General features: G+C 66.1%; 59 protein-coding genes, 1 tRNA gene, 1 other RNA gene and 1 pseudogene (1 of these 62 running past the window's edge). 23 read left to right on the top strand and 39 right to left on the bottom strand.

What is annotated here, in order from left to right:
- Positions 1-217, bottom strand: the beginning of a protein-coding gene (chvE, locus tag BLQ63_RS22390; RefSeq protein WP_091039758.1) for a multiple monosaccharide ABC transporter substrate-binding protein. It extends 869 nt beyond the left edge of the window; only the first 217 of its 1086 coding nucleotides appear in the window; the start codon lies at positions 215-217; its stop codon lies beyond the left edge, outside the window.
- Between the two features lie 335 nt (positions 218-552).
- On the opposite strand from chvE, the gene BLQ63_RS22385 reads away from it, so the two are divergent.
- Positions 553-1866 (top strand): protein kinase domain-containing protein, encoded by a 1314-nt coding sequence (locus BLQ63_RS22385; RefSeq protein ID WP_091039757.1) that lies wholly within the window; start codon positions 553-555, stop codon positions 1864-1866.
- 258 nt (positions 1867-2124) lie between these two features.
- On the opposite strand, the gene BLQ63_RS22380 is transcribed toward BLQ63_RS22385, so the two are convergent.
- From BLQ63_RS22380 to ilvA, 5 genes are all read right to left on the bottom strand, one after another.
- Positions 2125-2913, bottom strand: a complete 789-nt coding sequence (locus tag BLQ63_RS22380; protein WP_091039844.1) for an alpha/beta hydrolase — start codon at positions 2911-2913, stop codon at positions 2125-2127.
- 141 nt (positions 2914-3054) lie between these two features.
- Positions 3055-3336, bottom strand: coding sequence for a hypothetical protein (locus BLQ63_RS22375; RefSeq protein WP_218125434.1), 282 nt, complete (start codon positions 3334-3336; stop codon positions 3055-3057).
- A 9-nt stretch (positions 3337-3345) separates the two neighbouring features.
- Positions 3346-3567: a hypothetical protein gene (locus BLQ63_RS22370; protein ID WP_091039756.1), complete on the bottom strand. Its 222-nt coding sequence runs from the start codon at positions 3565-3567 to the stop codon at positions 3346-3348.
- Between the two features lie 23 nt (positions 3568-3590).
- Positions 3591-4280, bottom strand: coding sequence for a uracil-DNA glycosylase (locus BLQ63_RS22365; RefSeq protein WP_091039755.1), 690 nt, complete (start codon positions 4278-4280; stop codon positions 3591-3593).
- Positions 4281-4283: 3 nt separating this feature from the next.
- Positions 4284-5498, bottom strand: a complete 1215-nt coding sequence (gene ilvA, locus BLQ63_RS22360; RefSeq protein WP_091039754.1) for a threonine ammonia-lyase — start codon at positions 5496-5498, stop codon at positions 4284-4286.
- A 354-nt stretch (positions 5499-5852) separates the two neighbouring features.
- Between ilvA and BLQ63_RS22355 the strand changes: the two genes are divergently transcribed.
- Positions 5853-7127, top strand: a complete 1275-nt coding sequence (locus BLQ63_RS22355; RefSeq protein WP_091039753.1) for an ABC transporter ATP-binding protein — start codon at positions 5853-5855, stop codon at positions 7125-7127.
- Between the two features lie 60 nt (positions 7128-7187).
- Here the strand turns inward: BLQ63_RS22355 and greA are convergent, their stop codons facing one another.
- Positions 7188-7682: a transcription elongation factor GreA gene (gene greA, locus BLQ63_RS22350; protein WP_091039752.1), complete on the bottom strand. Its 495-nt coding sequence runs from the start codon at positions 7680-7682 to the stop codon at positions 7188-7190.
- A 139-nt stretch (positions 7683-7821) separates the two neighbouring features.
- Positions 7822-8265 (bottom strand): DUF4307 domain-containing protein, encoded by a 444-nt coding sequence (locus BLQ63_RS22345; protein WP_091039751.1) that lies wholly within the window; start codon positions 8263-8265, stop codon positions 7822-7824.
- A 215-nt stretch (positions 8266-8480) separates the two neighbouring features.
- Here BLQ63_RS22345 and mca point away from each other — a divergent pair, with 215 nt between their 5' ends.
- Together mca and BLQ63_RS22335 are read left to right on the top strand one after the other, a co-directional pair.
- Complete coding sequence (mca, locus tag BLQ63_RS22340; protein WP_091039842.1) at positions 8481-9332, top strand: mycothiol conjugate amidase Mca; 852 nt, start codon at positions 8481-8483, stop codon at positions 9330-9332.
- A gap of 260 nt (positions 9333-9592) precedes the next feature.
- Positions 9593-10177 carry a YqgE/AlgH family protein gene (locus BLQ63_RS22335; RefSeq protein WP_091039750.1) on the top strand — a complete coding sequence of 195 codons (585 nt, stop codon included), beginning with the start codon at positions 9593-9595 and terminating at the stop codon, positions 10175-10177.
- Between the two features lie 16 nt (positions 10178-10193).
- Here BLQ63_RS22335 and BLQ63_RS22330 read toward each other — a convergent pair whose 3' ends face one another.
- The gene (locus BLQ63_RS22330) at positions 10194-10643 is read right to left on the bottom strand and encodes a DUF2269 family protein (RefSeq protein WP_091039749.1); all 450 of its coding nucleotides are present in this window, start codon (positions 10641-10643) and stop codon (positions 10194-10196) included.
- 155 nt (positions 10644-10798) lie between these two features.
- Here BLQ63_RS22330 and BLQ63_RS30010 point away from each other — a divergent pair, with 155 nt between their 5' ends.
- A complete protein-coding gene (locus BLQ63_RS30010) occupies positions 10799-11143 on the top strand; it encodes a sigma factor-like helix-turn-helix DNA-binding protein (RefSeq protein ID WP_091039748.1) in 345 nt (114 codons plus the stop codon).
- Between the two features lie 105 nt (positions 11144-11248).
- Here BLQ63_RS30010 and BLQ63_RS22320 read toward each other — a convergent pair whose 3' ends face one another.
- Positions 11249-13777, bottom strand: a complete 2529-nt coding sequence (locus BLQ63_RS22320; RefSeq protein WP_143015047.1) for a tetratricopeptide repeat protein — start codon at positions 13775-13777, stop codon at positions 11249-11251.
- A 418-nt stretch (positions 13778-14195) separates the two neighbouring features.
- Between BLQ63_RS22320 and BLQ63_RS22315 the strand changes: the two genes are divergently transcribed.
- The 3 genes from BLQ63_RS22315 (at position 14196) to BLQ63_RS22310 (ending at position 15977) form a co-directional block, all read left to right on the top strand.
- Positions 14196-14537, top strand: a complete 342-nt coding sequence (locus BLQ63_RS22315; RefSeq protein WP_091039746.1) for a helix-turn-helix domain-containing protein — start codon at positions 14196-14198, stop codon at positions 14535-14537.
- 205 nt (positions 14538-14742) lie between these two features.
- Positions 14743-15093 (top strand): MFS transporter, encoded by a 351-nt coding sequence (locus tag BLQ63_RS29885; protein ID WP_218125433.1) that lies wholly within the window; start codon positions 14743-14745, stop codon positions 15091-15093.
- Positions 15009-15977 (top strand): MFS transporter, encoded by a 969-nt coding sequence (locus BLQ63_RS22310; RefSeq protein ID WP_218125432.1) that lies wholly within the window; start codon positions 15009-15011, stop codon positions 15975-15977. The genes BLQ63_RS29885 and BLQ63_RS22310 overlap by 85 nt, the downstream gene beginning before the upstream one ends.
- A 90-nt stretch (positions 15978-16067) precedes the next feature.
- Here the strand turns inward: BLQ63_RS22310 and BLQ63_RS29880 are convergent.
- Both BLQ63_RS29880 and BLQ63_RS22305 read right to left on the bottom strand, forming a co-directional pair.
- A pseudogene (locus BLQ63_RS29880) lies at positions 16068-16151 on the bottom strand (NADH-quinone oxidoreductase subunit B family protein); the annotation flags it as partial.
- Between the two features lie 91 nt (positions 16152-16242).
- Entirely contained in the window at positions 16243-16722 is a 480-nt protein-coding gene (locus BLQ63_RS22305; protein ID WP_091039745.1) for a hypothetical protein, read from the bottom strand.
- Between the two features lie 295 nt (positions 16723-17017).
- On the opposite strand from BLQ63_RS22305, the gene BLQ63_RS22300 reads away from it, so the two are divergent.
- The 3 genes from BLQ63_RS22300 (at position 17018) to BLQ63_RS22290 (ending at position 21317) form a co-directional block, all read left to right on the top strand.
- The gene (locus BLQ63_RS22300; protein WP_091039744.1) at positions 17018-20038 is read left to right on the top strand and encodes an AfsR/SARP family transcriptional regulator; all 3021 of its coding nucleotides are present in this window, start codon (positions 17018-17020) and stop codon (positions 20036-20038) included.
- Positions 20039-20080: 42 nt separating this feature from the next.
- The gene (locus tag BLQ63_RS22295; RefSeq protein WP_177155061.1) at positions 20081-20890 is read left to right on the top strand and encodes a class I SAM-dependent methyltransferase; all 810 of its coding nucleotides are present in this window, start codon (positions 20081-20083) and stop codon (positions 20888-20890) included.
- A 253-nt stretch (positions 20891-21143) separates the two neighbouring features.
- A complete protein-coding gene (locus BLQ63_RS22290; RefSeq protein WP_091039742.1) occupies positions 21144-21317 on the top strand; it encodes a response regulator transcription factor in 174 nt (57 codons plus the stop codon).
- Between the two features lie 273 nt (positions 21318-21590).
- Here the strand turns inward: BLQ63_RS22290 and ssrA are convergent.
- From ssrA to BLQ63_RS22250, 8 genes are all read right to left on the bottom strand, one after another.
- Positions 21591-21964: a transfer-messenger RNA gene (gene ssrA / locus BLQ63_RS22285) on the bottom strand.
- A 115-nt stretch (positions 21965-22079) separates the two neighbouring features.
- On the bottom strand, positions 22080-22586 hold the full coding sequence (smpB, locus tag BLQ63_RS22280) for an SsrA-binding protein SmpB (protein ID WP_091039741.1): 507 nt from the start codon (positions 22584-22586) through the stop codon (positions 22080-22082).
- Between the two features lie 91 nt (positions 22587-22677).
- Positions 22678-23922, bottom strand: coding sequence for a M23 family metallopeptidase (locus BLQ63_RS22275; RefSeq protein WP_091039740.1), 1245 nt, complete (start codon positions 23920-23922; stop codon positions 22678-22680).
- A 70-nt stretch (positions 23923-23992) separates the two neighbouring features.
- Positions 23993-24868: a permease-like cell division protein FtsX gene (gene ftsX / locus BLQ63_RS22270; RefSeq protein WP_091039739.1), complete on the bottom strand. Its 876-nt coding sequence runs from the start codon at positions 24866-24868 to the stop codon at positions 23993-23995.
- A gap of 22 nt (positions 24869-24890) precedes the next feature.
- On the bottom strand, positions 24891-25571 hold the full coding sequence (gene ftsE / locus BLQ63_RS22265; RefSeq protein ID WP_091039738.1) for a cell division ATP-binding protein FtsE: 681 nt from the start codon (positions 25569-25571) through the stop codon (positions 24891-24893).
- Between the two features lie 287 nt (positions 25572-25858).
- Positions 25859-26974, bottom strand: a complete 1116-nt coding sequence (prfB, locus tag BLQ63_RS22260; protein ID WP_091039737.1) for a peptide chain release factor 2 — start codon at positions 26972-26974, stop codon at positions 25859-25861.
- Between the two features lie 118 nt (positions 26975-27092).
- Positions 27093-27596, bottom strand: a complete 504-nt coding sequence (locus tag BLQ63_RS22255; protein ID WP_091039736.1) for a PadR family transcriptional regulator — start codon at positions 27594-27596, stop codon at positions 27093-27095.
- A 252-nt stretch (positions 27597-27848) separates the two neighbouring features.
- Positions 27849-29180 carry a serine/threonine-protein kinase gene (locus BLQ63_RS22250; protein WP_091039735.1) on the bottom strand — a complete coding sequence of 444 codons (1332 nt, stop codon included), beginning with the start codon at positions 29178-29180 and terminating at the stop codon, positions 27849-27851.
- 245 nt (positions 29181-29425) lie between these two features.
- Between BLQ63_RS22250 and BLQ63_RS22245 the strand changes: the two genes are divergently transcribed.
- Entirely contained in the window at positions 29426-30232 is an 807-nt protein-coding gene (locus tag BLQ63_RS22245; RefSeq protein ID WP_091039734.1) for a PP2C family protein-serine/threonine phosphatase, read from the top strand.
- Between the two features lie 49 nt (positions 30233-30281).
- On the opposite strand, the gene BLQ63_RS22240 is transcribed toward BLQ63_RS22245, so the two are convergent.
- Positions 30282-30974, bottom strand: a complete 693-nt coding sequence (locus BLQ63_RS22240; protein WP_091039733.1) for a TetR/AcrR family transcriptional regulator — start codon at positions 30972-30974, stop codon at positions 30282-30284.
- Positions 30975-31091: 117 nt separating this feature from the next.
- On the opposite strand from BLQ63_RS22240, the gene BLQ63_RS29715 reads away from it, so the two are divergent.
- Complete coding sequence (locus BLQ63_RS29715) at positions 31092-31775, top strand: hypothetical protein (RefSeq protein WP_091039732.1); 684 nt, start codon at positions 31092-31094, stop codon at positions 31773-31775.
- A 71-nt stretch (positions 31776-31846) separates the two neighbouring features.
- On the opposite strand, the gene BLQ63_RS22230 is transcribed toward BLQ63_RS29715, so the two are convergent.
- The 4 genes from BLQ63_RS22230 to eno form a co-directional block, all read right to left on the bottom strand.
- Entirely contained in the window at positions 31847-32767 is a 921-nt protein-coding gene (locus tag BLQ63_RS22230) for a Ppx/GppA phosphatase family protein (protein ID WP_091039731.1), read from the bottom strand.
- Positions 32764-33297 (bottom strand): DUF501 domain-containing protein, encoded by a 534-nt coding sequence (locus BLQ63_RS22225; protein WP_091039730.1) that lies wholly within the window; start codon positions 33295-33297, stop codon positions 32764-32766. The genes BLQ63_RS22230 and BLQ63_RS22225 overlap by 4 nt, the downstream gene beginning before the upstream one ends.
- A gap of 40 nt (positions 33298-33337) precedes the next feature.
- Complete coding sequence (locus BLQ63_RS22220) at positions 33338-33865, bottom strand: FtsB family cell division protein (RefSeq protein WP_091039729.1); 528 nt, start codon at positions 33863-33865, stop codon at positions 33338-33340.
- Positions 33866-34009: 144 nt separating this feature from the next.
- Positions 34010-35290: a phosphopyruvate hydratase gene (gene eno / locus BLQ63_RS22215; RefSeq protein WP_091039728.1), complete on the bottom strand. Its 1281-nt coding sequence runs from the start codon at positions 35288-35290 to the stop codon at positions 34010-34012.
- Between the two features lie 335 nt (positions 35291-35625).
- Here eno and BLQ63_RS22210 point away from each other — a divergent pair, with 335 nt between their 5' ends.
- Both BLQ63_RS22210 and BLQ63_RS22205 read left to right on the top strand, forming a co-directional pair.
- Positions 35626-36258 carry a hypothetical protein gene (locus tag BLQ63_RS22210; RefSeq protein ID WP_091039727.1) on the top strand — a complete coding sequence of 211 codons (633 nt, stop codon included), beginning with the start codon at positions 35626-35628 and terminating at the stop codon, positions 36256-36258.
- 219 nt (positions 36259-36477) lie between these two features.
- Positions 36478-36553 (top strand) — tRNA-Glu (locus tag BLQ63_RS22205).
- Here the strand turns inward: BLQ63_RS22205 and BLQ63_RS30005 are convergent.
- The 7 genes from BLQ63_RS30005 to BLQ63_RS28600 form a co-directional block, all read right to left on the bottom strand.
- Positions 36513-38186 (bottom strand): recombinase family protein, encoded by a 1674-nt coding sequence (locus tag BLQ63_RS30005; RefSeq protein WP_425402841.1) that lies wholly within the window; start codon positions 38184-38186, stop codon positions 36513-36515. The genes BLQ63_RS22205 and BLQ63_RS30005 overlap by 41 nt on opposite strands.
- Before the next feature lie 475 nt (positions 38187-38661).
- Positions 38662-38973: a ribbon-helix-helix domain-containing protein gene (locus BLQ63_RS22190; RefSeq protein WP_218125430.1), complete on the bottom strand. Its 312-nt coding sequence runs from the start codon at positions 38971-38973 to the stop codon at positions 38662-38664.
- A gap of 89 nt (positions 38974-39062) precedes the next feature.
- Positions 39063-40112: a DNA-methyltransferase gene (locus BLQ63_RS22185; RefSeq protein WP_091039725.1), complete on the bottom strand. Its 1050-nt coding sequence runs from the start codon at positions 40110-40112 to the stop codon at positions 39063-39065.
- On the bottom strand, positions 40109-41059 hold the full coding sequence (locus BLQ63_RS22180; protein ID WP_091039724.1) for a replication-relaxation family protein: 951 nt from the start codon (positions 41057-41059) through the stop codon (positions 40109-40111). Before BLQ63_RS22180 ends, BLQ63_RS22185 begins: the two co-directional genes overlap by 4 nt.
- A complete protein-coding gene (locus BLQ63_RS22175; protein WP_143015046.1) occupies positions 41056-43245 on the bottom strand; it encodes a type IV secretory system conjugative DNA transfer family protein in 2190 nt (729 codons plus the stop codon). Before BLQ63_RS22175 ends, BLQ63_RS22180 begins: the two co-directional genes overlap by 4 nt.
- A 496-nt stretch (positions 43246-43741) precedes the next feature.
- Positions 43742-43924: a hypothetical protein gene (locus BLQ63_RS22165; RefSeq protein WP_091039721.1), complete on the bottom strand. Its 183-nt coding sequence runs from the start codon at positions 43922-43924 to the stop codon at positions 43742-43744.
- A 98-nt stretch (positions 43925-44022) separates the two neighbouring features.
- Positions 44023-44199, bottom strand: coding sequence for a hypothetical protein (locus BLQ63_RS28600; protein ID WP_177155060.1), 177 nt, complete (start codon positions 44197-44199; stop codon positions 44023-44025).
- 434 nt (positions 44200-44633) lie between these two features.
- Between BLQ63_RS28600 and BLQ63_RS22160 the strand changes: the two genes are divergently transcribed.
- Both BLQ63_RS22160 and BLQ63_RS22155 read left to right on the top strand, forming a co-directional pair.
- The gene (locus BLQ63_RS22160; protein WP_091039720.1) at positions 44634-45125 is read left to right on the top strand and encodes a DUF2975 domain-containing protein; all 492 of its coding nucleotides are present in this window, start codon (positions 44634-44636) and stop codon (positions 45123-45125) included.
- Complete coding sequence (locus BLQ63_RS22155; protein WP_091039719.1) at positions 45125-45331, top strand: helix-turn-helix domain-containing protein; 207 nt, start codon at positions 45125-45127, stop codon at positions 45329-45331. Before BLQ63_RS22160 ends, BLQ63_RS22155 begins: the two co-directional genes overlap by 1 nt.
- A gap of 14 nt (positions 45332-45345) precedes the next feature.
- Here BLQ63_RS22155 and BLQ63_RS22150 read toward each other — a convergent pair whose 3' ends face one another.
- The 5 genes from BLQ63_RS22150 to BLQ63_RS28045 all read right to left on the bottom strand — a co-directional run bounded on the left by BLQ63_RS22150 (position 45346) and on the right by BLQ63_RS28045 (position 47591).
- The gene (locus BLQ63_RS22150) at positions 45346-46179 is read right to left on the bottom strand and encodes a transposase family protein (protein ID WP_091039718.1); all 834 of its coding nucleotides are present in this window, start codon (positions 46177-46179) and stop codon (positions 45346-45348) included.
- 66 nt (positions 46180-46245) lie between these two features.
- Positions 46246-46374 carry a hypothetical protein gene (locus tag BLQ63_RS29710; protein ID WP_281188098.1) on the bottom strand — a complete coding sequence of 43 codons (129 nt, stop codon included), beginning with the start codon at positions 46372-46374 and terminating at the stop codon, positions 46246-46248.
- A complete protein-coding gene (locus BLQ63_RS22145) occupies positions 46371-46670 on the bottom strand; it encodes a hypothetical protein (protein WP_091039717.1) in 300 nt (99 codons plus the stop codon). Before BLQ63_RS22145 ends, BLQ63_RS29710 begins: the two co-directional genes overlap by 4 nt.
- A 70-nt stretch (positions 46671-46740) precedes the next feature.
- Complete coding sequence (locus BLQ63_RS28050; RefSeq protein ID WP_143015045.1) at positions 46741-46941, bottom strand: hypothetical protein; 201 nt, start codon at positions 46939-46941, stop codon at positions 46741-46743.
- A 209-nt stretch (positions 46942-47150) separates the two neighbouring features.
- On the bottom strand, positions 47151-47591 hold the full coding sequence (locus tag BLQ63_RS28045) for a hypothetical protein (protein WP_143015044.1): 441 nt from the start codon (positions 47589-47591) through the stop codon (positions 47151-47153).
- Between the two features lie 117 nt (positions 47592-47708).
- Here BLQ63_RS28045 and BLQ63_RS28040 point away from each other — a divergent pair, with 117 nt between their 5' ends.
- On the top strand, positions 47709-48818 hold the full coding sequence (locus BLQ63_RS28040; RefSeq protein WP_143015043.1) for a hypothetical protein: 1110 nt from the start codon (positions 47709-47711) through the stop codon (positions 48816-48818).
- On the opposite strand, the gene BLQ63_RS22140 is transcribed toward BLQ63_RS28040, so the two are convergent.
- Together BLQ63_RS22140 and BLQ63_RS22135 are read right to left on the bottom strand one after the other, a co-directional pair.
- On the bottom strand, positions 48815-49345 hold the full coding sequence (locus BLQ63_RS22140) for a flavoprotein (RefSeq protein WP_091039716.1): 531 nt from the start codon (positions 49343-49345) through the stop codon (positions 48815-48817). The two genes, BLQ63_RS28040 and BLQ63_RS22140, sit on opposite strands and share 4 nt — an antisense overlap.
- Positions 49342-50730, bottom strand: a complete 1389-nt coding sequence (locus BLQ63_RS22135) for a helix-turn-helix domain-containing protein (RefSeq protein ID WP_177155059.1) — start codon at positions 50728-50730, stop codon at positions 49342-49344. Before BLQ63_RS22135 ends, BLQ63_RS22140 begins: the two co-directional genes overlap by 4 nt.
- A gap of 379 nt (positions 50731-51109) precedes the next feature.
- On the opposite strand from BLQ63_RS22135, the gene BLQ63_RS22130 reads away from it, so the two are divergent.
- From BLQ63_RS22130 to BLQ63_RS22110, 5 genes are all read left to right on the top strand, one after another.
- Positions 51110-51409, top strand: coding sequence for a hypothetical protein (locus tag BLQ63_RS22130; RefSeq protein ID WP_091039714.1), 300 nt, complete (start codon positions 51110-51112; stop codon positions 51407-51409).
- Positions 51406-51699, top strand: coding sequence for a hypothetical protein (locus BLQ63_RS22125; protein WP_091039713.1), 294 nt, complete (start codon positions 51406-51408; stop codon positions 51697-51699). Before BLQ63_RS22130 ends, BLQ63_RS22125 begins: the two co-directional genes overlap by 4 nt.
- Positions 51700-52194: 495 nt before the next feature.
- Entirely contained in the window at positions 52195-53784 is a 1590-nt protein-coding gene (locus tag BLQ63_RS22120; protein ID WP_091039712.1) for an ATP-dependent nuclease, read from the top strand.
- A complete protein-coding gene (locus BLQ63_RS22115) occupies positions 53768-54853 on the top strand; it encodes a UvrD-helicase domain-containing protein (RefSeq protein ID WP_177155058.1) in 1086 nt (361 codons plus the stop codon). Before BLQ63_RS22120 ends, BLQ63_RS22115 begins: the two co-directional genes overlap by 17 nt.
- Before the next feature lie 495 nt (positions 54854-55348).
- The coding region (locus BLQ63_RS22110) for a HEAT repeat domain-containing protein (RefSeq protein ID WP_218125341.1) at positions 55349-55631 on the top strand (283 nt) is incomplete at its 3' end.

Here is a 55631-nt window from a genome sequence, read left to right as displayed (position 1 = left end):
GGAGGGTGACTTCGTAGCCTTCGTCCTCGAACGAGGCCTTCAGGTTGTCACCGTCGAGGATCCAGCGCTCGGAGGTCTTCGTGGGCATCGCGATGCCGACCTTCTTGCCCGAGCCCGAGCCGCCGCCCTCGTCCTCGGAGGCGCAGGCGGACGCGATCATGGCCACCGCTGCGGCGCCGATGGTCCCGGTCATCAAGTGACGTCGGTTGACGTTCATTAGTACTCCTTCGTACCGGGCGTCATCAGTGCATGACCGACGTCGCCCTGGGGTCAAGACGGATTCGATAGTTCAACGTTTTTCCACAACCGTCAACAGCGGCGGTGTCTCGTGTCCGAATCGTTGCTTTTCAAGTTCGTAGAATTCCGACACAATGATCTCTCAGGGCACATCGGACACCCGGTGCCTCAACGGAAATAACTAAGGGTACATAAACGATCACCCGTTCGTGCCACATCCCTGCGGCCGACTACCACTCGACCGTTCGGATGGGATAGCCTCACATTTAGTGCCAAATCACGACACCGAACAGCTGACCCCCTGAGGAGGTGAGGATGTCGAACACGAACACGACCACGGTCGGACCAGCAACCGTCCACCGTTTACTGCACCGGGACACGGTGTGCAGCGTCTTCAGCGGCACCGTCGCCACCGGGCCCACCGACCTCCTGTGCGTCACCGTCGCCCATGAGCGCGTCGACGGCTCCCGGCGCGAAGTCTTCCTCGAATGGGCCGCGAAGCTCACCGGCCTCGCCGCCCACCCCCATCTGTCACCCTGTTCAGCCGTCGGGCTCACCGAGAACGGACGCCCCTACCTCGCCGTCGGCACCGCGCGCCGCACCCTGGCCGACCTCCTCGCCGAGCAGGGCCCCATGCCCCCCGGGCAGGTGCGCGCCCTCGGCGTGGCCCTGAGCGACGCCGTCGCCGTCTACCACCGGGCCGGCCTCATCCACGGCGCGATCCAGCCCTCCCACATCCTCGTCGGCTCCGGCCACCACCTCCAGCTCACCGCCTACGACGTCACCGCCCCCGTCCTGGCCGCCCCCCTCCCCCCCTCCCCCTACACCGCCCCTGAGCACCTCGACGCCGCCGTAGCGGGCGAGGTGGCCGCCAGCCCCGCGGGGGACGTCTACGCCCTCGCCACGGCCCTCTACGCGGCCCTGGGCGGCCGGCTCCCCTGGGTGCGCCACGCCCGAGAGGACGCCGCCGACCCCCTCCTGCGCGCCGCCCCGGTGCCCCACGTGCCCGGCGTCGACTCCGAGCTCACCGACTTCATCGGCGCCGCCCTCAGCCCCGACCCACGGCGCCGCCCCACCGCCGACACCCTCCGCGAACAGCTCACCCGCCTACCGCTCGCGGGACCGATGGCCCCCGGCCTGCGCCCCGACACCGTCGCCGCCGGGCTCCTCCCCCGACGCGGCCTGCGGCCCGTGACCGTCGCCGTCTCGACCGAACTGGCGCCCTACCGGCCCAGCCGCGAGCGCATCGGCCTGCGACCGCGCCTGCGGTCGATCGCCACCGCCACCGCCGGCGTCGCACTGACGGGAGCGCTCCTCGGCGGCGCCGCGCTGGCGACGTATGCGGCGACCAATCCCGAGAGCACCGGAACCGTGTGCACCGACCCGGCCGTACTCGGCGGGCGGATCGACGAGCAATTGGACGAGGGCACGATCGTCGAGAGCTGGTGCGCCGACGACGGCGACTATGTCGCGGCCACTGTGGACTATCCGGGAGGCTCGGGCGGCGACGGCGACGGCGCCACCGAGCGACGGGTGTGGCGCATCGAGGGCGAGAACCTCATCGCCGTCACCGACTGCGCCGAGGCGACGCTTCCCGCCGCCATAGCCGAATTCCTCGACTGCGCCTGAATCGTCGCGCGCGAACGCGGCCGGAACCGCTGCGCCCCACGCGACCAGTCCCGATGCGGCCGCGGCGGTGCCGGCCGATCCCGCATCCGCTGCGCCCGATACGAACCCTGACTCGTTTCCTTCATCGCCGCCATGGCCTGCTCCTCACCCCGCCCGATGTCTTCGTGCGCGGTCTCCATGGTGCGGGGCCGAACCTGAATGCAGCCTTAAGGCGCCTGAAGGCGACTTCAGGAAAAGGCGGGCCCGAAGGCCCGCCCGCTAATCGCGCTCGGGAGCGCCGTCCTCTCGGCCTGGCTTCGGCAGGAAGCCGCCGAAGGCCGCAACGGTCTTGTTGGCGTAGGCCGACGTGTCGCCCCGCTCCATCGGTCCGTCCCATGTGGTCGGCAGCGGGGCGTGCTCCGGGAGGATGCGGCCCACGATGCGGTCCAAGGCCTCCTCGGCCTTGCCGACCCACAGGTGGCCGCCGCCCTCGATCTCCACGACCTCCGCCTGGGGAACGGCGGAGAACCGCCGCTTCGCCTCGGGGTACTGCAGGTAGTCGTCCTGCTCGGGAATGAGCGCCAGCAGCGGCCGGCCGTCCTCGGCCCACCGCTCCAGATCCTCCTCTTTGGAGTACCGCAGCGGCGGGGAGAGGAGCACCGCGCCCTCCACCCCCGGCTCGAGGCCGTACTTCAGCGTCAGGTCCGTGCCGAAGGACCACCCGACCAGCCACACCCGGGGCAGCTCGGCGAACTCCGCGTACTCGACCGCGGCGGCGATGTCGAAGCGCTCGCCCACGCCGTTGTCGAAGGCGCCCTGGCTCTTCCCCTGCTGCGACTCGGTGCCGCGGGTGTTGAAGCGCAGCACGGCCGCGTTCGCCAGCGCGGGCAGCCGCCAGGCGGCCTTGCGGAAGATGTGCGAGTCCATCATGCCGCCGTGGGTGGGCAGCGGGTGGACGCAGATGAGGGTCGCCTCGGGCGCGCGGTCGGCGGGCAGGGCGAGTTCGCCGACGAGCTGTAGCCCGTCGGCGGTTTCGAGCGTGAGCGCCTCGCGCCTGGCGGGGAGCATGCTCGCGGATCTGATGACGGTCACGCCGGAATTATCCCCGGAATCGGCGCCGGGCGACACCGTCTGTGGCGCACCTTGCACCCGGAGTGCGGCGAGGGGCGGGGCCTGCGGCCCCGCCCCTCGCCCGTGTCCAGTTGTGGTTCAGCGCCATCGGCCGGGCTTGCGCCGGTCCCGGGCGTTCCAGCAGCCGGCGTGCCAGTGGCGGCGGTCGTCGCCGTCACCGTCGTCGGACCAGGCGACCACGTGGGGCGTGCCCGGTTGGATCTCCAGGTCGCAGCCGGGGCAGCGGTAGGCCTTCGCCGCGTTGGCGCCGGGGATGCGGCGGACGCGGACGGGCCCGTCGGGACCGTCGATGAGGCTCGGGTCCTGGGCACCTGAAGTCGGTCGACGGGACTCGCTCTGTCGACGGTTCTTGCGCGGCACGGGTCGGGCCTAAGCGCGGGCGATGTCGTCCGAGGCGGGCTCGGAGCCCGCCTCGGCGGCCGCGGCTTCGCGCGCGACCCGCTCGTTCAGCCGTCTGACGTGCTTGTTCATTCCCCGGATGAGGAAGATCGTCACGACGACGAGGAACACGGTCACGAACAGCCCGAGCGGCCCGGCCATGGCCTGGTCGCGTTCCGGCCCGAACTCTTGTGCCAGGATCTCGATACCCACGCCGCAACCGTATCCCGCTGGCCCTACGCCTCTTGCAGCGCCGGGAGGCGCCAGTCGACCGGCTCACCGCCCTGCTCGGCCAGGAGCGCGTTGGCGCGGCTGAACGGCTTGGAGCCGAAGAAGCCGCGGCGGGCGCTCAGCGGGGAGGGGTGCGCGGACTCGATCGAGGGGATCGAGCCGAGGAGGTCCTTGAGCTTGCGCGCGTCGGCGCCCCAGAGGATGGCGACGGTCGGGCCGCCGCGTTCCACCAGGGAGCGGATGGCCTGTTCGGTGACCGATTCCCACCCTTTGCCGCGGTGCGAGGCGGGGGTGCCGGGGGCGACGCTGAGGGAGCGGTTGAGCAGCAGGACGCCTTGCTCGGCCCAGGGGGTGAGGTCGCCGTTGGCGGGGAGGGGGTAGCCGAGGTCGTCGCGGTACTCGTTGTAGATGTTGACCAGGCTCTTGGGGAGGGGGCGCACGTCGGGGGCGACGGCGAAGGACAGGCCGATGGCGTGCCCGGGGGTGGGGTAGGGGTCTTGTCCGACGATGATGACCTTGACGTCGTCGAACGGCTGCTGGAAGGCCCGGAGGATGTGCTCGGCGGCCGGGAGGTACTTGCGCCCGGCGGCGACCTCGGCGCGGAGGAACTCGCCCATCTTGGTGACGTCGTCGGCGACGGGGGCGAGGGCCTTGGCCCAGCCGGGTTCCATGAGTTCGTCAAGCGTTTTGTTCATGACTCAGATGCTAGGACCCTCCACCGACACGAAATACCCCGCGTCGCGCAGCGCCGCAACGATTTCGGCCGCGTGTTCGGAACCGCGGGTTTCGATCGAGAGGTCGACGGCGACTTCGCCGACGCTCAGGCGCGGGTCGCTGCGCTGGTGGTTGACGTCGACGATGTTGCCGCCGTAGGCGCCTACGAGCCGCAGGACCGAGGCGAGGGCGCCGGGGCGGTCGGCGCAGCGCAGGTTGGCGCGCATGAACCGGCCGGAGGCGCCGAGGCCGTGTTCGATGAGCCGCATGAGCAGCAGCGGGTCGATGTTGCCGCCGGAGAGGACGGCGACGGCGGGGGCGTCGTATTCGAACGAGTAGTTGAGGAGGGCGGCGTAGGCGGTGGCCCCGGCCGGCTCGACGACGAGCTTGTTGCGTTCGAGCAGGGAGAGGAGGGCGCGGCTGATGTCCTCCTCGGTGACGGTGACGATCTCGTCGACGAGGGCGGCGACGTGCGCGAAGGGGACGTCGCCGGGGCGGCCGACGGCGATGCCGTCGGCGATGGTCTGCATCTTGTCGAGGCGCACGGGGCGGCCGGCGACGAGGGAGCCGGGGTAGGCGGCGGCGCCTTCGGCCTGGACGCCGACGAGCCTGATGCCGGGTTTGAGCTGCTTCGCCGCGGCGGCGATGCCGGCGATGAGGCCGCCGCCGCCGACGGAGGTGACGATGGTGGCGGTCTCGGGCAGCTGCTCGAGGATCTCCAGGGCGATGGTGCCCTGGCCGGCGACGATGTCGCGGTGGTCGAAGGGGTGGATGAGGGTCGCGCCGGTCTTCTCGGCGAAGCGGTGGGCCGTCTCGAGGGCGTCGTCGACGGTGAGTCCGCCGAGGATGACTTCGGCGCCGTATCCCTTGGTGGCGGCCACCTTCGGGAGGGGCGCGGATTCGGGCATGAAGACGGTGGAGCGGATGCCGAGGGTGGAGGCGGCGAGGGCGACGCCTTGGGCGTGGTTGCCCGCGGAGGCGGCGACGACGCCGTGCTCGCGTTCGGCCTCGCTGAGGCGGGAGACGCGCATGTAGGCGCCGCGGATCTTGAAGGACCCGGCTCTCTGGAGGTTCTCGCATTTGAGGTGGACCCCGTCGAGGAGGGGGTCGCGCGAGGGTTCGAGGGGCGTGCGCCGCACGATCCCGTCGAGTTCGGCGGCCGCGGCCCGGACGTCGGAAAGTGTCACCAGCTCCGTCACGCCTCGATCGTAGTGCCCGAGCCGTTCGGCCGCGCACGGTGACGACCGCGGCCCAGGCTGGCGGCCGGGGCACTACGGGGGAATGGTCGGAAAACGGTTGCAGTAGACCGAAATGCCGACCTTGGACCTCCCTGGGCGGCACGCCCTCTGCGCCCGAAACCCCAGGTCGCACCTAGTGTGAATTGCTGTTCACTTCATGCGACAGAGGGTGACCCCCGTTACCAAGTGGGACCGGAAGGCTTAAGCTACGAACAGTCATTCCTTAACCATGGCGAAGCTTGCGAGCCATACGGAGGCAATTGCCCGCCCTCCTCACGACCGAACCGTCCATCCCCCGAACCCCTGGAGTCAACGGTGACTGCTGTCACGCTGAAGAACGTCTCAAAGGTGTTCCCCGGCGATACCCTCGCCGTGGACTCCTTGAGCATGGAGGTCAACCACGGCGAGTTCCTCGTCCTGCTCGGCCCTTCCGGCTGCGGCAAGTCCACGGTGCTGCGCATGGTCGCCGGACTCGAGACCCCCAGCGACGGCGAGATCCTCCTCGACGGCGAGTACGCCAACGACCTGCCCCCGCGCGAACGCAACGCGGCCATGATCTTCCAGACCTTCGCGCTCTACCCGCACATGTCCGTCGGCGACAACATCGGCTTCCCCCTCAAGCTCGGCCGCAACAACGGCGCCCAGTCCGTGCCCGACGCCGTCGGCGACATGGCCGGCGCCCTCGGCATCTCCGACCTGGTCGACCGCAAGCCGAGCCAGCTCTCCGGCGGCCAGCAGCAGCGCGTCGCCATGGGCCGCGCCCTGGTGCGGCGCCCCAAGCTGTTCCTCATGGACGAGCCGCTGTCGAACCTCGACGTGGGCCTGCGCGCGGAGCTGCGCACGGAGATCTCCTCGCTGGTGCGCCGCCACGACGCGACGACCCTGTACGTCACCCACGACCAGACCGAGGCGCTGACCATGGCCGACCGGGTCGCGGTGATGCGCAAGGGGGTCCTCCAGGACGTGGGCACCCCCGACGAGGTGTACGAGCGCCCCGCGACGATGTACGTGGCCGCCTTCCTGGGGACGCCGCGCATGAACCTGCTCGAGGCGCGCGTGAACGTCTACCTCGATCGCTATGTGGCCCTGGACTTCGGCGACCAGGAGCTGCGGCTGCCCTGGCACGACCTGCGCGGCCGGGCCGTGGCGCGCTACCACGGCGAGAACATCGTCGTCGGGATGCGGGCCGAGGCGCTCGCGCCGGTCGCCGACGGCCACCCGGGCCAGTCGATCCAGGGCCGCGTGCGCTTCTACGAGCACCACGGCCACGAGACGCTCGTCTTCCTCGACATCGGCGCGACCGCGGTGGTGCCCGACGGCATCGGCGACAAGCCCGACCTCGCCCGGGGCGGCTCGAAGCCGCGCCGGCGCCTGGGCGGGCTGTTCTCGGGCTTCGGGCAGGCCGCCGTCGAGCGCCGCGAGACCGACAACGGGCCGATCCGCAAGCCCGCCGACCTGGTCTTCCGGCTCCCCCCGCACATCCCCGTCTCGGCCGGCCAGCCGATCACGGTCGCGGTGCACATGGACGCGCTGCACTACTTCGACAAGTACGGCAAGCGCATCGACGTCGGCTGGACCTCCCGGGCGTAGACGCGCGAAACGCCGCGGGGCCCTCGTGAGAGGACCCCGCGGCGACGCGTGCGGTTCGCCTCAGCCGAGGAACTTCTCGGTCTCGACGACCTTGACCGACAGCTCGGCGCCCTTGGGGGTCTTGTAGGAGACGGTGTCGCCGACCTTCGAGCCGAGGATGGCCCCGCCCAGCGCGGAGTCGGGGCTGTAGACGGTGAGGTCGGTGGTCGCGCCGATCTCGCGGGAGCCGAGCAGGAACTTCTCGGTGTCGTCGGGGTCGCCGTCGAAGGCGATGGTGACGACGGTGCCGATCTGGATCTTGTCGCTCTCCTTCGCCTCGCCCACCTTCGCGTTCCGCAGCAGGTCCTGGAGCTGGCGGATGCGCCCCTCCTGCTTGCCCTGCTCGTCGCGCGCGGCGTGGTAGCCGCCGTTCTCCTTGAGGTCGCCCTCCTCGCGGCGGGCGTTGATCTCGGCGGCCATCACCGGACGGTTCGCGATGAGCTCGTCCAGCTCGCCCTTGAGGCGGTCGTAGGCCTCCTGGGTCAGCCAAGTGCCCTGGTTAGCGTCGGTAGCCATGTTTATCCTCCGAATAGTGCGATCCGTGCTGTGAGGTCCTGCCTCAGTGAGAAAGCCGATGCGCCGCCGCCCGGGTCGGGTCCCGGATAGCGAAAGGCCCGCCGACCGGAACGCGGTGCGACGGGCCGAAAGTCGTTGTTCAGTCCGGCTGCCAACACCTCAGGATCTCGCCGGTATTGGGTTCTCCCTCTACCGAGAGGGTGTACGTCATCTCGACGCGGGTGGACCCGTCGGCCGGGATGGCGACCTCGGCGTAGCCGATCTCGGCGCCGGCCAGGTCGCGCGACCGGACGGCGCACGTGGCGCCCTCGCCGGCCGGCTTGTAGACCTCGAAGGTGATGTCGACCTGCCCGGCGACGCTGTCGTCGTAACCGAGCAGCCGCTCGGAGACCTCGTTCTGGCCGTACAGTTCGGAGAGGCGCCAGGCCGCGAACAGACCGGCCGCGACGACGCCCACGAGGAGCACCGCCGTCACCGCGGGGCGGCGGCGGCGGGGAGCGCGGCGGCGACCGTAGCGACCGTCGGGAAAGGTCACGTCGGCCGTTTCAGGCACGCGCCCTTCCGTGGTCTGCGTCTCAGTCATTGCCGCGCTTTCCGTGTGCGAACAGCGGTTTCACCGCCGTGAACCCGGGTTCCGGGAAGAACCGGGAAGTAATGATTATCGAGTATCGTTGCACAGAATGCCAGAGCCGACAACTATCGCGGTGCGCGAGTCGGTTCGAGTGCGCCGAGCCTTCCGTAGAACACCCGCCAGTGAGGTCGACCGACGTGACGAATCCGTCCAGCAAGCTGCGCCTGATGTGCGTGCACGCCCACCCCGACGACGAGTCCAGCAAGGGCGCGGGGACGATGGCGCGCTACGTGCGCGAGGGCATCGAGGTCCTCGTCGTCACCTGCACCGGCGGTGAGCGCGGCGACGTGCTCAACCCGAAGATGGACCGCCCCGAGGTGCAGGCGAACCTGCCGCGCATCCGCAGCGAGGAGATGGCCCGCGCGCGGGAGATCCTCGGCGTCGAGCAGCACTGGCTCGGCTTCACCGACTCGGGGCTCCCCGACGGCTGGCTGCCCGACTCCGGCATCGCGCTGCCCGAGGACGCCTTCTACCTGGTGCCCCGCGAGGAGGCCGCCGCGCCGCTCGTGGAGATCATCCGGTCGTTCAAGCCGCACGTGGTCACCACCTACGACGAGGAGGGCGGCTACCCGCACCCCGACCACGTCAAGACCCACGAGGTGTCGGTCGAGGCCTTCGGCGCCGCGGGCGACCCCGAGCGGTACCCCGGGCTGGGCGAGCCGTGGCAGCCGCTGAAGCTGTACTACAACCACTCGTTCGGCAAGGCCCGCATCGAGGCCCTGCACTACGCGATGGTCGACGCCGGACTCGACTCGCCCTACAAGGACTGGATGGACGCGGGCGACTGGACCCGCGACAAGGGCGAGCGCGTCACCACCCGCGTCGAGTGCGCCGAGTACTTCGACATCCGCGACGCGGCCCTCAAGGCCCACGCGACCCAGGTCGACCCCGACGGGTTCTGGTTCGCCGTGCCGCGCGAGATCCAGCAGAAGGCTTGGCCGACTGAGGACTACGAACTCGTGGCCTCGAAGATCGAAACGCCCCTGCCGGAAGACGACCTCTTCGCTGGACTGCGCTAGACACCTCGTTTCCCAAGGGCCACAACCGACCCACTGACCACTCTCTCCACTTGCGACGATGGCGGCCGTGCCGTATCGTCGGGGTTCGCGCACCCTCCGTGAGGAAACAACTGTCGGGCTCCCGACACCACGGTGTAATTCTTCGGAAAGTGCGAGAACCTTGCTGCAAGCGCGCTCCCGCGGGTTACCGTGCCGGGAGAACCGGGCCTGATCCGGTCCCGGGACTCCAGCGGAGGCGGGCGCAGAACGGAGGTGGAGCCATGGTCAGTCGCGAAACGTCGCCGGCGCGAACCAAGTCGTTCGTCGGCAGTCTCCTCGTCGCCACTCCCACGCTGCAGGACCCCAACTTCGACCGCACCGTCGTCATCGGGGTCGGGCACGAGTCCGACGGAGTCCTCGGCGTGGTCCTCAACCGCGCCACCGAGCGCCGCGTCGCCCACTACCTCGACCAGTGGGCGGAGCTCGCGGGCGACCCCGCGGTCCTGTTCGAGGGCGGGCCGGTCCAACCGGACGCGGCGATCGGGCTGGGCTGGAGGAAGGCCGACGCGCCGTTCTCCGAAGCGTTCCGGCCGGTGCTCGGGCGCCTGGGGACCCTCGACCTCTCGCGGGAGCCCGACGACGTCGCGCCCCTGCTGGAGGGGATGCGGGTCTTCACCGGGTACGCCGGCTGGGCGCCGGGTCAGCTGGAGGCGGAGATCGACGCGGGCGCCTGGATGGTCTTCGACGCCCTCCCGGCCGACCCGTTCTCGGCCAACCCCGAAGAGCTGTGGTCGATGGTGTGGAAGCGCCAGGGCGGCATGCTCTCGGCGGTGGCGCACTTCCCCGCCGACCCCGCCATGAACTAGGACCCCCGTACTTCCCTCACGCCCCGGGCCGCCAGGCCATGAGGATCACCACCGCGGTGTAGAACACCAGGTTGAGCCCCGAGAGGGCCAGAAGCCGCCCGCGGTGCTGCTCGAGCAGTTCGCCGTCCATGACCCCGTGGGCGTCCTGGAGCTCCTTGCCGATGCGCGCGAGCACGCCCGGGATCACGGCCGCGCCGTTGACCACGGCCACCGCGTAGAGGGTCGAGGCGACGATGAGCCAGGCGTCCGCGAAGGAGTACCGGTCGCTCGTCAGCGTCGTCAGCACGCCGAACAGGGCCCCGACCAGGGTGAGGGCGTTGAACGCCATGCAGCGGCGCCCGGCCTGGTGCACGCGGTCGCCGTCCCGCTCGCGCAGGGCCCGCTCGCCGAGCCAGGGCATGAGCATGGCCGGACCGACGGTGAGGACCACCGCCAGGACGTGCAGGATCGACAACAACGTGTGCATACGGCTAGCTTACGGACATATAGGCATAAAAGTGCCGTGACCGGCACGGTCGCGCAGCGGCGGCGGCGCGGTCGGCGCGCGAGCGGACGGGACGACCGGGGCGCAGACGAAAAAGGTCGGGCCCGGACGCTTTCGCGTCCGGGCCCGACCTCTGTATGGCCGTGGAGGTACTGCACGCTTATGCGAAACCAAACCCCCAGCTAGACGCCTCACTGGATCGCCTCGCAGAGCCTGCCGAGCTCTGGATCCCGGATTCAGGCCCCGTAGGAGAACCGCGTTTGAATGGCGATCCTTCCCCCGACGATGCGCCGCCGGTGCCGCCACGCCCACTCAAACGACGACTCACGGTCGAACAACGCAAGGCGATCGTCTTGGCGTACAACCACGGCGTGCCACAGAAGGCCCTCGCAATCCAGTATGGCCTCAGTGACCGCAGTGTCAAGCGCCTGATCGCGGAGGCTCGAAAGTCAGGGCTGCCGCTTCGAACACGAGCGATCTGATCCGAACGGGGAAGAGGTGCACATCAGCCTCCGCAACATCAAGCTGCTGGTCCGCACGAGTTTGATGTTGCAATAGGCGCTGCACCTGCGCTGAGCGCACGCATCCTATGCAGGCTCGTCGCATTGTTCGACCAGGGTCTGTCGCAGTGCCTCAACCGCCGCGAGGGTATCGCTGAACGCGTCGGGTTCGGCCTCGCTCAGTCCCTGGTAGTAGCCGATCGCACGGTCGCAGTAGTCGAGTGCGACATCACGCTCAATACCGAGAGCATGCCGGACATAGGCGGCCATCCACACCGAGGTCGCCAGGTCGGGCAGGTAGGCGGCACGGTTGCCTTCGACCAGCTCTTCGCGCATCGCCACCGCTCGTTCGGCGGCGGCCAGCGCCTCAGCCCGCCGCCCCACCTCACCCAACCGGACCGCGAGATTGCTCACCGAGGACGCCAGGGCGGGCAGGTAGGCGGCACGGTTCGCTTCGGCCAACTCCTCATAGAACCCTCTCGCCCGCTCGGTGACGATGAGGGCTTCGAGCCGCTGTCCATGAGCGCCCAGCCAGTTGCCGAGCTGGCCGCAAGTGGCGGCGAGGGCGGCCCGGTCGGCGTCGGGCTCACGTTCATGATGGGTGAGTGCCCGAGCAGCGAGGGCGGCGCCGAGTCCGGTCAGGGCCGGATGCGGATACGGCAATACCCACAATGCTTCGGTGGCAATCTGGTCGATTCGCTGATCGCTGACCAGATCGGGCAGGCTGATAGCAGTGGTCAGCTGCCGGGCCGCGGTCAGGTCCTGCTCGGCCGCCTGTGCCACTGCCGCTTTGACCAGAGCGACCAATCGTTCGGCCAGGAGCGTCCCCAGCGGTTCGGCCGTCGCTTTTCCGGCTCCGATCAGTGCGGCTAGCGAATCAGCAAGGTGTTGCTTCAGGTCGGTTCCGATCTCGGGATAGTCCTCAGTAGCCAACGCCAGGGCACTGACCAACTGGGCGTGGTAGGCCGGCCGTTCCGTCACCGTCGCGGAGGCGACCAGGCGCTTGACGAGCGTTGACCGGCCCGGGGTGCGCGCCAGCAGGTGCGCGGCGACCAAGTCCGGCTCCACCGGCGCTACCGACCACAAGGACCGGTCCTCCGGTCGGTCCTGTGCTGTTGCGGGGAAGGCGTCGAGCATCCTCTCAGCCACGGTGACCCGATTTCCGGTCCCGTTGGGGCCGAAAGCCTCGGTACAGGCCAGCAGGTCGGGCAGATCGCACCGTGACGGTGCGGTCAATGTTGTGAGGCACAGTGCCTCGCGGACCTGCGCTGCAGTGGTGAACACCGCCCCGCCGCGATCGCGGTCTTCATCGAACGGCACACCTCGCAGACGGTCAACTTCGGCCGTAATCAGGTCATCGAGCAGCGCCTCGGACCCACTCGTACACGCCGGTGACTGATCTGCAACCTGACCAGGGGAAATATGGGCAAGGCCATGAGCGGCCAACAACGCGGCAATGTGCACCAACAGCGGACGATCGGCCCCCACAAGTTCGATGCTGAGGTCTTGACGCCAGACCTTGGGGACACCGAAACCATCACAGAAGTCGTCGAATGCCTGGGCGACATGCCGGTCGAGCTCATCGGCATCGAGCCGAGCCGGCGCCAGGTCGACCCGGTGATGGACGAGGTCCTCAAGGTTGCGACATCGGGCCCGCACCGGTTCCCACCACGTTTCCCGATGGCGCGAGACCAGCAGCACCCGCACCGGCACCGCCAACCGACCTTCGCGATAGTGCCGCCACAGTCGAGCCAGGAAGTCACCGACCCGATCCGGGTGGCGTTCGGGGTAGTCGCACACCAGCAGCATCGGCCGCTGCGGCACACCCGCTTCAGGGAGCGCTGCGTAGTCAGCGAATCCAGCCTGCCACTCCGGCACCGACGCGACCAAGCGGTCACAGACTTCAGCGGCCAGACGCGATTTACCGGTCCCGGCCGCACCCGTGATCACCCCGACCGCGATCCCCTGGACCCCGTCACCGTCCCGGACCCAGGCGAGTGCCGCTGCCGCTTCGCGATCGTGGAGTCCACCGGTCACGAACTGCACCGCACGGTACTTGAACTGCAAGATGTCGAACAGCGACTCCCCGCGCAGCTCCTCCAACCGCGGAGGGATCTTACTCGCATCGAAGACCTCGGCGGTCTCGGTCTCGGTGAGGAACGCCTGCCACATCGGGGTAACCGGACTGTCACCGCGCAACGCCCAATGCTGCAACCGCCCCATGATCGCGGTCGACACCGCCTCCACCCACGGATGATCGGTTCGGACCGCCGGGACACGGCCGCCTTCGTCGACCGCGGCCAGCAGCGGCGCCACCCACCCGCAGGCCACAGCAACCAGATCACCCGGATAGGTACCGTTGACCAGCGGCCACGACGCCCAGTCCTGATCGATCAACCCGCGCCGGAAACTCTCCTGCTCCTCGGAGTCGTCGAACAACTCCCGGGCAGTGTCATCGACGCCGTCCTTGACAATCGTCACCAGAGCCTTCTGCAGATCCGAAGAATTCTTGCCGGCCCGCAACCGCTGCCGACCACGACCCGCGACCACACCACGGGCCAACTGTTGGGCAAGGGACTTCGCTGCTGGTCCGGCGAACGCACCGAACTCGATCACGGCCACACCACCGCTACCGTGCAGCCGACCGCTACCGGCCCGGGAATCCCGAGCATGCGGCTCTGACAGTGGATCGCCCTACGGCTCGCAGTAGCGCAGCGGTCGGGCAAGGAGTAGACGAAGGGGGCCGTCACCATGCCACGACGATACCGGCCGCGAACAGCAAGGGCAGTCCACCGAACAGGTCATGTCCAGAACAGACACCGACTCGAACGTCAACCCCAAGGACCGATAACAGTCATCTGCAGACGGTCACATGGGCCCCGTGGGGAAGCCCGTGAGGCAGGCATGTACCGAGGTAATCGAACCCGCCGTCGGCGATGAATGGATCACAGACAAGCACCAGCAAACTTGACGCCTGTGACCGGCCACTGCCGGTCACAGGCGATCACATGGACCCCGTGAGGGGGCCGGTGGTGTGGAGGTACTGCACGCTTATGCGAAACCAAATCCGCAGGTAGACAGCATTCTCGTTCGCTTCGAAAACGTACGGGAAGTGGACGAGCCGTCATCAGACCCCTCAACGCAATCACGACCCGGCAGTGAGCTCCCGGTCATCACCGCGCCCTCGACGCCGCCGCGAACGCTGCATCGACGACTGACTGCCGATCAGCGTCAAGCGATCGTCGCCGCCTTCAATCACGGTACGCCGCAGAAGGAGTTGGCCGCAAACTACGACATCAGCGTCCGCAGCGTCAGACGCCTGGTTCGGGACTCCCGAGAATCCGCAAACCTCAAGGATCACCCAGGAACTACGTGACACTCCCCCACCTGAAGACCACTTCCTGCCGAGTCGATCCCAGCGCGGCTGGGATGAACTACCGCGGCAGCACAGGCAACGACGTCGTATTTCGGCCAGACGGCACGCATCCCGGTGCCAATAATGGAGCGCGAGCAGGGTCGCGAAACCTGTGTCCGGCCGAATCGCCGTCCATCCCGCCGTCCATCCCCTTGGGAGTCTTCCGATGCGCCGATATGCCCACGTGCTGCGCCATGCCGATTTTCGCCGGCTGTGGATTGGCTCCACGGTGTCAATACTTGGCGACGGCATGACATTCACTGCCTTGTCCTGGCTGGTACTGAGCGGACCGGGAGGTGCGTCGCAGCTGGGACTGCTCGGTGTCTGCTACATGGCTCCAGTGCTGCTGGGCGGCCTGGCGGTCGGGCCACTGCTCGACCGGTTCGATAAGCGGACCGTGCTGATCGCCGACTCGTATTCCGGGCCGCGGCCGTGGCGACCGTACCGATCACCGCCGCTGCCGGGGGCGTACCCGAATGGCTTCCGTTCGCCGTGGCCGCCGTCTACGGGATGCTGAAAATGGTGCCGCTGGCCGGTTTCCCGGCGGCGATTCCCGCGCTGGTCGAAGAACGGGACTTGGACAGCGCCAACGCGTTGGAGTCGTTGAGTTTCAGCGTGGCCGGCGTAATCGGTCCGGTCAGCGCTGGTCTGCTGATCGGTGGCATCGGCGCGGCGAACGTCCTGGCAATTGACAGCCTCACCTTCGTGGTCTTCGCGATCGCCACGGCGATGGTGCGGCGCCCACTGCGTCAACCGCAGCGAGAAGCTGGCGCTGCCGCGCCGGTATCGATGCGGATGTTGGGTCGAGACCGGGTGATCGTGGCGACCACTTTGGCGTTCATGGCTTTCAACGTCGCCGAAGGGATGCTGCTCGTCACCGCGCCGTGGATGGCGAAGTTCGTATGGGACGACAGTGCAGCGACGCTCGGCATGTTGATGGCGGCGCTTGCGGCCGGTGAGTTTCTGGGTGCAGCGTTCGCCGGTGGGATGCGTCAACGGCTGTCGCCGTTGCTTGCCATCGGCCTCGCGCAACTGGCGGGAGGGTTGGCGTTTCTGGCGCTGCTGGCCGCGCCCAACAGGTTGATCGTCGGGTTGGGTTTCTTCGCGGTCGGCTTGTTCAGCGCGCCGATGACGGTGTGGGCGCAGTCGCCGCGCATGCGCCGCATCCCTCCCGAACTGCACGGGCGGGCGTTCGCGCTGCTTCGCACCCTGATGCAGGCGACACCGCCGCTGGGCTCCGCAATGGTGACGCCGCTACTGGTCGGTGCGCTCCTCGGCCCCGCCGCGATGGTGATGACGGCCGTCGCCGCGATACCCGCGCTGTTCCTACTGCGCGACCGCCGCTTCACTCCGCCCCCGCCGACCCCGTCCAATCGGACCAACGCGGAGGTATCCCGGTGAAAAAGGGGAGGGGTCCTTCACGAACGCTTCGAAGGCGCCAACCTTATCGCGACAGCGGGCAGGGACGGATCCGGCGGCGAGCTCCTAGGTAAGGGCGACTTCCACGCTCCTGGAAACCGGACCGGTCACCAGGAGCGCGTCGGCGTGACGGGGCGAGGCGACGAGCCGCAGGCCCCCTGAACGACAGTTCCGCGAGTACTGCGGCTCACCGCTACCTCGTCTCAGCGTTTCGTCGCCGACGTAACGCCAGCCCGCTGGAGCGGAATCAGGTGCGACCACCGGTTTGGGTGTAATCCACCGCGTTCGAGGAACTGGAGGTGCGGACCTCTAGTTTCACGGCCTGACCCTCGGCGAGGTTGAGGTCGTAGCTGATGCAAGAGTTCGTGCCGTCGCTCTTGCGGGTGTACGTTTCGCCGCCCACGGTCAGCTTGGCGACGGTGTGGTGGCCATTCGGGAACCAGTCACAGACCGAGAAGATCTCGTCATAGGCGTGAAAGTAGGCCGTGACCCTGTCGTCGTTGCTGCTCACGCAGGTCGAATACATGTTCCTGCCGCCGTCATCGCTGCTCGAAGGTGTCGAGTCGCCATAGCAGTCCCAGCTTGCGGCAGTGTCCACGTCGGTAGGCGCCGAGCCGCCACTGGGCGATTCGGTGCTCACCCCGGCGTTTGCGCCGGTGGAGGAGATGGCGAGCACGAATGCGCTCATGAGTGCGATCAGGAGACCGCGCGTCTTGCTTCGCATCATTGGTCCCTCCTCAGGGATTGGAGACGGTCACCAGCGTCCAGCACGGTCCTACAAGTTCACTACGAATTGGCTACGGATCGTGACGCCCTTGTCGTTTCGGGCACCGACGACTGCCCGCGGCCGGAGCGTTTCGCGGCGCGCAGTCCGGTCCAGAGCTTCGGAGCGCCCGGCGGGCAGTTCGACCAAGGCGCCGGCTCCCCCGGCGGTGGGTTCTTAGGTCCGCTAGAGAACGAAGGCTCGCCCGGCGGTTCTGGCGCCTTCGGGAGGACCCCGATTACCACCGAGTCGTGGTTTCATGGAGATTCGCCTGGTTGAGGTGGTGGTCGTGGAGTTTCGGATACTCGGTCCGCTGGAGGTCGCGGTCGTCGGCCATCCGGTCGTCATCCGTGGCCGACACCATCCGAGGCTCCTGGCGCTGCTGCTCGATGAGGCAAACCGGGTGGTACCCGTGGGCCGTCTGATCGAAGGACTTTGGGAGGACGGCCCGCCGGACACCGCGATACAGCAGGTCCAAAGTGTCGTCAGCGGACTGCGGCGTCAGCTCGGCCCGGCTGCCGATCGCGTTGCGACCGTCGGGCGGGGCTATCGGATCACGGTCGCGGATGATGAGCTCGACGTCCTGCGGTGCAAGTCGAAACAGTGCCGCGCCGAAGACCTGTTCAAGGCGGGAGAGCTCGTGGCGGCGAGCGCCGTCATGGGTGAAGCGATCGCGGAATGGCGCGGCCCCGCGCTCGCGGGCCTGTCGGGGCGCTTCATTGAGGCTGCAGCCCGGCGGCTCGACCGTTATCGGCTCGCCATGCTCGAGCAGCATCTCCGCATTGACATTCAGCTCGGCAGGTACGAGGGGGCGGTTGCACGACTGCGTCCGCTCACAACCGAATATCCGCTGCACCAACGCTTCGCCGGGCAGCTGATGCTCGCCCTGCATCGTTCCGGGCGGTCGGGGGAGGCACTGACCGTCTACGCCGAGCTTCGCGCTGCACTGGCCAATGAGCTCGGTGTCGATCCCGACGCAGACCTGGGAGACCTGCATACCGCGATCCTCAAGCGAGATGAGGACCCCAGCGCGAGGATGCCTCGAGGTGCGCACGTGCGCGGTGGAACCGAGTCACTGTGGCCCGGTGCGCGGTTCAACTTGACTCGCTTCGTCGGTAGGGAGGCCGAGATCAAAGCGGTGGCGCGGCTACTGCGCGACACCCGGCTGGTCAGCCTGGTGGGTGCGCCGGGCGCGGGCAAGACGCGGCTGGCAGCCGAGGTGGCGACCGTGGCCGAAGGCTCCTTCCGCGAAGGGCTGCGGCCGGTCGCACTGGCCCCGGTCGCCGACGCCGAAGACGTCACCACCGCGATCGCCATGGCATTCGGCGTCCGCGACGATGGCGATTCGCGCCTGGAAGACTCGCTCGTCGACGCCTTGCGGGCCACCGAGGTCCTGATCCTGCTGGACAACTGCGAACATGTCACCCGCCGGGTCGCCAAGCTGGTGAGCCGCATCCTCGCCGAGGCCCCTCGAGTGCGGGTGCTGACCACCAGCCGCGTCCCGCTCGGGATCGCGGGTGAACGGCTCCATCGCGTGCCGCCATTGAGCCGCGAAGAGGCCGCCGAGCTCTTCACCGACCGGGCCAGCATGGTGACTGATCTGGTGCTGGACGATACCGGACGGGCGTACATCGACCAGATCTGCGCGCGCCTCGACCGCCTCCCGCTGGCGATCGAGCTCGCCGCCCGGCAGACCCGTGCGCTCTCCCTCCGTGACCTCCTCGTCAGGCTCGATACCGAACTGCTGCGGGTGACGATCCCCGATTTCGGGGGCCCCACGCAGCGGACGCTGGCGGGCACCATCGCGTGGAGCTGCCGGCTGCTCTCGGCCGAGCAGCGACGTCTCTTCGAGCGGCTCTCGGTGTTCGCGGGGTACTTCGACATCCGCGCGGTGGAAACAGTTGCCGGGCGCGACCCGCTGCCGCTGACCGACCTGACCGTCCTGGTCGACCACTCCCTGCTGCTCGCCGACCCCGCCGAGTCCGGGACCCTGCGCTACCGCATGCTCGAACCGATCCGCCAGTACGCGGCGGCCCTCCTCGACGAGCACGGCGACGGCGACGAAGTCCGCCGCCGCCACGCCGACCACTATCTGGAGTGCTCCCGCGAAGCCGCCCGAGGACTGATGAGAGTGGATGGACGCCGCTGGTCCGACGAGCTCCGGCGCGCCGAGGGCAACATGCTCGCCGCGATCAACTGGGCCCGGCACCAGTGCTCCGACCTGGCACTGCAACTGGTGACGTCCATGGCCGCCTACTGGGAGCAGCGCGGGAACGTGAACGAGGCCCGCGGACGCGTCGAAGCGCTCATCGACCACGGGCCCTCCACTCACCACGCGCGGGCCGAAGCCCTCCTGGTGCTCAGCCAGTTCGGCTACCGCCAAGGCCGATACGCCGAGGCCATGCTCCACGCCGACGAAGCCGTCGACCTCATGTGCGGCCTCGGCGACGACGACGGCGTCGCCAGAGGACTGCGGGCCCTGTCGCTGGCGGCCGGGGCGGGCGCGAACACCGCCGCCGCGATCGAGGCCGGTGAGCGGAGCGTGGCGATCTTCCAGGCGCTCGGCGACCGGCTTGCGGAGGCCTGGTCCCACACCGTGCTCGCCTTCGCCTACTTCTCGGCCGACGATATCGACGGCGGCGCGGAGTCCGACGCCGCCGCACTGCGACTCCTCGAGACCGGCGCCGAGTCGCCCGTTCTGACGTACCGCATCCATATAGGACTCTCTTACGCCGCGTACCGCAGGCACGACACCGCCGGGCACCGCAGGCACCTGGCGGCGTCGATCATCGCCCTCCGGCAGGCCGGAGCCCTCGATGGCGACGTCGAATGGATGTGGTCGGGGCTCACCCTCGCCCACGAGGAGGGACGGATGGCCTCGGTCCTGCGGCTCACCGGGGCCGCCCGCGCGCTCGTGCGCCGGGGCTACATCCCGCCGCGCGTCGTCGACGGCATCTGGCGAAGGGCTGTCGGCGCCGCCGAGAATCGGGTCGGACCGCAGGCGGCCGAACGCCTCCTGGCGGACGGGGCCGCGATGGCGATCGAGGAGGCGGTCACCGAGGCCACCGCGACCCCGGGCACGCAGGCCGCCCCCTTGTCCGAGCGCGAACTCGAAGTCGCCCGGCTGACCGGACAGGGCCTGAACAACGCCGAGATCGCCGACCGGCTCTTTATCTCCCGGCGCACCGTCGAGACCCATCAGGAGCACATCCGGGAGAAGTTGCACCTGTCCAGCCGCTACGAGGTCATGGCCTGGGCGCTGGCCGAAGAATCCGTGTGATTACGGATGGCGGCGGGCCCGGCCGCGGCGAAGACTGGCCTCATGACGGACACGCGGAACACCCAGTACCTCTTCAAGACCGGGTCCGACCTCGGCCTGCAGCACATGAACTTCCTCGCCGAGATATTCGACAGGCACACGTTCGGCGTCCTGGACCCGATCGCGGTCCGGGCCGGGCAGCGCTGCCTCGACCTCGGCGCGGGCGGCGGCTCGGTCACCCGCCGGCTCGCGGACCAGGTCGGCCCGACCGGGGAGGTCGTCGCGATCGACATCGACACCACCCACCTCACCGACGGGCCGCCGATCGCGGTCCACCGCCATGACATCAACGACGGCCTGTCCGGGCCGATCGCCGGCCCGTACGACCTCATCCACGCCCGGCTCACGCTGACGCACCTGCCTCGCCGGGACGCGATCTTCACCGAGCTCGTCGACGCGCTCGCCCCCGGCGGTTGGATCGTCATCGGCGACGCCAGCGGACGACCCCTCAGCGTGCTCTCCGCGCGCAGCGAACAGGACGTCGCGGTGTGGAAACGGATTCAGCACCTCTCGCATGAGGTGGTGAGTCCCGCGGGCGGCATCGACTTCGGCTGGGCCCACCGGATCGACGACGCGATGGCGGGCGCCGGGCTGACCAACGTCCACGGCATCGAGGTGTCCGAGACCGTGAACGGTGGGTCACCGGGCGCGCTCTTGCATGCGGCGCTGAACCTCCAGGCCAGGGAACCGCTGCTGGCCGCCGGAGCCGAACCGCGGGAACTGGAGCGATACCAGGAGCTCACACGCGACCCCGAGTTCCGGACGTGGTTCTACCAGTTCATCTGCCTGCGCGGACGGAAGGCACCGGCCTGACCCACTCCTGCCATGAGGGGGAGCGATCGCCCCCTGAACTCGTGTTCCGGGTAGCGATTCCTCCTCTTGTGGCGGCCGAGATCGACGCTAACCGCAAGCTCTCCGCCGCGCACCGTCGACTTCTTCCGGCGCGAGGCCGTCGCCGCCGCCGAGAATCGGGTCGGACCGCAGGCGGCCGAGCAACTCCTGGCGGCCGGGGCCACGAGGACGATCAAGGAGGCGGTCACCGAGGCCACCGTGGCTCCGAGCTCGCATGCCGCTCCCCCTGTCCGCGCGCGACCCGGAGGTCGCTCAGCTGACGGGTCAAGGGTTGACAAACACCGAGATCGCCGAGCCGCTCTTCATCTCCCGAAGCACCGTCGAGACCCACCAGGAGCACATCCGAGAGAAGCTGCACCTGTCCAGCCGCTACGAGGTCAAGGCATGAACGCTGGCCGAAGAAATCCGTGCGATTACGAATGGCGCCGGGTCAGACCGCCGCTAAGACTGGCCCCATGACCGACACGCGCAATACACGCCTGCGACCGGTCACAGCCAGTCACAAGCGGGCACAGGCGTTCATAAGCGGTCTTCACAGGGCAATCGAACCCGCCATCAGCCCTGTGGATGGTAGGGGACCGCCAGGAATCACGATCGTCTGTGACCGGCCGCGGCCGGTCACAGACGAACACATGGGCCCCGCGAGGGGGCCCATGTGGGTGTGTGGAGCTGCAGGGAATCGAACCCTGGTCCTCCGCTGCATCTGTGAGACTTCTCCGGGTGCAGTCCGCTGTGCCTTTTATCGAGCCCCACCGATCACGCGGACGAGACGGTGTGGCGGGCTCTAATCGCCGAGAATCTCGGCCTTCCGTCCCAGCGATCAAGACGTCGGCCCAGCATCCTTAAATGATGCCGCGAACCCAGGGCGGATGCGCCCCTGGAGCGGCAACTTCACGGTCGCTTAGGCAGCGAGGGCGAAGTCAGTGCGTTTTGCGTTGGCACTTATTGGTTTCCAACGTTGGTTTACGAGACAGCGTTGGCTTCCTCGACCCGCTTCCCTCACCTCAACATACGGAGTCGAAACCGATCAGCCCCGAGACTTGGTGAGTGAATGCTTCACTCTGTTCAGTTGTGCTCTGCGATCCTACCCCGGTCCAACGGGGCCGGGCCATCGGATATTCCCGTTCCGGGGCGCCGGCGCCGGGCCCGGCTACTTGCCGCCGCGCTTGGCGGCGCGGCCCATGGCCTTCTCGATCTCGCGGTCGGACTCGCGCTTGGCGATGGCCTGGCGCTTGTCGTAGTTCTTGCGGCCGCGGGCGAGCCCGAGCTCCATTTTGGCGTAGCCGTTGAGGAAGTACACCGACAGCGGGACGAGCGTCAGGCCGGCCTCGTCGAGCTTCGCGGAGAGCTTGTCGATCTCGCCGCGGTGGAGCAGGAGCTTGCGGATGCGCCGGGGCGGGTGGTTGGTCCACGTCCCGTAGTCGTACTCCGGGATGTGGAGGTTGTGCACGCGGGCCTCGCCGTTGTAGATCTCGGCGTACGCGTCGACGATGTTCCCCTTGCCCTGGCGCAGGGCCTTGACCTCGGTACCGGACAGGACCATGCCGGCCTCGTAGGTGTCCAGGATCTCGTAGTCGTGCCGGGCCTTGCGGTTGGTGGTCACGACCGAGCGCTCGGGACCCGAGTGCTTGACCTTCTCCTGCTGTTTCTTGGACACGCGGCAAGTTTAACGATCGAACAACTGTCCGCCCAAGCCGATTTCGCCCTTCGGCCTGCGCCCTCGGCGAACAGGGCCCGCCGCGCGGGCCTCACCGGCACAGGCACGAGGGCAGGTATCCCACCGGATTGACCCGCTCGCCGTCGACGCGGACCTCGAAGTGGAGGTGCGGGCCGGTCGAGTCGCCGGTGCTGCCGACCGCGCCGATCCCCTCGTCGCGGTCGACGTACTCGCCGTCGGAGACCCAGATGGCGGACTGGTGCGCGTAGCAGGTGGAGAGGCCCCCGCCGTGGCTGATGCACGTGAGCTGGCCGTATCCGGAGCTCCATCCGGCGTAGACCACCCGGCCGGAGTCGGCGGCGTGGATCGTGGCGCCGGTGCCGGCGGCGAAGTCGGTGCCGCCGTGCAGGCGGGAGGTCCCGTAGATCGGGTGGCGGCGCCAGCCGAAGTCGGAGGACTTCCAGCCGTCGACCGGGACGACGAAGCCCGAGCCGGAGCTGCCGCCGCCCGAGGAGGAGCCGCCACCGGAGGAGCCGCCGTCATCGTCGTCGTCCTCGGCCTCGCGCAGCGCGTCGGCGAGGCGCTCGGACTCGGCTTCGAGGTCGTCGTACTCGGACTGGGCCTGGTCGCGGGCGCCCTCGGCCACCGCCAGGGCGGCGGTGCGGTCCTCGACGAGCGCCTCGACCGCGAGCCGCGCGGCCTGGGCTTCGGCGTAGCGGGTCTGGGAGGCGGCGAGCGCCTCGGCCGCCTCGGCCTCGGCGGCGGCCGCTTCGGCTTCGGCGACGGCGGCGGTGTTCTCGGTGTTCGCGGCCTCGCGGCGGGCCAGCGTGACCTCCTCGACGGCGAGGTTCTTGCCCTCCATCATGAACTCGAGGTACGTCATGCCGTCGACGGCCTTCTGCGGCTCGCCCGAGGCGAGGATCGCGTCCACCGTCAGGAGTTCGACGCCGCGGGCGGTCGCGGTGAACATGGAGGCGCGGGCCTCGCGGACCTCCTCGACCGCGGCGGCGGCGGCCTCGTACTCGGCCTCGGCGGCCTCGAGGGCCTCCCGGGCGGCCTCCGCCTCGCGTTCGGCTTGGGCCGCTTCGGCTTCGGCGGCGGCGACCCGGCCCTGGGCGACGTCGACCTCGTGCTCGGCGCCGGGCAGCTCCGCCTCGGTCTCGGCGAGGACCTGGCCGGCGGCGCGGACCTCGTCCGAGGCGTCCTCGAGTTCGGCGGCCATGCGGGCCTTGTCGCGGTCCACGGCGTCGAGTTCGGACTGGGAGACCCCGAACGCGGGACTGCTCGCGGTCCCTGCCAGGAGCAGGGCCGCGAGCAGCCATCCGATTCGCCTCATAGGCCCAGAATCTAGTCCATCTGCGACGGATGTTCTGGATATTCGGAGCAAGTACCCCCGAAGGTGAGGGTCAGACCTTGATGTTGAACCGCAACGTGATCCACGCCGTGATCGCGCTGATCACCGCCGAGATCCCGGTGAGGATCGGCAGCAGGATCAAGATCGCCTGCATGTCGATCGGCGGCATCAGACTGAACAGGTTCTCGAACTGCCCGTCGATGACCAGGTACTTCGCCGCGATGAGCGTCGCGAACGCGAAGATCGAGCCGATCACGCCGGCGAAGACCGCCTCCAGGACGAACGGGGCCTGGACGAACCAGTTCGGGGCGCCGACCAGTTTCATGATCGCGACCTCGCGGCGCCGCGAGTAGGCGGCGACCTGGATCGTGTTGGCCACCAGCATGAGCGCGGCGATGCCCTGGACGAGCGCGACGATCAGCGTCAGCCGCTGCGCGCCGCCGAGGATGTCGAAGACCTGCTGCAGGATCTCCCGCTGGTTGGTGACCTGGTAGACGCCTTCGCGCTCCTGGAACTCCGCGATGAGCTTCGGCGCGTCCGCGATGTCCTTCATCTTGATGCGCCAGGCGGAGGGCAGGACCTCGGCGTCGACCGACTTCACCAGGTCCGGAGTGTCCTCGAAGGTCTCCTTGAAGCGCTCGTACGCCTCTTCCTTGGACTCGTAGACGGCCTGCTCCACATACGGGCTGGCCTTGAGGTCCGCGCCGATCTGGTCGCTGACCTCCTGCGTGACCTCGCGCTCGAGGTAGACCACCACTTCGAGGTTGGTCTGGTAGTACTCCTCGATCACGTCGACCTGGTTGTACAGCAGGAGGCCCGCGCCGAGCATCGTCAGCGAGACGGCCATGGTGATGATCATGGCGACGGTCATGGAGATATTGCGCCACAGTCCGAGGAAGACCTCGGACATCACGTACTTCGCGCGCATGTGCTCTGTATCTGCCTTCCGCTTAGCCGTAGACGCCGCGAGCCTGGTCGCGGACGATCTGGCCGTTCTCGATCTCGATGACGCGACGGCGCATCTGGTTCACGATGTTGGAGTCGTGGGTGACCATGAGGATGGTCGTACCCGTCCTGCTGATGCGGTCGAGGAGCCGCATGATCTCGATCGAGGTGTCGGGGTCGAGGTTACCGGTCGGCTCGTCGGCCAGCAGGAGGAGCGGGCGGTTGACGAACGCGCGGGCCACGGCCACACGCTGCTGCTCGCCGCCGGAGAGCTCGTGCGGATAGCGGTGCTCCTTGCCGCCGAGGCCCACCAGCTCGAGGACCTCGGGGACGACGCGGCGCGCCACCGAGCGCGGCTTGCCGATGACCTCCAGGGCGAAGGCGACGTTCTCGGCGGCGGTCCGGTTCGGCAGCAGCCGGAAGTCCTGGAACACGCAGCCGATGCTGCGCCGGTAGGCGGGGACCTTCCAGCGCCGCAGCCGGGTGACGTCGATGTCGCCGACCGAGATCTTGCCCTTGTCGGGAACCTCTTCGCGCAGCAGGAGCTTGATCATCGTGGACTTACCCGCACCGGTCGGCCCGATGAAGAAGACGAACTCCCCCTTGTCGATGAAGACGTTGACGTCCTCCACCGACGGGCGGTTCGACCGGGGGTAGTGCTTGGTTACACCCTCAAGCTGAATCACGTGGCGGAGTCTATCGGCCGATTCCCGGAGCCGGTCGGGCGCCTCCAGTACAAGCGTGGCATATTCCACTGATTCGGAACCATATGTCACGGCCGTTCGAAGGTAACGAGGCGATTTCGCCCGTTCGGGGGAAGCCGGTATGGTCAGGCGGCCGATGCGGCCGCCGCGAAGGGTCACGAAACGGCCACGGAGGGGTCCGCATCGGACGGACGGGAGGGTCCCCCGAGGACCGGCGGACCCGGCCCGCGGCTCGTATATCCTATAGGATCTGCGGTCCGGCGGCGGTGCTACTCGTTCTTGTCGCCGCTCTTGCGCCAGCGGATCCCGGCCTCCAGGAAGCCGTCGATGTTGCCGTCGTAGACGCCCTTGACGTCGGCGGTCTCAAAGCCGGTGCGCAGGTCCTTGACCATCTGGTAGGGGTGCTCGACGTACGAGCGCATCTGGTCGCCCCACGAGGCGGTGGCCGAGCCGCGCAGCTCGTCGACCTTCGCGCGCTCCTCGTCCCGCGTACGCTGGAGCAGCTTCGCCTTGAGGACCCCCATCGCGGTGGCCTTGTTCTGGAGCTGCGAGCGCTCATTCTGGCAGGAGACGACGATGCCGGTCGGAAGGTGGGTCAGCCGCACGGCCGAGTCGGTCGTGTTGACGCCCTGGCCGCCGGGCCCGGAGGAGCGGTAGACGTCCACGCGGATCTCGTCCTCGGGGATGTCCTCGATCTCGTCGGTCTGCTCCAGGGCCGGCACGACCTCCACGGCCGCGAAGCCGGTCTGGCGGCGGCCCTGGTTGTCGTATTTGCTGATGCGCACCACGCGGTGGGTGCCCTGCTCGACCGAGAGGTGGCCGTAGGCGTAGGGGCCGTTCACGGCGAAGGTGGCCGAGCGGATGCCGGCCTCCTCGGCGTAGGAGATGTCGTACACCTCGGTGCCGAAGTGGTGCGACTCCGACCAGCGCAGGTACATGCGCATGAGCTGCTCGGCGAAGTCGCAGGCGTCGGCGCCGCCGGCGCCCGACCGCACGGTCAGGACGCAGTCGCGCTCGTCGTACTCGCCCGACAGGAGGGTGCGGACCTCGAGCTCGTCCACGGCCTTGCGGATCGAGCCGAGCTCGGCGGTGGCCTCGTCCTCGGCACCGGGGTCGTGTTCGGCGTCGGCGAGCTCGAAGAGGACTTCGACGTCGTCCATGCGGTCGTGCAGCGACGCGAGCTTCTTGAGCTCGGCCTGCACGTAGGAGAGGCGGGAGGTGATCTTCTGGGCGTGACCCGGGTCGTCCCAGAGCCCGGGGTCGGCGGCGGCAGCCTCGAGCTCGCCCAGCTCGCTGCGGAGTGCGGGAAGGTCGAGCACGGCCTCGACGCTGGCGAGCGTCGCCTTCAGTTCACGGAGATCGGAGGAAACATCGACACTGGTCACAACAGATCAGGGTACGCCTGTATTCAGGCTCATACGAAACGGGACGCGAGCCCTCGTTGGGCCGCGTCCCGTTCCGTGCTTGATGATCGTCACCCGGGGCCGAGCCCGGGCCGTGCCGCTATCGCTTCTTCAGCCAGCTGAGGGCCGAGCGGTGGTATCCGATGGCGAATTCCATCGCGATCGCCGCGTTCGGGTCCTCGTCCGCGTAGTCCTTCGCAGCCGCGCGGGCCTCTGCCAAGGCCTCCTGGTGCTGCTCGGTCGCGTCCGCGAACATCTCTTCGGCGGTGTCCTTCGAGATGTAGTCGAGGAACGCCGTGCGCAGCGCGACGGGGTCGCGCAGCTGGCCGATCCGGGCCGGCTCGTTGAGCCAGCGGGTGAACGCCCGCTTGCCGTTGGCGCTGATCGTGTAGGGCACCGAGGCGCGGGGCCCCGGCTTCCCGACGCGGACGAGTCCGCCTTCGGCCAGCGCCGGCAGTTCGCGGTAGACCTGCGAACGCGTCATGGTCCAGTACGGACCGAGGCGACGGGTCGCCTCCGCCATGAGTTGTCCGCCGGTCATCGGTCCTTCGTGTAGCAAGCCCAGCAATGCTGCTGAGGTTGCGTTGAGTTCTTTTCCTGCCATAGCCGACAGGATGCCATGTGGATGCCGGTCTGACAAGTGGACAGCTCCAATGTGTCGATAGACCGGGACCGATGCTTGAGACGGTGTGACCGTGGAAATCACTGCAAGGCTTGCGAAATGGTGGGAATCCTCGCCGGGTTTGCAACGCCTGTTCAGAGAATGTCAATCATGTGATCCCGATCGCTCCCTTGAGCGGGGTGGACGCTGCGTTGTCCGCCGGTCACGGATCATTATCGACTGTCGCGATCGATTTCAGTTGTCAGGCATGGGCGAACCGATGAGATCCGATCCGGGCGTGTTCGCATCTGTAGTGCCCTCTGTGGAGTCATCTCCGGCATCCTCTGATTCGGACAAATTATCTGAATCTGGTGCAGGTGTGTCAGTTTCGGACTCCGGGTCGTCGCTCGCGCTCGCGTCGTCGCCGGGCGTGGCACCGTCCTCTGTCGCCGGTTCCGTTGGCCCGTCCTCGGACTCGTCGTCGGCGGGTGCGCTGGTGGAGGCCTCATCGGACGGATCGGCCACATCGTCCCCGTTCGGAGCGTCCGTGCCCGTGAAGACCACGACGACCGAGATCGCGGCGGCGATGAGGACCAGGGCGCACGCGGCGCCCAGCACGAGGAGGCCGCGGCGCCCCTTCGCATCCCCGTCCGCGGGAGCGGATTCGGCCGCGAGCATCGCGCCGAGGGCGCCCTGGCCGATCTGCGGGGCGTGCGGGGTCACCGGGTCGTAGGAGTAGGACGCGGTCGCGTCCCGTTCGCGCAGTTCGGGTTCGATCGGCGCGGTGGCGCTCGTGGGCAGGCGCGGCGCGAGGCGGCGCAGTTCGGCGGCGACGGCGTCGAGGTCGCCGCGGGCGCCCGGGTCGAGCGCGAGGAGCATCTCGACCAGGCGCCACAGCCCGGCGTCCACGGCGGCGGGCTTGACGGGGATGCGCGTCACGTGGCGCTCGACCACGTCGGTGATCGAGCCGCCCCGGTAGGCGCTGTGGCCGGTGAGGGCCTCGTACAGGACCAGGCCGAGCGCGTAGCTGTCGACGCCGGTGCTGGCGGAGTCGCCCGAGGCGACCTCGGGGGCGATGTACTCGGGGGTGCCGTGGGAGGGCGCGGTCTTGGAGGCGGCGGCGCGGGCGATGCCGAAGTCGACGAACTTGACGCCGCTCTCGCCCCAGAGCATGAGGTTGCCGGGCTTGACGTCGCCGTGCCGGTATCCGGCGCGGTGGATCGCGGCGAGCGTCTCGGCGGCGCTCGCGCAGCGGAGCGCGGCCTCGGCGGCCGGGAGGGGGCCGTGCAGGCGCAGCCGCTCGCGCAGGTCCGGACCCTCGATGAACTCCAGGACGACCGCGCACACCGCGTCGGTGACGATGAAGTCCTTGACGCCGACCACGCCGGGCAGGTCGATAGTGCGCAGGATGCCGGCCTCGGCGCGGAAGCTCTCGAAGATCTCGGCCTCGCCGCGCAGTTCAGGGCGGAGGATCTTCACGGCCACCCGGTCGCCGGTCACCCGGTCGAGTGCGCGCCACACGACGCCGACCGCGCCGCGCGCGATCTCCTGCTCCAGGACGTACCGGTCCGCCAGTACCGTCTGCATGGCTGCTCCTCGGGGGTATGAAGCGTGCAGTCTCCACTGTAAAGGGGGCGTCACCGCAGCTCAGCGGCGGCATGGGAGGGTGGCACGAAGGGGGGATACAGCACCGGGCCGCCCCGCGGGGCCGACCCCGGATCAACGGTCGCCTGCCGTGAGTGGCCAGCAACTACACTTGCGCCCATGTCCCTCGAACGGCCAAGCTTTGAACAGACTGCCGAAACTCAGTGCCGAATCAGTGGTGATCGCCTGTGACCGAATTGCGCTGGCGCTACGGCGCCGCCACCGACGTGGGCAAAGTCCGCGACTTGAACGAGGACTCCCATCTCGCGTCGCGGCGCCTGCTCGCGGTCGCCGACGGCGTCGGCGGCGCGGCCGCGGGGGAAGTCGCCAGCGGGGTGACTATCGCCGAAGTGACGCGCCTGGCCCGCCGCTCCCCCGTCGAGGCCCCGGCCGAACTGGGCGAGGTGGTCGAGGCCGCCCGCGACCGCATCCGGGCGGCGGTGGCCGAGAACCCCGAGTCCGAGGGGATGGCGACCACGCTGACGGGCCTGTGGCTCGGCGACGACGCGGTCGACATCGTCCACATCGGCGATTCGCGGGCCTACCAGGTGCGCGGCGAGGACTTCGTGCAGGTGACGGTCGACGACTCCTACGTCCAGCACCTGGTCGACGAGGGCGCGATCACCCCCGCCGAGGCGCAGGACCACCCGTACAAGTCGGTGGTCACCCGCGTGCTCCAGGCCAACCCCGCCCCCGCGCACTTCGAGACCCGCCCCGCGATGCTCGGCGACCGGTACATGCTGTGCTCCGACGGCCTGAGCGACGTCGTGGACGACGCGGTCATCGAGAACGTCCTGCGCGACTTCGCCGACCCCCAGGCGGCCGCGGACGAACTGGTGCGCCTGGCCCTGGACGGCGGCGGCCCCGACAACGTCACGGTGGTGGTGGGCGACGTCTCCGAGCACCGGCCCCTGAGGCGCTGGCCGTGGGTGCTCGGCGCGATCGGCGCGGTGCTCGTCGTCGCCGCGATCGCCCTGGGCCTGTACCTGTACTGAACGACTTCGAGGAGGGCCGTCCGGGGTGCCCGGGCGGCCCTCGCTCGTGTCAGTCGAAGGCGAGTCCGACGCGGGCGCCTTCGGCTCGGGCGGTGTAGTCGAAGAAGAGCGCGTCGTCGGCGGTGATGCCCACCAGGTGGCCGTGGAGTTCGTAGCCCAGGATGGCGACCAGCCGGTTCCAGGCGAGGACGAGCCGCGCGGTCTCCTCGGCGCTGAACGTCATGTCCTCCAGCAGGACCAGCATCTCGGGGCTGATGGCCGAGGGGTCGCAGGCGGGGCCGGTGAGCGGGCGGACCGCCCCGGCGCGCTTGGCGTCCGCGGTGATCCGCGCGAGCGTCAGGGGCATCCGCCCGGCGACCTCGGCGGTGATGTGCGGGGCGATGTATCCGGGGACCGGGGTGCCGAACAGCAGCGCGTACTCGTGGCGGTTGGCGAGGGACCACTCGCGCACGGCCCGCCAGACGGCGAGCCAGCGCTCCTCGGGGGCCCGGGCGGGGTCGTCGGCGTTCTCGGCGGCGAGGCCGATCTCGGTGTAGGACTCCACGAGCAGCGCGGTCAGCAGCTCGTCGCGGCTGGCGAAGTAGCGGTAGACGGCCGAGGAGGCCATGCCGAGCTCGCGGGCGACCGAGCGGAGGGAGAGCCCGCCGACGCCGTCCTCGCCGAGTCGGCGGCGGGCGGAGGCCGTGATCTCGGCGGTGATCTCGGCTCGGGCACGCTCTCTGGCGGTTCGCGGCGCGTTCATCGGGCCATGGTACCGAAACGAGAGCACTGCTCTTGCATTGTCCGGTCGGGTGTGCCATGATTACCCCAACAGAGAGCACTGCTCTCGAATATGAGCAGTGAACCCCAAGGAGCCCGCATGTCAGTCCCCCAGAGCACCCGCCCCGACCCCCGCGCCCGCATGGGCGCCGCGGCCTTCGCGATCGCCGGCGTCCTGTTCGCGGTCTACGAGGCCGCCGCCCCGCGCGCCGACCAGACCACGCTCGAGGGCGCCGAGTCCTGGACCTCTACCGGCTGGGCCGTCGCGCACATCGCCGCCATCGCCGGCCTCATCCTCATCCCGCTCGGGTACGGGGCCCTCCGGGGCCTCCTCGAGGGCACCCGCAACGAGAAGACCGCGTTCCTGGCCGCCACGATCGGCTACATCGGCTCGGGCCTGACCATCTCGTACTACGGCGCGGAGGTCTACGGCCTCAAGGCGATCGGCGAGCGCGCCGTCGCCGACGCGGACGCCTCGATGACCGAGGTCGGCGACGCCTTCCGCTACGACGCGACCGCCATGAGCGTCTTCGCGATCGGCCTGGCCCTCATCGCGGTCGCCGCGGTGCTCGCGGCCGTCGCCGTCTGGCGCTCGGGAACCCTGAACCGCTGGAGCGCCGTCCCGCTCGCCGCGCTCCTGGTCACGATGCTGCCGCAGTACTTCCTGCCGCACTCGGGCCGGATCGCCTGGGGCGCACTGGTGACGGTGGCGGCCCTGTGGCTCGCGGCCGAGCTGTGGCGCGCCTCCTCGAAGGCCCCGGCGGCGGATCTGCAAGAGGCGTAAGGGATGCGGCGAAGGGCCCGAACCGTTGCGGTTCGGGCCCTTCGTCTTGCCGTGCAGGACTTCGAACGGTCCTAAGCGGACAGTGCGATGCCGTCGAGGATGTCGTGCTCGCTGATGAGCACCGCGTCGATCCCGCTGCGCTCCATGACGGTGCGCAGCACCAGGGCCCCGCCGACGATGACGTCGGCCCGGCCCGGGTGCATCACCGGGATCGCCAGGCGGGCGGCGTGGTCGGCGGCGGCCAGATCGGCCGCGACCCGCGCGACCTCCGCATAGGTCAGCCGCGTGCCGTCGATCGCGTCGGGGTCGTACGCGTCCAGGTCGAGGCTGATCGCGGCGATCGTCGTCGCGGTCCCCGCCACGGCCACCAGCTCCGTCGCCTCGCGGTCGGCGTCGGCCACCGCGAGCGCCTTGTCGGCGACCGCGGTGATGTCGGCGACCGCGGCGTCGATCTCGCCGGGCGAGGGCGGGTCGGAGTGCAGGTGGCGTTCGGTCATGCGCACGCAGCCGACGTCGACCGAGATGGCCGCGGCCACGTCGGCGCCGGTGCCGCGCACGAACTCGGTCGAGCCGCCGCCGATGTCGATGAGCAGGCGCTGGCCCTCGTGGGGCGGCAGCGTCGCGACCGCGCCGGTGAAGGAGAGGCGGGCCTCCTCGTCGCCGGTGATGACCTCGGGGGCCTGGCCGAGCACGGACTCGACCATGGCCTTGAAGTCGCCGGCGTTCTGCGCGTCGCGGCTGGCGGAGGTGGCGACCATGCGGATCGCCTCGGCGCCGTGCTCGCGGATCTGCGCGGTGTAGTCGGCGAGGGCGGCGCGGGTGCGCTCCAGGGCGGCCTCGGAGAGGCGCCCGGTCTGGTCGACGCCTTCGCCGAGGCGCACGACCTCCATGCGGCGCACCACGTCGTGGAGCCGGCCTTCGGCGTCGACGTCGGCGATGAGCAGTCGGATCGAGTTGGTGCCGCAGTCGATGCCGGCGACGCGTCGGGTCATTCGGGGACCTCCGGTCCACTGGCGCAGCTGCCGTGCGCCCACCATTCGGGGAGCGCCTCGATCGCCTCGTCGCCGAACGGGTCGACGCCGGGCCCGGCCGCGAGGGCATGGCCGACCAGGGCGTGGAGGCACTTGACGCGGTCGGGCAGCCCGCCCGCGGAGACGCCGTCGATCTCGGGGACCTCGCCGAGCCGGGCGCGCCGGGCGAGGTAGTCCTCGTGGGCCCGGCGGTGGTGCTCGGCAAGTTCGGGGTCGGCGGCGAGCCGCTCGTTCATGTCCTTCATGACCCCGCCGCCTTCGAGCCTGCCGATGGCCGAGGCGGCCTTGGGGCAGGTCAGGTAGTACGTGGTCGGGAACGGCGAGCCGTCGGGCAGACGCGGTTCGGTCTCGACGACCGCGGGCTGCCCGCAGGGGCAGCGCCAGGCGACGGCGTGCGCGCCGCGGATCGGGCGTCCGAGCTGGGCGGTGACGGCGGCCGCGTCGGCCTCGCTCACCGGCTGGGGCGGCTGGGGCCACGCTTCGGGCTTCACCGGGCCTCCGCCCGGCGCGCGAGGGCGTTCACCTTCGTGTTCACTCCGCTGGTTCCTCGGTTTCCTCTGGGTCGAGCTGGTCGGCGTCTTCAAAGGTAGCGGCCAGCTCGTCGTACCAGGCCTGGTCGGCCGCCGGTTCGTCGTCCGCGCCACCGGTGTGCGCGGGGTCGTCCTCGTCGATGACGATGACGAGGTCCTCGCCGGGGGGCACGAGCAGGAGGCTGGAGCGGATCTGCGCCTTGACGTACTCGGGGTCGTCCCACTTGAGGCGCTCGGCCTCCAGGTCCTCGATCACTTCCTGCTGGGCCGACTGCTCGGTCTCGAGGCGGTTGATCTCGATGCGCTGCTCGATGTAGGTGCGCAGCGGGTAGGCGTAGGCGAGGGCCAGCGCGGAGAGGACGAGCGCGAGGACCGCGGCGCGACGCGAGACCTTGCGCGCGGGGCGGTGGCGGACCCGCTTGACCGCGGCGCGGGAGGCGCTGCCGGGGGCGGGCCTGCGGGCGGCGCGGGTGCGGCCGGGTCCGGTGGATCGCCCTGGGGGGCGGCTGGGTCGGCGGCTCGCGTTCACGGTCCCAGCCTAGTCGATCCGGGGACGGGGAAGGCCCCCGCGCCGGAGCGCGGGGGCCGTTCGGTCCGCGGTTTCCCGGGCCGGGCTTCAGGTTCCCTTAAGGTCGCTTCAGCCTGCCTTCAGGTCCGGGCCGCTACGGTGTGCCTACTTGCCGAACTTGGGGAAGGCGGAGGCGCCGGCGTAGCGGGCGGCGTCGCCGAGGTCTTCCTCGATGCGCAGCAGCTGGTTGTACTTGGCGACGCGGTCCGAGCGGGCCGGGGCGCCGGTCTTGATCTGGCCGCAGGTCATGGCCACGGCCAGGTCGGCGATGGTGGTGTCCTCGGTCTCGCCGGAGCGGTGGCTCATCATGCAGCCGAAGCCCGCGCGGTGGGCCATCTCGACGGCGTCGGTGGTCTCGGTCAGCGAGCCGATCTGGTTGACCTTGACCAGCAGGCCGTTGGCGGCCTGCTCGTCGATGCCGCGGCGGATGCGCTCGGGGTTCGTCACGAACAGGTCGTCGCCGACGATCTGGAGCCGGGAGCCGACGGCCGCGGTGAGCGCGGACCAGCCGGCCCAGTCGTCCTCGGAGAGGGGGTCCTCGATGGACACGAACGGGTAGGCGCCGATGAGCTCCTCGTAGTAGGCGCTCATCTCGTCGCCGGTCTTCTTCTGGCCTTCGAAGAGGTAGGCGCCGTCGGTGAAGAACTCGGTGGCGGCGACGTCCATCGCGAAGGCGATGTCGGTGCCGAGCTTGTAGCCGGCCTTCTCCACCGCGACGGCGATGAGGTCGAGCGCGGCGCGGTTGGAGTCGAGGTTGGGCGCGAAGCCGCCCTCGTCGCCGAGGCCGGTGGACAGGCCGCGGTCCTTGAGGACGGACTTGAGCGCGTGGTAGGTCTCCGCGCCCCAGCGCAGGGCCTCCTTGAAGGTGGGGGCGCCGATCGGGGCGACCATGAACTCCTGCACGTCGACGTTGGAGTCCGCGTGGGAGCCGCCGTTGAGGATGTTCATCATCGGCACCGGGAGGAGGTGCGCGTTCGGGCCGCCCACGTAGCGGTAGAGCGGGAGCTCGGCCGAGTCGGCGGCGGCCTTCGCGGCGGCCAGCGAGGCGCCGAGGATGGCGTTCGCGCCGAGGTTGGACTTGTCGGGGGTCCCGTCGGCGTCGAGGAGGGCCTGGTCGACCAGGCGCTGCTCGGAGGCCTCGAGGCCGATCAGGGCGTCGCGGATCGGGCCGTTGACGTTGTCGACGGCCTTCTCGACGCCCTTGCCGAGGTAGCGGTTCTTGTCGCCGTCGCGCAGCTCGATGGCCTCGAAGGCGCCGGTGGAGGCACCCGACGGGACGGCCGCCCGCTGCAGTGTGTCGTCGTCGAGCAGGATCTCCACTTCGACGGTGGGATTGCCGCGGGAGTCGAGGATCTCCCTTGCCCGGATGTCTTCAATTGCAGCCACTGTCACTCCTGAAATAGCCGAATCTGACGATCGGCCCCATTACCGGGCCGTGTCCGAAGGATTTCGGCCGACCCGACACTGCGCCGGCCACAGCTCCTCAGCCTACGCCCCGGCCCCGGTGGCGGTGCCCTCGAGTTGTGAAAACGCGATGGCGGTGACGGCCGCCCATCGTGTTACATGAGTGCTGGCCAGGACGCTATATGGTGGAGTCCTATCTCAGATCAGACACCTGTGCTAGGCGTGCCCCCCGGATGCCGCTGGGTAGATTCAAGGCTCGCAAGCTTCGCCGAGACTGCCCCGGGATCCCCCGCCCGGTACTACGGAAGTGGAGCCCCATGATCGTGCAGAACCCCCTTCGACGCTGCGCTGCCCTCGGCGCGGCGGCGCTGCTGGCGCTCGCCGGCTGCCAGGGCGGAGGAGGCGGTGAGGAGGCGTCCTCGGAGGACCAGGTCGCCCTCACCGAGTTGAGCAACCGTCTCGTCGAAGGCGAGGACCGCGCCTATACCGCCGAATACCTGGTGGAGGGCACGGACGAAGCGGTACTGGTCGCAGTGGACCCGGAGGCCGAAACGGCCGCGGTGGTCGTCGGCGACCGGCCCGAGCTGTGGACGGGCGGGGACGAGACCGAGCTCGCCGTGTGGCTCGGGCAGCAGCTCGGCGACGTCCTGCCCTCGGACGAGGACGTGGCGTCCTGGCTCGCGGCGACCGCGGCGGACCCGTCGGCCTCGACGGAGTTCTCCGACACGACGCTGGCCGGCGAACTGGCCGACTGCGTGGACGTGCAGGGCGCCGCGGATTCGCCCGTCGGGTCGTTCGAGGTGTGCGTGACCACGGGCGGCGTGATCGCGAGCGTCACCGCGAAGGTCGACGACACCGCGTACACCGTGAAGCTCGTGAACTACCACGACGGCGTCGACGCGGCCTGGCTGAACGAGATCACCGGACAGGCGACCAGCCGCAACCAGTAGATTCCCGCGCCGGCTCGCGGCGCGGCGCGTTACAGTCGGCCGGCGGGCCGGGCCCGGCGCTACGGGGGTTCACCTGAAAAGGTGTCAGCGCCGGCCCGGCCCGCCACTGCGCCCGGGAACCCGTAGGCCACATCACAAGCCGTATCCCGGTTGCGGGCCCCGGGGGTCATGTGTGTAAAGTTGTCGTCGTTGCCGCGGCACGCCGCGAAGACAAGGCAAGCTCCCGTCGTCCAGGGGCCTAGGACGCCGCCCTCTCAAGGCGGAAACGGCGGTTCGAATCCGCTCGGGAGTACCAAAACATTGATGTTCGAACACGGCCGGATTGAAAGATCCGGCCGTTTCGCGTATGTCCGTTTTTCACACACGAACATGCGCACCAGCACCGAAGGCGCTTCCGCCTCGTCCGGTTCCTGGACGTCCTGAGCTTCCACTGCAGCGTCCACACCGTCTCGCTCGGCCGAAAGCTGCTCCAGCAAGTCCGGATCGAACAAAGTGCTGAACGGCTCTGTCATCTCGAAGCGCTCAACGGAGCCGTCCTCGTTGATATAGAGCTTCTCGAACAGCCCTTGGTTCATGAGCCGCCGAATCATCGGCGTCCCGTCCGCATACGCCCTGGCACAGTCCTGAGCGATCTCCAGCGCACGGCGCAAGGTCTCCTCAAGGTTCTCGACCCCACGCGTCGCATCGGCAATGGCCCCGTTTGCCTCCAACACCTCTCGCGAGAGCCGAGCCATCTCGGACTTCATGAGGTCCATCGGCACCGCACCGGAGTAGTGAGCCTGCAGCAGCTTCTCTTGCTGCATCTTCGCCTCGCTCAGCCGTTTCTCGGCTCGCTGCCTGGTTTCCGCAGCCTCCGCGCGGTCGCTGTCAAGCTCCGCCAGCACGCCGTCTCGGATCTCCTCGGCCCGTGCCTCTGGCAAGCGCAGCAGGCTATACAACTCCTCCACACCCACTTCAACCTTCGGCACCCGGACATACTTCTGGGTGCAGTCGTTACGCTTGCCCAGACGAGCCCCACAGACGTAGTAGTCGTAGCGGTCGCCAGCACGGCCACGGTTGAGCGAGTAGATCAGCCGCGAGCCGCACCGGCCGCAGAACACCGAGCCCTTCAAGTAGTGCTGGTGCTTACGCTCCTTCTCCCCCGCAGTCTGGTGAGTGCTCAGCACATCCTGAACCCGCAGCCACGTCTCCACCTTCACCAGCGGCTCGTGCTTGCCCTCATGGAAGATGCCTTGATACGGCACGATGCCAATGTAGTACGGGTTCCGCAGCGTGTGGTGGACGCCGCTGATCGTCAGCTTCTTGCTGGTTCGCTTCCGGGTGGCGCGGGTACGCAGCCCTTTGTCGTTGAGAACATCTGTCAGGTGTCGCAGCGACCAGTCGCCAAGGGCGTACTGCTCAAAGGCCCAGCGCACCAACGGTGCCCGTTCCGGGTCAAGGATGATCGTCCGAATCTCGAAGCCATCCCGAAATTCCCGGTGGTTGAGGTAGCCGATCGGAGCTTGGAAGGGCGTTCCACCTTGCTTCGCCTTGCCGTTCATCCCCTTGAGGACTTCCACTGCGAGGTTGTCCGAGTGGTACTGCGCCACGTCGGCCATCATGTTGTAGAGCAGCCGCCCCGCGGGTGTCTCGTCCACCGGCTCGGACACCGACACCAGCTTGGCCCCAGCCCGAGCAATCGCGGCGTTGATCTCGACGTCGTCGGCTCGGTTGCGGGCGAGACGGTCGATCTTGTGCACCACCACAACGTCGATGCGATGAGTCTTAAGGTCCTTCAGCATCTTCTGAAGCTTCGGACGGTTCGCAGATTTGGCCGACTCGCCAGCGTCCACGTACTCCTCCACCAGGACGCCGCCGAGCTGCCGCACCTTCCCCAGGCACGCTTCACGCTGCGCCGGGATCGAGTAGCCCTCTAGTTCGCCGCCCATCTGAGCCTGCTCCTCGGTGCTCACCCGTAGGTAGATGACGACGCGCAGCGCACCCTCACGAGCAACGACCGGCTTACCGAAGCTCAGCCGCACGACCGCCGCCAGCCTGCTGTTCGGCTGATTCAGCTCGTGGATGAAGCTCTTGAATGTGGGGCGATCTTTATCGTCGCGATCCGCCTCGACATTCGGAATCTCTTGCGATTCTTCTTTCATACCGATTCTCCTTTCTCTCACGAAAACGCGTCTATGCGCGTCTCAGTCCAGGCAGGGTACACCTGGGAAAACGTCCCCGCCAGACCCGATTTTATTCATATAAATACATTCCCATATATTTATTATTTCAGCTTTTTCAAGCTCTGAGAGCTGTGGAATATGCAGCACTAGTTTGAGAGAGAACCAATTTGAATCGAGGTGGAGAGTCGGCAGTAATGCCGCTCTCCACCTCGTGTGGCAATCGAGCAATCCGACTAACGGCTCAGCTCTGACCACCACTCTTGCGACGAGGCGTCGTCTTGGCCTCCGTGCCCGCCGGGGCATCAGACCCGAACAGCGCCTGGATAGCGTCACGCCGGGCCGCTGCCTCACGCTCGATCTCCTCGAGCGCCGCAGCGGCACGAGCGGCGAAGTCGCCTTCGGCGCGCTTCCGAGCCACGTACTCCTCGACCGCGCGCCTCAGCGCATCGGCGAGGGACAGCCCGTCCAGCTGGGCCACCAGCGTGAACTGCGCGTGCAGCTCGTCCGGCAGCTTGATGCCTAGCGTCTTGATGCCCGAATTCTTGGGCTCCATAACGCTCCTCCTCGGTGTGGTGCGGCTGGCCATCTCCCTATAGAAATGACGATCGTCAGCCGCAGGCCCCCGACGAGCCCCCGTGCACCTCATGGACCGCGTCCCTCCCGCTCATCGGCTGAGCGATGCTCAGCCCGCCACTCCGCCAAGCGCTGTCGAGCCAGCGCGACATACACCGGGTTCAGCTCGCAGCCGATCCAGTCCCGCCCGTGCATCTCGGCGGCCAGCGCTACCGTGCCTGAGCCCATGAACGGATCGAGCACCACACCTGGCACTGTCTCCGCGTCGCAGGGGCAACTTGGGCGAAGTGTCCCGAGCCGTGGCGGCTGCTCCACTCGGTCGACTTTCTCTCGCACCCATGGCATTCCGCACTCGCCGCACACTTTTTCGGGGCAGGTCGCGAGCAGCGGTGTCTCCACCAGCCCGAGCGGGAAGGTGGCGAAGTGCTCGCCTCGATAGGCCGCAGTGGATAGCTGCCACACGTCGCCAGGGTTCTTGCCGAGCGGGTGCGCGACTTTGCCGGAGCCTTTCATGCGGTTGAGCCCGCGGTTGTCGTCAACGCCGCCGCCCTGCGGCAGTGCTTCCTCTGGCAGATAGCGGTAGCCCTCGACGTCGGTCCGGCGGCCGGCCCGACTTCGCGCTGGAACTCGAACAGAGTCGAGGTCGAAGAAGTACCGCCGCTGCCGCACCAGCAGGAAGAACACTTCGTAGCCACAGCTGAAACGGTCAGCCACGCTCGACGGGATTGGGTTGGTCTTGGCCCAGATGATCTGGTTTCGCATGATCCAGCCGTCCTCGGCAAGCGCCAGTGCCAAGCGCTGTGGCCCAAGCAGCAGCCCTTTTGGAGGTGCGCCCTGCCGGACGTGGTTGCTGTAGCCGTCGCCGACGTTCAACCACAGGGCGCCGCCCGGCTTGAGGACGTGGGCGAACTGGCGGCAGATATCCACGAGTGCGCGAACCCAGCCGTCCACGTCGCTCTCCAGGCCGATCTGTTCGGGGTGACCGTAGTCGCGCAGGGCAAAGTACGGCGGGCTGGTGATCACGCAGTCCACGCTTGCCGGAGGAAGCTCCGCCAGACGTTCGCGTGCGTCGCCCAGGAGGATGCGACCCAACGGGAGGCGATCATGCGGGAAACTCATTGTTCGCCTCCTTCGGCGGTAAGCAGATGGATGGTTTCGCTAAGCAAGGCCACACGGAACAGCGTCTGGGTTTCGTGCGGCAGTTTCCGGACCACCTCTCTGAGGTGGTCTACGCGCCGATTCGCCCCGGCCAGCCACAACACCACCGGGAAGACGTCGTGGGCCTGTTGCTCGATGCCGCTACGCCAATAGGCGATGTAGGCATGGCACTTCTTGGTGAGCGTCGGGGTACTCTCGGTCCCCATGTCCACCTCGATAAACACCGACAGCTCGACCGCTCGCACCCCAAGGCGAAGCGCTACATCAGGTTTGAGGGTCACGACTCCACCGACAGCGCCGGGAAACCGACGCCAGCATGTCGGTTCGGCCTGGAACTCCAGGAGATCAACGCGGCCATCGCGATCCGCCTCGACCAGCTGGACAAACAGCTCCGAGACGGCCAGGACGTGCCGTTGATGAGGTGGACTGGTCTCCCATACCCGCCGCCGCTTCTTGCCGGTTGGGCCGTTGGCTTCCAGCACGGCTTGCCCGTAGCCGGACAGCCCATAGATGAATCCGGCCGATCCGGCACGCACGCCTCCGACTCGTCTGCCGAGGCGCACTACGAGGTTGAGCTCAGCTAGCCGCTGAAGCAAGGCCCGTGTCCGCCGAGCTTGCGTTCCCACCGAGCCACCTGCGATGTGAAGCCGCGCGATCTGAGCTCCGGTAAGGAGACGCAGCTTGTGGAGTGAACGCAGGACGGCATAGTCTCGTTCGCCGAGCCGTTGACGCAGTCGATCTATCCGGCCGCGCGCAGGACGAGACGTCGGTGAGGAGACACCAGACGGCTTAAGAGTCGTTGTGTCGTGCGAGCTGTTCTCGCATGTCGGGACCACCCCTTGCTTAGCGCGATCGGCAGTCCGACCGGTAGTCCGAGCTTCACCCCTGTTGGTAGGCCAGCCGCTCATGCCGACCTCCTTGGCTTCGTCCCGATGGGACCGACAGGGAGCAGGTCACCGCCTTCCCAACGTTCGAGTTGAGCGCGATCCAGTTCGGCACCGTCGACGCCGTAACGGGATTCGCTTTCCCGGCGCACCTCGTCGGGGTCACTGGCCCACGGCGGGAGCGGTTGTGTTCGCACCGAGAACGGTATTGTGGGTTGGCGTTCCAGAAGGAGCTGCGCGCATGCCTCGAATGCGCGCAGACGCAACAGGTCCTCGCCCGTCAGGCTTCCGCCGAGCGAAGCGGCGAGCGGCTTTGCATCGCCCGGTGCTGGCCGGAAGGCCACCCGCGAGCGGGCATTGGCGAGTACAGCCGCCCGCTGATTCAGGCTGAGCTGGTCAAGGTGCTGATGTGCAAGCGTCCACCCGACACCGAGGCCTCGGGACTGTGCCAAGGCCTCACCGAAGTCGAGGCCGCCGGAGAGGCGCAGGTAATCCTGGAACTCGTCAACGACCATCATCACAGAGTGACGACGTTCTGGCGCGATCGTCGCTCGTCGCTGAGCCGCCGCCCAGACTTGGCTCAGTAGGAGTGCGCCCAGCAGGTTTGCCGCAGGCGATCCGAGGAGTCCTCGGTTGAGATTGACCAGCACGATCCGCCGTTTGGTGAACAGCTCCTCTAGGTCGAACTTCGGTGCAGCCTGGCCGAGAATCCGGCGAGTGGTCTCCCGACTGGTCAGGGCTCGCAACTTGTTCAACAGGGGCGCGATCACCTGAGCGCGTTCGCCCTCGGAGAGACCGTCGAACCAGGCAAAGAACGGGCCGAGGGTCAGCCGGTCACTGACTTCGGTAAGTACTCGACGCCGGAATCCTGGATTGGTGAGCAGCATGGGTACATCGCAGATGGTGCCGTCTTTGAGTCGGCTCACCGCGACCAGCGCATGAAGCGCCACGTCAGTAGTGCGGGGCCCGAAGTTCGGCCCATGCATCTCGGCAAGCAGGTGCACGATCTGATCGGCTCGTCGTTCCGCGCCCGAGCGATCCCCACCGAGCACGTTGATCCCCACGCTGCGCTCGCTGGCAGGGTCGATCACCACAACGTCCTTGCGGCGCTTGGCGGGAATCCGGGCGAGGAGGTCGCGCACCAGATCACCACGTGGCTCGACCACGAGCACCGAGCGCCCAGCCTCGATGTCGGCAAGAGAAAGCCCACACAGGAGTGTGGACTTACCTGAGCCTGTCGGCCCGATGATGTGCAGGTGATGCACGCTGGTTGCGGGCGGCACGCTCACCAGTTGGCCCCGCTGAGCCGGGTGCATACTCTCCCCGAGCACGCGTCTCTTGGGCATCGCGGCTTCGTGGTCGTCCGCGAGCAGCTGCCTGGGCACCTCGTTGATGTGCCCGCCCATCACCGGCAGTGCCTCCGAGGGCGTGTCCTGAACCGGCCAGCCCATGAGAGCTGCCAGCTCGGCAGCGTTGAGAACGCAGGACCAGCTCACCAGTGGCGATGCGGCTTGATGGAGTCTCCATGTACGAGCAATGGTCGGTCGGCTGAGAGTGAGCGCGGCATGCTGGCTGTTCGCCAGCTTGAGCGCACCACCAATCCGTCCGATGATCGCCCGCGCTCGCTGGGGGCTTCGAGCCGTCGCCCCGATCCGCCCTTGGACGGCGAACAGCGCCTCAGATGATTTCTGTTGCCACGAGCGTTGAACTCGGGCGTCCGGCGTCGACGGAGTCCGCAGCCCCATCGACTCCGCCACGTTCAGCGGCCCCGGTGGTTGGGTGCGGCTCTGAGACGGACCAAGCACCCACTGCAGGCAGGCGGCCTCGTCCCCGGCGAGCTGGGCGAGTACTTCGGTCAACTGCACGCTGGTACCTCCGGCCGTATCCAGCCGCAGCGGTGCGGCCAGGCTTGTAAGCCGGATGTCCGCCGCCAGCAAGAGCGGCCGACGAGTCTCCGGGGAGGCCGGAGCAATGCCAAGACGTGGCAGGTGCGCATGGAAGGTCTCGGCTACATGCCCGAGTACGCGAGCATCTACCCCAAGCCGCCAGCCAAGGCGTCCGCCTTCGCCCCAGAGTTCGAGGATGACCGGAGGTGTCATGTACAGCCACCCGACGCTCGGTCGGTGAGCGAGTGGACGAAGGAGGGTCGTCACGGTCTCAAGGTCGATGTCCCGCGGCGGGGTGAGGTCGAACCAGCGCAACTCACTCATTGCGCGGCTCCCTGGTTCTCGGGTTCGGAGGGCGGTCGAACGCCTTCCTCCTCGGGCCGCAGCTCCTGGTGATGCTGCATTTGGATCTCGATGCGTGCCAGCTCCAAACAAGCGCGTGCCAGCTTCCTAATCTCTGGTCGTTCCCGTTCCTCCCCTGTGACGTGTACTGGTCCCGTTGATTCTTTGCTCATAGGCGACCTCCTCTCCTTGACGTTGATGATGACGTTGGAATAGCCAGTCGCTCTGAGTTTTGGGCACCACGAACACGCCCCGCATGAAGGTTGAGGGGTAGATCGACGAGACCCGGGAACGACCAGCAGACTTGATGCGAGGGGCGATCTCTACGCTGGTGATGCCGGACGAGTTCCGTCCGGAGCGCCCGGGCCCTCGCTACGTTTCTTATTGTGAGCCTTGACATCTCGGCGGTAAAGAGGCTTCGCATCTTTCACAACACCGACCGGCAGGCTCCTACCACAGTACTGTCCACAACGGAAACTCAGCTTAAGCGCCGCCGAAATATCAGCTGGTAGACGAGCCCAACTGCCAGCAACGCGACCAACACCGGCAACAGCGGGCGCAGGACCTCCCACACCATGCGGGCCGCGAACGCCGCTGCAACCACTACGAGCACCCACCCGAGGACCCGGCCGGCGGGCGGCACCTTCGGCCTCTCGCTCACTGCAACGCCACCATGTGGCTGTACCTGATGCGTTTCACCGCGCACCCTCCTTCCATGAAGAGGGGGCAGGTACGTTCTCGTACCTGCCCACCGACTACCTATTGCTTGTCTTCCGCGTCCGCCGCCCGCCGACGCTGCTTCAGCCCGCTGAAGGCGTCGTTCAGCTCGTGCTCACGGCCCAGCTCGTCCCCGAGCTCCCGCATCTGTGCTTCACGCTCGCTGCGCTCGTGGTCCTCGCGCTTGCCAACGATCTGCTTCCGAGTACGCCTCGGCACATGACTCCTCCTGAGTGAGTGGTTGATCTTGGTGACCGGCCGCCTCAGAGCGAGACGGCCGAGAATTGAAGGGACGGGTTACGTGATGTCCCCGAACTTGTCCCGTTGGGCCTTGATGGCCTCGTCTCGCATCAGGTTTCGAGCCCGCCAGAACGCGAGGTGAACCCTCTGCGACTGCTCCAGGGCCCGCCACCGTTCCTCGAGCACGGCTTCACGAGCGCCCAGCTCGTGCAAGCTGATGCAAAAGTCGCTTCCGAGTGACGGCTATACCTCTGGAGTTTGATCACGGTCCGTAGTGTCCGGGCTGTCCACATCCCTGGCATCCCGACAGCTGCAGGCGCAACCGTTCGACCCATCGCCCGTCCGATCAAGAACCTGCTGATTACTGACTGACATCTATTGACTTTCGATAGTATTCGATCGATAATCGATCTATGAAGACAATCTCACTCATCACCGTGCGACTCAGCCTCGTCGCCGTACTGCTGCTCAGCCTCTACGGCCAGTTCATCCTCATCCCTAACGCAGACCCCTCGGCGCACCCGGGCTCCGAGGGCGGTTCCTACTGGCTCTACGCCTATATGGCCGCGGCCGTTCTCGGACTCTTCTGCGTTCAGGTCATACTCTTCTCATCCTGGATGCTGCTCAACCTCATCCAACGCGACACCATCCTCACCGACAAGGCATTCCGCTGGGTCGATGCCGTCATCTGGGCTACCGGCACAGCCGTCGTACTGGCTGGCGGGGTAGCCCTCCATATGGTCATCACTGGTCGAGTCAGAGGTCCGATCGGGGTGTTCGATGAGTTCGACGTGACGGTCCTGTGTATCGGAGTGGGAATCGCATTCGGCCTGCTCATCATCATCCTGCGCGGACTATTGCGCAAAGCGGTCGAGCTCAAGTCTGAGATCGCCGAGGTGATCTGATGGCGATCGTCGTGGACCTGGATGTCCTCCTTGCCAAGCGGGGCATGTCCGTCGGCGATTTTGCGGAGGCGGTCGGCATCACCCCAGCGAACGTCGCCGTCCTCAAGAACGGCCGCGCCAAAGCGGTCCGTTTCAGCACGCTTGAATCGATTTGCCGCGTCCTCAAATGCCAACCAGGGGACGTGATCCGCTGGGAGGCCGACTAGGGCTGACCTTAAGCTCATGCAAAAGCTGCTGCTGAATGATGTCGGAACATCTGGAGTTTGATCACGGTCTGTAGTGTCCGGTCAGCCTTCGGCAGGGGCCGGCGGTAGCCGGTGGCGAGGACCTTCCACGAGCGCAGATGCGCGATGCCCTGCTCAACCACGCAGCGGCGCCGGTTGACCTGCCGGTTGAACAGCCGTTCGGCTGCGGTGAGCTCGCGGTACTCCGGTTTCCGGTACGGCGTCAATGGCACCACGCCGAGGTAGCCGAGGTCGCCGATCAGGCTCGGGCCCTCCCCGGACAGGTGAATCTCGTAGGCCTTCGCCAGCCCGGATTCCTTGAAGGCCTTCGCATCGTGGACCGAGCCCACCACTACCTGCCCGCCGTCGACCACGCGTCCGCGCAGATCGGTGATGACCTGCGCGTTCAGGCCCGGCCGGTGGCGTTTGCCCGAGAACAACCCTGCCGGGGCGGTGAGGTCGCGGGTGGGGATGAGGAACCCGTCGACTACCAGGTCGGAGCGGATCGCCTGCTCACGCAGGTCCAATGCGAGCTGGTCGAGGCAGGTCGAGACCACCGGCTCCAGTACCTCGACATAACGCGAGACCGTCGCCTGGGAGATCCGCGACTGCTCGCCGACTGCGGCTTGGACGGTGTTGTGCCGCAGGTAGATCAAGCAGGTCACGATGGCGTCGAACAGTTCCAGGGCCTTACGGCGTCCGGTATCGGGCTGCCAGGACCCGATCCGGGCCTCGACCTCACGCTCCAGCAACAGCAGTTGCTCCAGTTCAAGGCCGGTTCTATGCTCGAGGCGCGGCAGCGGTCGCTCTTTGATGCTTTGGGTCGTCACAACCTCAAGGAATCCACGAGCCCGCTGCCGCTCACTATGCGTAACCCGGGCAACGAAGACGCAACGTCACCCGAACGAGACTTTTGCATAAGCTTCGTGCTCTCTCTCCTCGTTCCAGTACTGGTGCAGGACCCATCCACCGACGACACCGCCGAGAATGAGGATGAGGACCAGCACCACGATGAAGGTGGTCACGGGCGACCAACCTCGTTCGCGACGGCGATGGCGAAGGCATCGACGATCGCCTTGTACCGCGCATCTCCGAGCGGTGCCATCTGGAGGTATAGCGCTTCCTCATTGCTGAGTGCTGCAGTGCTGGCGAGCGCAATGTGTGCGACGGAAGCACGGCGAGAGACCCGAGCGACCTCCACACGGGCAGCGGCAAACTCGCGATCCACTTCTCGCTGAGCCTCCCGCTGGACACGGCTCACGGGCCGGTCTCCGCGCAGCGACTCGAGCGCATCGCTGAGGCGCGGGGTGAGTTCTGACATGACGTTCTCCTTTCATTCGTCGTCTGGAGTCCGCCGGGCCGGGCGTGGGCGTCCAACCCGGCGGGAGGCGCTATTTTTTGCTGCGCCGCTTCTCGGCCTTGCTGTTCTTCTTCTGGTTCTTGTCGTTGGGGCGCGGCCATGCGCCGATAGCTTCGAGCGCTGCGATTTCTCGCCCACGCTTCGACAGGTTGTTCCAATCGCGAACATGCCTACTTACATCCTGCGCATACTTGTCTGCATCGTCTGCCGAGCTTGTGCTCTTGCGCGCCATGTGACTTCTCGTTTCGAGTCGGAATGAGTTGGACTCGTCGATAGAAGCCAGGAGGATGTGAGCACGGCCAGGAATAAATCGGGAAGGAATTTGGAAAGCAGGAACGCACTTGGAAGAAAGCTTGAAAAACTCTAGAAAAGATTAAGAAAGGCAAAGGTAAAGCCCGCTCATTGAGAGCGGGCAATGAGATTGACCTGACTTACTGTGATTTATGACTCACTTCGATGGCGTTCCATCTCAGCGATCGCTTCATGCATTCGACCTGGATTCGCCACGACCAGACTGAAGTAAGTTGGATCAAGAACGGCAATACAACTTCTGCAGTCCTTGTCAAGGATTGATGTTGGAACGCGGATTGGGCCGTTGGGATTATTGCGCCGGTATTCGAACCGCAGTTCCCCTGATTTCCACAGATCCGTCGCAACCATCAAACTTGCAACGAACACGGAAAAGTCATTTCCACATTCCCGCGCGCCTTTCCCGAAGTCGATCCAAGCTTTTGCATAGTCAAGAAAATGCGGCATGCCCTCTAGAGACTCATCCCACCATGACGGAATGTCTTCTAGATCCAGGCTGATGTAATCGAAAAAACCGATAGCACAGCCGTACAAAGAGTGGTACATAAAAGACCTCTTTTCACTGGAGGTCAATCCCTACTATTTTATAACATAGAGTCTGATTTGTTACAATATGTCAGGATTCTGGGATTTAGACAAGGAGTGATAACCTACGCCTGAAGTTGGTGTGCCAATACGTGGAGGCTGCGAGTGAGTAAAGCAAATGACGCGGCAATTAGACAGGAACTATTGAGTTTGTTCGACAACCAAGGCTCCGATGAGCAACTTCGATCATCTACTGCACTCCGTGCCCTGACCACCGTTACTCTTGATCCTGAAGTAGCAGATGATCTCGATAGTTCACTGCTGTTGAATTTGATATTGAAGAATGTTCTAACCACAACAACAAATCCTTATACACGAGCCGCTTCTGACTATCTTGGTTGGGGATGGACGCAGAAGTCGTACTCAGAAGTGTTGAAGGCTGCTGTTAAAGTCCCGATTCGAGACACAAAAGAACGTAGAGATGCGCATCAACGAGACGTCCATATGCAGAAGCTTTTGGAAAGAGTCACGGTTCGCCACGAACTTGTTGGGCAGAATTTCGGCGCAGGAGGAAGGACTGCCTCCGATAAATATCGACCACTCATTGCCGACACACTTCGAAAAGATCTTATAGAATTTTGCAACAGCTCAGTAAACGTCCTATCAATTGTTGAGGCGTTCGCGCCCCCAGGAAATCATGCTTTCACTGCCCAACAAATTTCCGTGTCTGAGGACGATAACATCAAGGCACAGCCGCCTGTCTCCAAAACTGCTATTGACAAGCAAGGTCTTGAGGATTCGGCCACCCTGAAACCAAAGAACCGCCTGCACCCAATTGTGGTGGTGGTAATACTGATCCTAGCGATATGCGGTGGGATTGGTGGTTACCTGACCTTGAAAGAAAACTCCGCAAATATTGAAATTCATTTCGAGGTAGAAATAGGGCCTGAAGCACCCCCAAACGCAGCAGCACTAGCCGAGGTCAGCTCAACGTATGGCCTCGGCGTCCTCACTTTTGAAGAACCTTCTACCGACTCCCCTAAAGGTGAGGCAATTCCAGAAGGAGAATCGGTTGACATTGTCTGCCAGATACGTGACGGTGAGATCCTGTCTGCATCAACGTACGCAGACGGCAGCGATTCACCTCGATACGACGGAGATTGGGGCGTCTGGAACAAGCTCGACAACGGCTACTGGATTCCTGACCTCTTCGTGAACACCCCGAAGGTGCCGGGCGATGATCCGCCAGAAGGAATCGCACTCTGCGAGGACTAGTGTGCGCCCAACTCCAGCACGCGCTCCATCGCTGCCCCCCACGGAAAGCTCGCGAGCCGCTCCCCACCTCGATGCGGCTCATGCGGCTTGATCCCAAGCACCGTAATGCCTTCGTCCTTCAGCGCAGTCACGGCACGTCGGTACGGTGCTCTCCCGGCCAGCGCCGAGTTCGTGAACGGCATAACAACGGTCGGCACGCCTAGCCCGATGCACTCCGACACGATGTCCAGCGCGTAGGTGTCCGCGATCCCGGCCGCCAGCTTGCAGATGGTGTTGGCCGTCGCGGGAGCTATCACCACGGCGTCAGCTGGAGGTCGCCCACGTCGCGGTGTTCCCGGCCGGCGGTGCTCCGAAATCACGGGGTTGCCTGAAACCTCTTCGAGCGCCTGGACGTCCACGAACCCATGTCCCGCTGGCGTCGTGATCACGTGGCAGTCCCAGCCCTCAGCCTTCGCGGCCGAGATGAACTCGCCAGCGTGCGGCGCGGGACCAGCGCCGCAGACGATCAGGTAGACGACCTTGCTCATACGGTCGCCAGCTTTTTGGCGAACTCACGAGCATGAGGACGGACCGAGGGAGGCGCCGCACCTTCGATCGTCGTCAGCAATTCAGACACACCCTTTCGTACGCGGACCTCCTGCGGGGCAGTGGCCTCGGCGTAGTACAGCGTGTCCATGGCTCGCTCATACCGACCCCAAAGCGCGAACGCTCGGGCTACGTCGATCGCCAGGCTCACATGGCGCTCAACCAAGCTGATCGAGGTCATGTCGATGTCCCGGGCAATCTCGATCGCCCGGCCAGCGTCGCCAAGGGCAATCGCGATGTTGACACGGTGGAGCGAGACGTTCACCCGGTTGAATCCTGTGCCGCGCAGGTTGTCCGAGTTCTCGAGTTGTGCGCTCGCGGTGTCGGCAGCGTCGAGCAGTTCCGAGGACTTCGCTCGCCTGCCGGCGTCCGCGGCGGCCACGGCTCCGCGAAGAAGCAGCGCACCTTGAACCGAGAGGTTCACGGGAGTCCGCGGCTCGGAATCGAGCAGGAGCGCTTGCTTGGCAGCGAAGTCGGCTGCGACGTCCGCGTATCCGGTGCGCAGCAGCACGTGGGTAACAGCCCGGGCGCTCGATGCCACGGCGATCGGATCACCCAGGAGATTCGCCGAGGTCATGGAGCGGTCGGCGGCCAGTGTCGCAAGGGTCTGCTCGGAGTGCTTCAACATGACGCCCGCGACAACCTGATAGGCGTTGGCCCGCAGTGCCGCCAGGCGATCAGCGTCGGACGTCTCGCCTTCCGCCAGGTGTAGCTGTTGCACGAGACCAGGCAACCGCTCAAGTACCTCGCGGTACTTGCAAGCCTGATACTCCCGCTTGGCGATCGCAAAGCCGCCTTCGAGCTCATCCAGCGTCGCGAGGTCACCGGAGTAGGTCGGCGCAGTGTCAAGCACGACGGCGATGAGGTCGGCCATGCCTGGCATGCGGGCGGTTCCAGTGGCGAGCAGCGCGGCCCACGCGCCGGTACTCGCCAAGAACTCTCTGCGGTTCACCTCGGGCTCCTCGGTCAGGGACTGGTCTGCTTGCCCCAGCATGCCTCGCGGCCCGGCATGTTTGCCAAGAAGCAGGCCCGCGTTGAGCGGGTTGTCCAGTTCAAAGGCGACCTTGTCTCTTTGGCTTTCCACGAGCGGCATAGCGCGAACGAAGAAGCCGTCTGTGCGGAGCGCCTCGTCGAGCTTTTTAGCGATGTCCACTTGCAGTGACCGCTGGCCGAGTTCGAGCTTGCTGATGAGCGACGTCGACACGTTCGACCGAGCTGCAAGCTCAGGCTGATCCAACTCGGCCGCAGTCCGGCAATGTCGGAGCTCGGCACCGACCCAATGGTCGACGCCCCTCCACGGTTCCAAGGTCTTCAGTGGCTTGGGCACGTCGCCTCCTCGACCGGTCGAATTGGACAAGCGGTCCGGACCGGTCTTGTCCCATTCGGATTCTTGATCGTGATCTTGCCGTGTCCCACACTACAGATACGGCCGCCGTCCCGGAAGCCCACTGACGTGGGAAAACGGGCCGGTCCGGCCGTGTCTCGCCGCCCGCGCGGCGGGACGGTCGTCCAGACGTCTCAACCGATCCGGCCGTTGTTCGGTCCGATCTACCCAGAGAGCGGACCAGCCGACGCCGAGACGTTCGGCGGCTTCACAACTTCATACGGGCCGCTGTCCAGGTGTGTGAGAGCGACTGCGCAGCGGCCCGCCATTGCAGCGACACCAGAAGGGCGAACCTCTGATGCCAAATACCAGCCTACGAGCAATGCCACCGGCCGAGCAAGATCAACAAGAGCTGCCCGAGGTCCTAGGCGAGTGGACCACCGAGGGCGGCACCACCTTGTCCCTGGTCGGCAAGGCCAGCGGACAGTACGCCTCCATCTGGATGCAGCGCGATGGCGACATGCCGCGAAAGATCGGAAGAGTCGAACATGCCGGAGGTGTCCTCCGCTCGATCCGATGGGAAGAGCCGTGGCGCGAGCAGACGGACGGCTGGAAAGAAGTCCAGCGAAGCAAGGCCTCAGCCGTGGTGGCGGCGTGGTTCGCCGAGCAGGAAACGCCGTGACCACAACCGTTGCGTTGCTGGAGATTACGGTCAGCGCCAGGCCTGAGCGGAAGCTTTCATTCTCGGTCGAACTGGACGACTCCAGCGCCACAGTGCGCTACCGAGCGAAGCTGTGGACAAGCGAGGCTGACGTTGTGCTGATGATGGCCCACCGCGAGGGACGCATCTGCCAGGTGAACTGGTCTGAATACTGGCGGCAGCTGTGGGCACCAAACATTCGAATCGAGCTGGTCGGGAGAGTGCAGCAGATGCTGATCAAGCAGTTGCGGGAGACCAACCCCGAGCCCTGATCTTTCATCACGGGCGACGTATGCCGGGAGTCCTCTGGCTGTCGCCCAACCTCCGAGGCGGAGTTCTGGAGCTGCGGTGGGGCAGCCCTCCGGCCTTGGATAGTTCGCCGCGCCCCTGGCGCTGGCGGGGATGCCCGGTCGCATGGTGGAGCGGCCGGGCGTCCTAATGCCCGCACACAAACCTGAATTCCATACGCAAATAGCCGTATTGTGCTATTTTAAGTGAAGGACCGTAGACCAACAGTGACTATGAATGTAGTCACCAATTGCTGAGGCCTCAGTGCCTTCAAGCAACTTGTGGGGTTCCCGCGTTCACTCTTTAGTGGCTACTTCTGAGTAGCGAACGCTTTCCAATCTTGGTCGGATCTGCTCCCAACAAATTTGGAGCTAAGGTAATTTCCCAACAGGTGTAACGCTCCTGTTATCGCAGCCATTCCTTGTTACCAAATGGGACTTTCCCCATGATATTCGCAACCCTCATTTCTAGGACCAACCATGATCAAAAAGATAATGATCCAAAACTACCGAATCTATGAAAATTTCCAACTCGAGTTCAATCCAAAGCGAAATGTTGTTGTCGGCAACAACGACGCGGGGAAGTCGACTCTCGTAGAAGCGCTAAGCATTGCACTCACGAACAAGCTTAACGGTAGGTCTCTCGCGCAGCAACTTTCACCATATTTTATAAATATGGCGGCTACGGAAACATACATATCTACGCTTCAGAAGGACCCAAGTATCTACCCACCTGAAGTAATCATTGATGTCTTCTTTGAAAACGACAAAGAGTTGGCCTCCCTCCGGGGGACAAACAATCTTGCAGAAGAGGAATCCCCCGGAATCAGGTTGCGGATTGCCTTTGACGAGGGTTATATCGACGAGTACAAGAAGTTTGCCGAAGAGCCGGGCAACGTAAAGCTCGTGCCGATCGAATATTACAAGGTGGAATGGCTCGGCTTTTCTGGAAATGGCATTACATGGCGAAGCGTACCCGTCACCTCTGCCCTCATCGACGCTGCCGATATAAAACTGCAAAGCGGCACGGACTTCTACCTACAACAAATCATTGCCCGTCACCTAGCGCCGAAAGACCGTGTTGAGCTGCAACGCGCTTATCGCTCTCTGCGGGAAGAATTTGCGAAAGAAACATCAATCGCCGACATCAATGCCCGGCTAGGTGAATCCTCAAACCACCTTACCGATCGAGCGTTCTCACTCTCCATAGATATCTCGCAGCGCACCAGCTGGGAAAGTACCCTTGTTCCTCACATTGACGACCTGCCATTTCAGTACCTAGGGAATGGCGAGAAAAACTGCCTGAAGATCTTGCTGGCAATAAGCAAGGCCGTAGACACGCAGGTTATCCTGGTCGAGGAGCCGGAGAACCATCTCTCATATTCCAACCTCAATCGGCTTGTCTCACGAGTTAATGGCCAGTGCCAAGATAAGCAAGTCATTGTCACTACGCACAGCTCATACGTGATCAATAAGTTGGGATTGGATCAGCTGATCCTTCTTACGCCTGAGCGAGGTGTTCGACTGACAGACCTCAAAGAATCAACTACCGACTACTTCATGAAGCTGTCCGGGTATGACACATTGCGTATGGTCCTCGCTGCGAAAGCAATTCTTGTGGAAGGGCCTTCCGATGAGCTTATTATCCAGCGAGCCTACCTGGACGCACATGGCAAACTTCCGATTGAAGACGGTGTGGACGTCATCAGCGTCCGTGGTTTGTCGGCGAAGCGTTTCCTCGATATCGCAGTTGAGATCAAAAAACCTACAACCGTGGTAAATGACAATGACGGCGACTTCATCAAGGCGACTGGACGATACTCAGACTACTCCAATCACGACTTCATTTCGATCCGCATCAGCCCTGACATCACTAATGAGACTCTGGAGCCTCAAATTTTCGCAACTAATGGCTTGGAGAAGCTCAACCGAATATTCGAGACCGAATACGAGACAGCTGACGAGATGAAAAAGTACATGAAAGCAAATAAGACCACATGCGCACTTAAGATTTTTGGACACGATGAATCAATCAAGATGCCGGAGTACATTAATGAAGCAGTCAGATAAGAATCGACTCATTGTTGCGGCTGCAGGCTCCGGCAAGACTCAGCACATAATCGACTCAGCGCTAGCAAACCGAAATGACAAGTGTCTGATTGTCACTTACACCACATCAAACAGAAATCAGCTCCTCAACCGAATTGTTAAGAAGATAGGCTTCGTGCCGTCCAACATTCACGTGCTGGGCTGGTTCGATTTTTTGATTAATCAGTGTTCGAAGCCGTACCAGGCAGCAGTCATCGGTAAGGTGAACCATATACGTTCCCTCCATCTCCAAGGCCAGGATCAATACGCACCGAAATCACAGAAGCTACGGTTTTATTTTGATCGAGATCGTGACATGTACGGGTACAGAGTCGCGCAATTTGCTTGCGAAGCCAATACTTACACGGACGGCCAGGTGCTATCACGACTAGAGGACATGTACGACCATATTTACGTCGACGAGGTCCAAGATCTGGCTGGGTATGACTTGGACTTCTTGGAGATACTGTTTAGCTCCTCACTGAGCGTCACGTTGGTTGGAGATCCACGTCAATGCATCTACCAGACGAACAACTCGGCGAGATATAGCAAGTACCGATTCGCGAAGATCATGGACTACTTCGACATCCAAGCTTCTAAAGCGCGTGTGTCTATCGACTGGATGGATACAAGTTGGAGATGCAACCAGGCAATATGCAATTGGTCTGATTCTCTTTTTCCAGCCTTGAAACCTACTACTTCTCTCAATGCCAAGCAGACCGGGCACGACGGACTGTTCACGATCCTGCGTGAAGATATACCCAAGTATATTGACCAGTTTCAGCCCACGCTGCTTCGGTACGACGCAAAGAGTGACACCCTTGGTATACCTGCGACAAACTTTGGCGTCTCCAAGGGCAACACCTTTGATCGGGTGCTTGTGTTCCCAAGCTCTGGCATGAGTGCAAAACTCAGAGCTGACGACATGGCAGGGCTGACTGATATCCTGCGAGGCAAACTCTACGTCGCGGTCACGAGAGCCCGGTACAGTGCGACTCTCGTAGTCCCCAGCGAGATTCAGGGCTACCCCTTGTGGCGCCCCTCGTCTTAATGCACTTGGTCGAGAAGACGCTGGGCGGTTGGGTCGGGCCTCGAAAGACCTCCGATTAGGTGTACAGGTAAATACACAGCACAGTAGCCCCGACGATGTCGGGGCTACTGTGCTATCAGGGCCCTGTGGGGGGCACCCGGGGGCAGGATTCTTCGCCTTCTTTCGCCAGTCCTCGTCAACTTCCTCCAGGCAGGTACCCAGAGGCTGAGGAGCGGGTCTCGAACCTGCACAACGCCCGCTCCATGCGGGAGTCTGAGGACGACCCGATCAAGGTGTTCATGTGCGGCCGCCCCTTCGAGCGTTGCCCGCGGTCTACGGGCGACCGACCGATGCCATCGCCCCTTTCTGGCCCGCACGTGGCTGCCCTCGAGGCAGCCTGCGGGCCAGTCGGCCGCATTGAGCGCGTGCGGCTTAGAACTGGTTTCGAGTTTCTGGAAGATCGGGGTCCGTTCCTGGACGCGGTGATGATCTCAACAGGGCGATAGTCTGACGCGCGTGAATCATGTGTTTCGTGATGCGATGCGGCTGATGCGAAGCCATAGCCCGCAGCGCCAGGAGGACGGGTTCCACACGTTGCTTCCCGCGGCGAGCGAGCACCTCGACGAGCTGCTCGAGGAGTTTCAGGCTGAACGCGACGATCACGGGCTGCGTTGCTGGCTGCTGGAGCTGATCGGTGAGGCAAGGTCGAACAAGGGGCTGCCAGTACTTGTGGACCAGCTCGGTTCACCCGATGAGGCGCTCCGGGGCTGGGCCGAGCATGGACTTCGACTGCTCGACA

The organism is Glycomyces harbinensis (genome assembly GCF_900101745.1).
Classification (GTDB): domain Bacteria; phylum Actinomycetota; class Actinomycetes; order Mycobacteriales; family Micromonosporaceae; genus Glycomyces; species Glycomyces harbinensis.
Note: the sequence above shows the minus strand (reverse complement) of the source record. Positions and strands in the feature narration are given on the sequence as shown.

Excerpts from the sequence above, each read along its gene's own strand:
- BLQ63_RS22385 (WP_091039757.1), top strand. The coding sequence starts at position 553 with ATGTCGAACACGAACACGACCACGGTCGGACCAGCAACCGTCCACCGT.
- BLQ63_RS22380 (WP_091039844.1), bottom strand. The coding sequence starts at position 2,913 with ATGCTCCCCGCCAGGCGCGAGGCGCTCACGCTCGAAACCGCCGACGGG.
- BLQ63_RS22365 (WP_091039755.1), bottom strand. The coding sequence starts at position 4,280 with ATGAACAAAACGCTTGACGAACTCATGGAACCCGGCTGGGCCAAGGCC.
- greA (WP_091039752.1), bottom strand. The coding sequence starts at position 7,682 with ATGGCTACCGACGCTAACCAGGGCACTTGGCTGACCCAGGAGGCCTAC.
- BLQ63_RS22345 (WP_091039751.1), bottom strand. The coding sequence starts at position 8,265 with ATGACTGAGACGCAGACCACGGAAGGGCGCGTGCCTGAAACGGCCGAC.
- mca (WP_091039842.1), top strand. The coding sequence starts at position 8,481 with ATGTGCGTGCACGCCCACCCCGACGACGAGTCCAGCAAGGGCGCGGGG.
- BLQ63_RS22335 (WP_091039750.1), top strand. The coding sequence starts at position 9,593 with ATGGTCAGTCGCGAAACGTCGCCGGCGCGAACCAAGTCGTTCGTCGGC.
- BLQ63_RS22330 (WP_091039749.1), bottom strand. The coding sequence starts at position 10,643 with ATGCACACGTTGTTGTCGATCCTGCACGTCCTGGCGGTGGTCCTCACC.
- BLQ63_RS30010 (WP_091039748.1), top strand. The coding sequence starts at position 10,799 with ATGGCCGTGGAGGTACTGCACGCTTATGCGAAACCAAACCCCCAGCTA.
- BLQ63_RS29885 (WP_218125433.1), top strand. The coding sequence starts at position 14,743 with ATGCGCCGATATGCCCACGTGCTGCGCCATGCCGATTTTCGCCGGCTG.
- BLQ63_RS22305 (WP_091039745.1), bottom strand. The coding sequence starts at position 16,722 with ATGATGCGAAGCAAGACGCGCGGTCTCCTGATCGCACTCATGAGCGCA.
- BLQ63_RS22300 (WP_091039744.1), top strand. The coding sequence starts at position 17,018 with ATGGAGATTCGCCTGGTTGAGGTGGTGGTCGTGGAGTTTCGGATACTC.
- BLQ63_RS22295 (WP_177155061.1), top strand. The coding sequence starts at position 20,081 with ATGACGGACACGCGGAACACCCAGTACCTCTTCAAGACCGGGTCCGAC.
- BLQ63_RS22290 (WP_091039742.1), top strand. The coding sequence starts at position 21,144 with ATGCCGCTCCCCCTGTCCGCGCGCGACCCGGAGGTCGCTCAGCTGACG.
- BLQ63_RS22275 (WP_091039740.1), bottom strand. The coding sequence starts at position 23,922 with ATGAGGCGAATCGGATGGCTGCTCGCGGCCCTGCTCCTGGCAGGGACC.
- ftsX (WP_091039739.1), bottom strand. The coding sequence starts at position 24,868 with ATGCGCGCGAAGTACGTGATGTCCGAGGTCTTCCTCGGACTGTGGCGC.
- BLQ63_RS22255 (WP_091039736.1), bottom strand. The coding sequence starts at position 27,596 with ATGGCAGGAAAAGAACTCAACGCAACCTCAGCAGCATTGCTGGGCTTG.
- BLQ63_RS22250 (WP_091039735.1), bottom strand. The coding sequence starts at position 29,180 with ATGCAGACGGTACTGGCGGACCGGTACGTCCTGGAGCAGGAGATCGCG.
- BLQ63_RS22240 (WP_091039733.1), bottom strand. The coding sequence starts at position 30,974 with ATGAACGCGCCGCGAACCGCCAGAGAGCGTGCCCGAGCCGAGATCACC.
- BLQ63_RS29715 (WP_091039732.1), top strand. The coding sequence starts at position 31,092 with ATGTCAGTCCCCCAGAGCACCCGCCCCGACCCCCGCGCCCGCATGGGC.
- BLQ63_RS22230 (WP_091039731.1), bottom strand. The coding sequence starts at position 32,767 with ATGACCCGACGCGTCGCCGGCATCGACTGCGGCACCAACTCGATCCGA.
- BLQ63_RS22210 (WP_091039727.1), top strand. The coding sequence starts at position 35,626 with ATGATCGTGCAGAACCCCCTTCGACGCTGCGCTGCCCTCGGCGCGGCG.
- BLQ63_RS30005 (WP_425402841.1), bottom strand. The coding sequence starts at position 38,186 with ATGGGCGGCGAACTAGAGGGCTACTCGATCCCGGCGCAGCGTGAAGCG.
- BLQ63_RS22190 (WP_218125430.1), bottom strand. The coding sequence starts at position 38,973 with ATGGAGCCCAAGAATTCGGGCATCAAGACGCTAGGCATCAAGCTGCCG.
- BLQ63_RS22185 (WP_091039725.1), bottom strand. The coding sequence starts at position 40,112 with ATGAGTTTCCCGCATGATCGCCTCCCGTTGGGTCGCATCCTCCTGGGC.
- BLQ63_RS22180 (WP_091039724.1), bottom strand. The coding sequence starts at position 41,059 with ATGAGCGGCTGGCCTACCAACAGGGGTGAAGCTCGGACTACCGGTCGG.
- BLQ63_RS22175 (WP_143015046.1), bottom strand. The coding sequence starts at position 43,245 with ATGAGTGAGTTGCGCTGGTTCGACCTCACCCCGCCGCGGGACATCGAC.
- BLQ63_RS22160 (WP_091039720.1), top strand. The coding sequence starts at position 44,634 with ATGAAGACAATCTCACTCATCACCGTGCGACTCAGCCTCGTCGCCGTA.
- BLQ63_RS22155 (WP_091039719.1), top strand. The coding sequence starts at position 45,125 with ATGGCGATCGTCGTGGACCTGGATGTCCTCCTTGCCAAGCGGGGCATG.
- BLQ63_RS22145 (WP_091039717.1), bottom strand. The coding sequence starts at position 46,670 with ATGTCAGAACTCACCCCGCGCCTCAGCGATGCGCTCGAGTCGCTGCGC.
- BLQ63_RS28050 (WP_143015045.1), bottom strand. The coding sequence starts at position 46,941 with ATGGCGCGCAAGAGCACAAGCTCGGCAGACGATGCAGACAAGTATGCG.
- BLQ63_RS22140 (WP_091039716.1), bottom strand. The coding sequence starts at position 49,345 with ATGAGCAAGGTCGTCTACCTGATCGTCTGCGGCGCTGGTCCCGCGCCG.
- BLQ63_RS22130 (WP_091039714.1), top strand. The coding sequence starts at position 51,110 with ATGCCACCGGCCGAGCAAGATCAACAAGAGCTGCCCGAGGTCCTAGGC.
- BLQ63_RS22120 (WP_091039712.1), top strand. The coding sequence starts at position 52,195 with ATGATCAAAAAGATAATGATCCAAAACTACCGAATCTATGAAAATTTC.
- BLQ63_RS22115 (WP_177155058.1), top strand. The coding sequence starts at position 53,768 with ATGAAGCAGTCAGATAAGAATCGACTCATTGTTGCGGCTGCAGGCTCC.